49 protein-coding genes (1 of these 49 cut by a window edge) are annotated in these 53,483 nt (G+C 31.4%); 32 read left to right on the forward strand and 17 right to left on the reverse strand.

Annotation, left to right across the window (positions count from 1 at the left end; genetic code table 11):
• A protein-coding gene (locus MK851_RS05595; protein ID WP_320242181.1) for an ABC transporter ATP-binding protein crosses the window boundary here: on the reverse strand, positions 1 to 174 show its start. The gene continues 708 nt to the left of window position 1, outside the view; the window shows 174 of its 882 coding nt (coding positions 1-174); the start codon lies at positions 172 to 174; the stop codon falls past the left edge of the window.
• A gap of 208 nt (positions 175 to 382) precedes the next feature.
• Between MK851_RS05595 and MK851_RS05600 the strand changes: the two genes are divergently transcribed.
• The 5 genes from MK851_RS05600 to MK851_RS05620 all read left to right on the forward strand — a co-directional run bounded on the left by MK851_RS05600 (position 383) and on the right by MK851_RS05620 (position 7,556).
• A complete protein-coding gene (locus tag MK851_RS05600) occupies positions 383 to 1,513 on the forward strand; it encodes a sensor histidine kinase (RefSeq protein ID WP_320242183.1) in 1,131 nt (376 codons plus the stop codon).
• Entirely contained in the window at positions 1,506 to 2,207 is a 702-nt protein-coding gene (locus MK851_RS05605) for a response regulator transcription factor (RefSeq protein ID WP_320242185.1), read from the forward strand. The genes MK851_RS05600 and MK851_RS05605 overlap by 8 nt, the downstream gene beginning before the upstream one ends.
• Before the next feature lie 66 nt (positions 2,208 to 2,273).
• Complete coding sequence (locus MK851_RS05610; protein WP_320242187.1) at positions 2,274 to 4,046, forward strand: long-chain fatty acid--CoA ligase; 1,773 nt, start codon at positions 2,274 to 2,276, stop codon at positions 4,044 to 4,046.
• A 72-nt stretch (positions 4,047 to 4,118) separates the two neighbouring features.
• Positions 4,119 to 5,891, forward strand: coding sequence for an AMP-dependent synthetase/ligase (locus tag MK851_RS05615; RefSeq protein WP_320242189.1), 1,773 nt, complete (start codon positions 4,119 to 4,121; stop codon positions 5,889 to 5,891).
• A gap of 42 nt (positions 5,892 to 5,933) precedes the next feature.
• The gene (locus MK851_RS05620) at positions 5,934 to 7,556 is read left to right on the forward strand and encodes an RluA family pseudouridine synthase (protein WP_320242191.1); all 1,623 of its coding nucleotides are present in this window, start codon (positions 5,934 to 5,936) and stop codon (positions 7,554 to 7,556) included.
• An 83-nt stretch (positions 7,557 to 7,639) separates the two neighbouring features.
• Here the strand turns inward: MK851_RS05620 and MK851_RS05625 are convergent, their stop codons facing one another.
• Both MK851_RS05625 and MK851_RS05630 read right to left on the reverse strand, forming a co-directional pair.
• Complete coding sequence (locus MK851_RS05625; RefSeq protein WP_320242193.1) at positions 7,640 to 8,935, reverse strand: MFS transporter; 1,296 nt, start codon at positions 8,933 to 8,935, stop codon at positions 7,640 to 7,642.
• Positions 8,936 to 9,002: 67 nt separating this feature from the next.
• Complete coding sequence (locus MK851_RS05630) at positions 9,003 to 9,812, reverse strand: M48 family metallopeptidase (protein ID WP_320242195.1); 810 nt, start codon at positions 9,810 to 9,812, stop codon at positions 9,003 to 9,005.
• 132 nt (positions 9,813 to 9,944) lie between these two features.
• Here MK851_RS05630 and MK851_RS05635 point away from each other — a divergent pair, with 132 nt between their 5' ends.
• The 8 genes from MK851_RS05635 (at position 9,945) to MK851_RS05670 (ending at position 17,884) form a co-directional block, all read left to right on the forward strand.
• On the forward strand, positions 9,945 to 10,817 hold the full coding sequence (locus MK851_RS05635; RefSeq protein WP_320242197.1) for an alpha/beta hydrolase: 873 nt from the start codon (positions 9,945 to 9,947) through the stop codon (positions 10,815 to 10,817).
• Positions 10,814 to 11,281, forward strand: coding sequence for a peptide-methionine (R)-S-oxide reductase MsrB (gene msrB, locus MK851_RS05640; protein ID WP_320242199.1), 468 nt, complete (start codon positions 10,814 to 10,816; stop codon positions 11,279 to 11,281). The genes MK851_RS05635 and msrB overlap by 4 nt, the downstream gene beginning before the upstream one ends.
• Positions 11,282 to 11,337: 56 nt before the next feature.
• Positions 11,338 to 11,892: a DUF1572 family protein gene (locus tag MK851_RS05645; RefSeq protein WP_320242201.1), complete on the forward strand. Its 555-nt coding sequence runs from the start codon at positions 11,338 to 11,340 to the stop codon at positions 11,890 to 11,892.
• A gap of 171 nt (positions 11,893 to 12,063) precedes the next feature.
• On the forward strand, positions 12,064 to 13,392 hold the full coding sequence (ffh, locus tag MK851_RS05650) for a signal recognition particle protein (protein WP_320242203.1): 1,329 nt from the start codon (positions 12,064 to 12,066) through the stop codon (positions 13,390 to 13,392).
• An 88-nt stretch (positions 13,393 to 13,480) separates the two neighbouring features.
• On the forward strand, positions 13,481 to 14,359 hold the full coding sequence (folD, locus tag MK851_RS05655; RefSeq protein ID WP_320242204.1) for a bifunctional methylenetetrahydrofolate dehydrogenase/methenyltetrahydrofolate cyclohydrolase FolD: 879 nt from the start codon (positions 13,481 to 13,483) through the stop codon (positions 14,357 to 14,359).
• A 257-nt stretch (positions 14,360 to 14,616) separates the two neighbouring features.
• Positions 14,617 to 15,063 carry a hypothetical protein gene (locus MK851_RS05660; RefSeq protein ID WP_320242207.1) on the forward strand — a complete coding sequence of 149 codons (447 nt, stop codon included), beginning with the start codon at positions 14,617 to 14,619 and terminating at the stop codon, positions 15,061 to 15,063.
• Between the two features lie 296 nt (positions 15,064 to 15,359).
• Positions 15,360 to 15,689, forward strand: coding sequence for a nucleotide pyrophosphohydrolase (locus tag MK851_RS05665; RefSeq protein ID WP_320242209.1), 330 nt, complete (start codon positions 15,360 to 15,362; stop codon positions 15,687 to 15,689).
• Positions 15,689 to 17,884, forward strand: coding sequence for a DNA/RNA helicase domain-containing protein (locus tag MK851_RS05670; RefSeq protein ID WP_320242211.1), 2,196 nt, complete (start codon positions 15,689 to 15,691; stop codon positions 17,882 to 17,884). Before MK851_RS05665 ends, MK851_RS05670 begins: the two co-directional genes overlap by 1 nt.
• A gap of 17 nt (positions 17,885 to 17,901) precedes the next feature.
• Here MK851_RS05670 and MK851_RS05675 read toward each other — a convergent pair whose 3' ends face one another.
• From MK851_RS05675 to pepE, 3 genes are all read right to left on the reverse strand, one after another.
• Positions 17,902 to 18,528, reverse strand: coding sequence for a JAB domain-containing protein (locus MK851_RS05675; RefSeq protein WP_320242212.1), 627 nt, complete (start codon positions 18,526 to 18,528; stop codon positions 17,902 to 17,904).
• Positions 18,529 to 18,866: 338 nt separating this feature from the next.
• Positions 18,867 to 19,568 carry a DNA-binding domain-containing protein gene (locus tag MK851_RS05680; protein ID WP_320242215.1) on the reverse strand — a complete coding sequence of 234 codons (702 nt, stop codon included), beginning with the start codon at positions 19,566 to 19,568 and terminating at the stop codon, positions 18,867 to 18,869.
• 393 nt (positions 19,569 to 19,961) lie between these two features.
• On the reverse strand, positions 19,962 to 20,669 hold the full coding sequence (pepE, locus tag MK851_RS05685) for a dipeptidase PepE (protein ID WP_320242217.1): 708 nt from the start codon (positions 20,667 to 20,669) through the stop codon (positions 19,962 to 19,964).
• A gap of 145 nt (positions 20,670 to 20,814) precedes the next feature.
• Between pepE and MK851_RS05690 the strand changes: the two genes are divergently transcribed.
• From MK851_RS05690 to MK851_RS05715, 6 genes are all read left to right on the forward strand, one after another.
• Positions 20,815 to 21,591, forward strand: coding sequence for a carboxypeptidase-like regulatory domain-containing protein (locus MK851_RS05690; protein WP_320242219.1), 777 nt, complete (start codon positions 20,815 to 20,817; stop codon positions 21,589 to 21,591).
• A gap of 4 nt (positions 21,592 to 21,595) precedes the next feature.
• The gene (locus tag MK851_RS05695) at positions 21,596 to 22,408 is read left to right on the forward strand and encodes a hypothetical protein (protein ID WP_320242221.1); all 813 of its coding nucleotides are present in this window, start codon (positions 21,596 to 21,598) and stop codon (positions 22,406 to 22,408) included.
• Positions 22,409 to 22,412: 4 nt separating this feature from the next.
• Positions 22,413 to 23,213 (forward strand): carboxypeptidase-like regulatory domain-containing protein, encoded by an 801-nt coding sequence (locus tag MK851_RS05700; RefSeq protein ID WP_320242223.1) that lies wholly within the window; start codon positions 22,413 to 22,415, stop codon positions 23,211 to 23,213.
• An 86-nt stretch (positions 23,214 to 23,299) separates the two neighbouring features.
• Positions 23,300 to 24,097, forward strand: a complete 798-nt coding sequence (locus MK851_RS05705) for a carboxypeptidase-like regulatory domain-containing protein (protein WP_320242224.1) — start codon at positions 23,300 to 23,302, stop codon at positions 24,095 to 24,097.
• A 29-nt stretch (positions 24,098 to 24,126) separates the two neighbouring features.
• Entirely contained in the window at positions 24,127 to 24,618 is a 492-nt protein-coding gene (locus MK851_RS05710) for a DUF6702 family protein (RefSeq protein WP_320242226.1), read from the forward strand.
• 71 nt (positions 24,619 to 24,689) lie between these two features.
• Positions 24,690 to 26,918 carry a M1 family metallopeptidase gene (locus MK851_RS05715; protein WP_320242228.1) on the forward strand — a complete coding sequence of 743 codons (2,229 nt, stop codon included), beginning with the start codon at positions 24,690 to 24,692 and terminating at the stop codon, positions 26,916 to 26,918.
• Positions 26,919 to 26,985: 67 nt separating this feature from the next.
• Here MK851_RS05715 and MK851_RS05720 read toward each other — a convergent pair whose 3' ends face one another.
• A complete protein-coding gene (locus MK851_RS05720) occupies positions 26,986 to 27,420 on the reverse strand; it encodes a hypothetical protein (protein ID WP_047789560.1) in 435 nt (144 codons plus the stop codon).
• 282 nt (positions 27,421 to 27,702) lie between these two features.
• On the opposite strand from MK851_RS05720, the gene MK851_RS05725 reads away from it, so the two are divergent.
• Positions 27,703 to 29,415, forward strand: coding sequence for a helix-turn-helix domain-containing protein (locus MK851_RS05725; protein ID WP_320242232.1), 1,713 nt, complete (start codon positions 27,703 to 27,705; stop codon positions 29,413 to 29,415).
• Positions 29,416 to 29,423: 8 nt separating this feature from the next.
• Here the strand turns inward: MK851_RS05725 and MK851_RS05730 are convergent, their stop codons facing one another.
• Complete coding sequence (locus MK851_RS05730) at positions 29,424 to 29,636, reverse strand: hypothetical protein (RefSeq protein WP_303509909.1); 213 nt, start codon at positions 29,634 to 29,636, stop codon at positions 29,424 to 29,426.
• A gap of 282 nt (positions 29,637 to 29,918) precedes the next feature.
• Between MK851_RS05730 and MK851_RS05735 the strand changes: the two genes are divergently transcribed.
• Complete coding sequence (locus tag MK851_RS05735) at positions 29,919 to 30,089, forward strand: hypothetical protein (protein WP_303509911.1); 171 nt, start codon at positions 29,919 to 29,921, stop codon at positions 30,087 to 30,089.
• Between the two features lie 26 nt (positions 30,090 to 30,115).
• Positions 30,116 to 30,283, forward strand: a complete 168-nt coding sequence (locus MK851_RS05740) for a hypothetical protein (protein ID WP_320242237.1) — start codon at positions 30,116 to 30,118, stop codon at positions 30,281 to 30,283.
• Positions 30,284 to 30,372: 89 nt separating this feature from the next.
• Here the strand turns inward: MK851_RS05740 and lon are convergent, their stop codons facing one another.
• A complete protein-coding gene (lon, locus tag MK851_RS05745) occupies positions 30,373 to 32,829 on the reverse strand; it encodes an endopeptidase La (protein WP_303509917.1) in 2,457 nt (818 codons plus the stop codon).
• A 229-nt stretch (positions 32,830 to 33,058) separates the two neighbouring features.
• Here lon and MK851_RS05750 point away from each other — a divergent pair, with 229 nt between their 5' ends.
• Positions 33,059 to 33,745, forward strand: coding sequence for a hypothetical protein (locus tag MK851_RS05750; protein ID WP_320242239.1), 687 nt, complete (start codon positions 33,059 to 33,061; stop codon positions 33,743 to 33,745).
• A gap of 17 nt (positions 33,746 to 33,762) precedes the next feature.
• Here the strand turns inward: MK851_RS05750 and MK851_RS05755 are convergent, their stop codons facing one another.
• From MK851_RS05755 to pheT, 4 genes are all read right to left on the reverse strand, one after another.
• Complete coding sequence (locus MK851_RS05755; protein ID WP_303509923.1) at positions 33,763 to 34,377, reverse strand: LysE family translocator; 615 nt, start codon at positions 34,375 to 34,377, stop codon at positions 33,763 to 33,765.
• Positions 34,378 to 34,389: 12 nt separating this feature from the next.
• Positions 34,390 to 34,833 carry a DUF4844 domain-containing protein gene (locus tag MK851_RS05760; protein WP_320242241.1) on the reverse strand — a complete coding sequence of 148 codons (444 nt, stop codon included), beginning with the start codon at positions 34,831 to 34,833 and terminating at the stop codon, positions 34,390 to 34,392.
• Positions 34,830 to 35,861, reverse strand: coding sequence for a quinone-dependent dihydroorotate dehydrogenase (locus tag MK851_RS05765; protein ID WP_320242243.1), 1,032 nt, complete (start codon positions 35,859 to 35,861; stop codon positions 34,830 to 34,832). Before MK851_RS05765 ends, MK851_RS05760 begins: the two co-directional genes overlap by 4 nt.
• A 61-nt stretch (positions 35,862 to 35,922) precedes the next feature.
• Entirely contained in the window at positions 35,923 to 38,349 is a 2,427-nt protein-coding gene (gene pheT / locus MK851_RS05770) for a phenylalanine--tRNA ligase subunit beta (protein WP_320242245.1), read from the reverse strand.
• A 173-nt stretch (positions 38,350 to 38,522) separates the two neighbouring features.
• Between pheT and MK851_RS05775 the strand changes: the two genes are divergently transcribed.
• On the forward strand, positions 38,523 to 41,093 hold the full coding sequence (locus MK851_RS05775; protein WP_320242247.1) for an endonuclease: 2,571 nt from the start codon (positions 38,523 to 38,525) through the stop codon (positions 41,091 to 41,093).
• Positions 41,094 to 41,163: 70 nt separating this feature from the next.
• Here MK851_RS05775 and MK851_RS05780 read toward each other — a convergent pair whose 3' ends face one another.
• Positions 41,164 to 41,457, reverse strand: a complete 294-nt coding sequence (locus MK851_RS05780) for a hypothetical protein (RefSeq protein WP_303509930.1) — start codon at positions 41,455 to 41,457, stop codon at positions 41,164 to 41,166.
• Between the two features lie 103 nt (positions 41,458 to 41,560).
• Between MK851_RS05780 and MK851_RS05785 the strand changes: the two genes are divergently transcribed.
• The 5 genes from MK851_RS05785 (at position 41,561) to MK851_RS05805 (ending at position 46,477) form a co-directional block, all read left to right on the forward strand.
• Entirely contained in the window at positions 41,561 to 42,187 is a 627-nt protein-coding gene (locus tag MK851_RS05785) for a CoA pyrophosphatase (protein ID WP_320242250.1), read from the forward strand.
• A gap of 60 nt (positions 42,188 to 42,247) precedes the next feature.
• Positions 42,248 to 43,057: a lysophospholipid acyltransferase family protein gene (locus MK851_RS05790; protein WP_303509934.1), complete on the forward strand. Its 810-nt coding sequence runs from the start codon at positions 42,248 to 42,250 to the stop codon at positions 43,055 to 43,057.
• A 47-nt stretch (positions 43,058 to 43,104) separates the two neighbouring features.
• Complete coding sequence (locus MK851_RS05795; protein WP_320242252.1) at positions 43,105 to 44,193, forward strand: M42 family metallopeptidase; 1,089 nt, start codon at positions 43,105 to 43,107, stop codon at positions 44,191 to 44,193.
• Between the two features lie 58 nt (positions 44,194 to 44,251).
• Positions 44,252 to 44,794 (forward strand): NUDIX hydrolase, encoded by a 543-nt coding sequence (locus MK851_RS05800; RefSeq protein ID WP_320242254.1) that lies wholly within the window; start codon positions 44,252 to 44,254, stop codon positions 44,792 to 44,794.
• 72 nt (positions 44,795 to 44,866) lie between these two features.
• Positions 44,867 to 46,477, forward strand: a complete 1,611-nt coding sequence (locus MK851_RS05805) for a class I SAM-dependent methyltransferase (protein ID WP_320242255.1) — start codon at positions 44,867 to 44,869, stop codon at positions 46,475 to 46,477.
• 2 nt (positions 46,478 to 46,479) lie between these two features.
• Here the strand turns inward: MK851_RS05805 and MK851_RS05810 are convergent, their stop codons facing one another.
• The 3 genes from MK851_RS05810 to MK851_RS05820 form a co-directional block, all read right to left on the reverse strand.
• On the reverse strand, positions 46,480 to 47,151 hold the full coding sequence (locus tag MK851_RS05810) for a DUF6624 domain-containing protein (RefSeq protein WP_320242257.1): 672 nt from the start codon (positions 47,149 to 47,151) through the stop codon (positions 46,480 to 46,482).
• Positions 47,141 to 49,642, reverse strand: a complete 2,502-nt coding sequence (locus tag MK851_RS05815; protein WP_320242259.1) for a PIG-L family deacetylase — start codon at positions 49,640 to 49,642, stop codon at positions 47,141 to 47,143. Before MK851_RS05815 ends, MK851_RS05810 begins: the two co-directional genes overlap by 11 nt.
• Positions 49,643 to 49,772: 130 nt before the next feature.
• Positions 49,773 to 51,200 (reverse strand): ATP-dependent DNA helicase, encoded by a 1,428-nt coding sequence (locus MK851_RS05820; protein WP_320242261.1) that lies wholly within the window; start codon positions 51,198 to 51,200, stop codon positions 49,773 to 49,775.
• Positions 51,201 to 51,302: 102 nt separating this feature from the next.
• Between MK851_RS05820 and MK851_RS05825 the strand changes: the two genes are divergently transcribed.
• The 3 genes from MK851_RS05825 to MK851_RS05835 are packed head-to-tail and all read left to right on the forward strand — an operon-like array spanning position 51,303 to position 53,399.
• Entirely contained in the window at positions 51,303 to 52,037 is a 735-nt protein-coding gene (locus MK851_RS05825) for a hypothetical protein (RefSeq protein ID WP_115901535.1), read from the forward strand.
• The gene (locus tag MK851_RS05830; RefSeq protein WP_320242266.1) at positions 52,021 to 52,842 is read left to right on the forward strand and encodes a DUF3822 family protein; all 822 of its coding nucleotides are present in this window, start codon (positions 52,021 to 52,023) and stop codon (positions 52,840 to 52,842) included. The genes MK851_RS05825 and MK851_RS05830 overlap by 17 nt, the downstream gene beginning before the upstream one ends.
• On the forward strand, positions 52,842 to 53,399 hold the full coding sequence (locus tag MK851_RS05835) for an RsmD family RNA methyltransferase (protein WP_320242269.1): 558 nt from the start codon (positions 52,842 to 52,844) through the stop codon (positions 53,397 to 53,399). Before MK851_RS05830 ends, MK851_RS05835 begins: the two co-directional genes overlap by 1 nt.
• The last annotated feature ends 84 nt before the right edge of the window (positions 53,400 to 53,483 follow it).

Here is a 53,483-nt window from a genome sequence, read left to right on the forward strand (position 1 = left end):
TCCAGAAGAAGGCTCTTGTAAAGAAGCTATGGTACGCATTAAAGAAGATTTTCCTGCTCCGTTAGCACCTAACAAACCAAACATTCCGTTTGAAATATGTAAGTTTATTCCGTTTAATGCTTTAACTCCATTAGGATATGTTTTAGTAAGATTAGTTATAGTTAATGTATTCATATGAGATTCGTTTTTTTGTTTACAACAAATCTCTAGTATCTTCCTTTCCGTATAAATTAAATATGATATACCTTGCTGTTTTTAGCATACATAGTACTCTTTTAATTGTTAACTTATGTTTGACTAAAAAAACTACCTATTGATATTAAAAATGATAGTGTTTATCAATATAATTGTGAGAACAGTTTTACATGAGTAATTTTGATTTATGATTGATTCTTTAAAGAAATACAAAGCCTTTCTTATTGGACTTTTAATTATAGTCCCAATCTTCGTTTTATTGGACTATCTCAATTTTATAAACATTCCGAGAGACCAACCAGGTGAAGTTATAGTCATAACAATCTTTTGGACATTAATTGTTGCCTTACCCATACATAATTATCAATACTTAAAAAGGAAAAAGAAAGCTGTAATTGGTATTGCTGCTCTTTTTGTACTACTTTTTATTACAGTGCTTATTGATTCTTTTATGAAACTTCCTGATAATCCTATTACCTTCATATTATTGATGGTATTTTGGTTTGGGTTAGCTTATTTTTTAGTGCCTAACTTCATTAAAAAATATTGGAAATTTATAGTTCTTTTATATACACCTTTACTCTTATACTTTTTATATCTACGATTGTTTTCTGGAGATTTAGAAGCCTATTTAAAAATTAAAGAAGAAACCCCTTTTTATATTTTCTTCATCCCCATTCCTATCTTCTTTTTTCTTTGGGTTTTTGAACAATGGAAATGGATACAAGAACTTAAAAAAGAAAAATCTAAAACAGAGTTATCACTGTTAAAAACACAGATAAATCCGCATTTTTTCTTTAATACCTTGAATAATTTATATGCATTAACAGTAAAAAACTCACCGCAAGCACCTGAAGTTATTTTAAAGCTGTCTGATATGATGCGCTACACTATTTATGATGGAGAAAAAGAGACCGTAAAAATTTCAGATGAAATAGAATACCTGCATAATTATATTGAGTTACATAAAATACGTTACCGAAAGTCAGTGGAAATCATCTTTAACCACAACATAAATACTAATATAAATGTTCCGCCACTACTATACATTATTTTGCTTGAAAATGCATTTAAACACGGTATAGAAACACTTGCAGAAAATGCTTTTATTCTTATCGACTTATATGAAGACACTGATTTTATTTACTTTGAAATAAAAAACAACTTTGATGCAAGTGAACTCAATAATTCTAAAGGTATTGGGCTACAAAATTTAAAACGAAGATTATCTTTGTTGTACAATCAACAGCACGAATTAATTATTGATTCTAAGAATAATATCTACAAAACACTGTTAAAAACTCCTAAGCATGCTTAAATATATAATTATTGATGATGAACCTTTAGCGCATGAAATCATTACCGAGTTTTGCAGCATGCTACCGCATGTACAGTTGGAAAAAAGTTGTTACAATGCTATGGAAGCAATGCAGTTTTTAAACAAGCATACAGTTGATTTTATGTTTTTGGATATCAACATGCCAAAGTTAAAGGGATTAGACTTTTTAAAAACACTTTCAAATCCACCTAAAACCATCATTACAACTGCTTATAAAGAGTATGCTATCGAAGGCTTTGAGTTAAATGTTGTAGATTACCTTTTAAAACCTTTTAGTTTTGATAGGCTGGTAAAAGCAGTAAATAAAGTGTCTAATATATCATCAGAAAAAATCATTCACAAAGAAATAATAAACACAAATCAAACAAATACTCGACTTTTTATCAAAGGAGACAAAAAACACCATCAACTTGATTTAAGTGATTTGTTATTTATAGAAGCTTACGGAAACTATACGAAGCTATTTTTAGCCGATGAAATGATTGTAAGCCACGAAAAGATTTCTCATTATGAATCGATATTAGATACTACTCTCTTTTTAAGAGTACATAAATCATTTATTGTTGCTATAGATAAAATAAAGTTTATAGAAGGTAATCGTATTATAATTCATGAACATAAGGTTCCTATTGGTCAAACCTATAAAAGCCTAGTTAGTAAACTTTACAACTAACATCTATTTTATTTTTCTTTTATCTCTTTTATTTTCATAGATTTATGCATCTACAAAATCATTTACATGCATATATCTTCAACAGTTACACGTCTTTTTGATTTCCCATATCACCAACTAGAAAACTACCCACAACAACATTGCTTAGTTTCTAAAGAGAATAATGAATGGAAAAGTATTTCTACTAAAAAATATATTGAAGATGCTAACATCATAAGTAAAGCTTTATTAAATCTTGGAGTAAACCCAGGAGATAAAATAGCTGTAATTACTTCTGTAAATCAACCAAAATGGCATTTATTAGATATTGGAGTTATGCAAATTGGTGCAGTAAATGTTCCCTTATATCCTACTTTTTCAGAAAAAGATTACGCTTATATCTTAAATCATTCCGATAGTATGTATTGTTTTGTTTCTGATGATGAACTCTACCAAAAAGTAATCAAAGTTCAAGGGCAAACACAGCTTAAAAAAGTATTTACTTTTGAAGAACTAGAGACAAACTATGGATGGAACTCTTTTCTAAGCCTTGGTAAAGATAAACCCCATCAAACAACAGCGAATGAATTAAAAGAAACTATAAAACCATCTGACTTAGCTACAATTATCTATACCTCGGGTACTACTGGAACTCCAAAAGGGGTTATGCTTTCACACCATAACATTGTTAGTAATGTTTTTGCTGTTGGAAAAAGGCTCAATTTACAAGGAAATCAGAAAAGAGTAATAAGCTACCTTCCTATTTGTCACATCTTCGAGCGTGCAGCTTCGTACTATTGTCAATATATGGGCTTTGAAATTCATTTTGCTGAGAGTATTGATAAAGTTGGAGAGAATTTACGCGAAATAAAACCTCATTTTATGGCTGTAGTACCTCGATTGTTAGAAAAGGTTTTTGACAAAATCATTGATAAAGGAAGTAACTTAATTGGTTTAAAAAAACGATTGTTCTTTTGGGCATTACAGTTAAGTGAACAATACAAACCTTATAAAGAAAATGGTTGGTGGTATGAGTTCAAACTCTCCATAGCACGCAAACTCATTTTTTCTAAATGGAAAGAAGCTTTAGGAGGTCATTTAGAATTTATGTTAGCAGGAAGTGCTCCAACACAAGCTAGACTAGTAAGAATATTTACAGCAGCAGGGATTCCTGTTTTTGAAGGTTACGGGCTTACCGAAACCTCTCCTGCTATCTCTGTTACTGATATGCGAAATAATAATTTTAAAATAGGAACTGTTGGAAAAGTAATTGAAAATGTAACCGTAAAAATAGCTGAAGATGGAGAAATCTTGGTTAAAGGTCCCAATGTGATGATGGGCTATTACAAATCTCCGGAAAAAACTAGTGAGTCAATTGTAGATAACTACTTTCATACAGGAGATATCGGTGAACTTGATAATGATGGGTTCTTAAAAATAACCGATAGAAAAAAAGAAATATTCAAAACCTCTGGAGGAAAGTATATTGCACCAGCTATTTTAGAAAGTGAGCTAAAAAAATCTCGTTTTATAGAACAAGTTATGGTAATAGGTGAAGGAGAAAAAATGCCCGCTGCACTTATTCAAGTAGCTTCAGAGTTTGTTCAAGAATGGTCAAAAAGACATAATCATACAATAACGGATATTGCTTCCGACGAAAAACTAATCGAACGAATTCAAAAAGAAATCGACTTTTGTAACGAAAAGTTTGGCAAATGGGAACAAATAAAGCGTTTTGAAATTACCTCTGATGAATGGACGACAAATTCAGGACATTTAACTCCGACATTGAAAATGAGACGAAAAATTATCTTAGAAAAATATAACAGTTTACATCAAAAAATATATAATCCTCAATAAATCAACCAGTAAACTACAACTTGTGCAATCGGGGTATTTTTCATACTTTGCAAAGCCCAAAAATTTGAACATATGTCGATTGAAATTACTCGTCTATTTGACTTTCCTTATTATCAACAAGAAAAATATAATTTAGAAAAAGCATTTATCACTAAATACAATGGTGAATGGCAATCTATATCAACAAATGAATATATAAAAAAAGCCAACGCTATAAGTAGAGGTTTATTACGATTAGGAGTACAACCTAATGATAAAGTTGCTGTAATTTCAACTAACAATAGAACTGAATGGAATATTTGTGATATCGGAATATTACAAACAGGAGCTCAAAATGTTCCAATCTATCCAACTATTTCTAAAGAAGATTACGAATATATCTTAAATCATTCTGAAGCGACTTATTGTTTTGTTTCTGATGAAACCATCTTAGAAAAGCTAAACCAAATAAAAGGAAACACAAAGCTTAAAGGAATTTTTACTTTTGATGACATCCAAGGAGAAAAAAGCTGGCAAGAAATTTTAACCTTAGGTGAAGATGAAAGCAATCAAAATGAAGTTGAAGAGCGTAAAAATGCTATTACAACTGATGATTTAGCCACCCTGATTTATACTTCTGGAACAACAGGACGTCCTAAAGGAGTTATGTTAAGTCATAAAAATGTAGTTTCAAATGTATTAAGCAGTGAAAAACGTGTTCCGTTAGAATACGGTCAAGGTAGAGCTCTAAGCTTCTTACCTGTTTGTCACATTTTTGAACGTATGATTTTGTATTTATATCAATACTGTGGTATTTCTATTTATTTTGCTGAGGCTATTGATAAGTTGAGTGAGAATGCTCAAGAAATCAAACCACATGTAATGACTGCCGTTCCAAGACTGTATGAAAAAATTTACGATAAAATTTATGCTAAAGGAGCTGAATTAACAGGAGTTAAAAAGAAATTATTCTTTTGGGCTATAGAATTAGGTTTACAATATGAACCATATGGAGCAAATGGCTGGTGGTACGAAAAGAAATTAAGCATTGCCCGCAAACTTATTTTCTCTAAATGGCAAGCTGCCTTAGGCGGAGAATTAAAAATAATGGTTTCAGGTTCCGCCGCATTACAACCACGTTTAACTAGAGTCTTTACAGCTGCTGGAATGCCTGTAATGGAAGGTTATGGTCTTACTGAGACCTCTCCTGTAATTGCTGTAAATGATATGCGTGATGGTGGTTTTAGGTTAGGAACCGTTGGTAGACTTATTGAAGGTGTTGAGGTTAAAATTGCTGATACTGGAGAAATTTTAGCCAAAGGTCCTAATATAATGATGGGCTACTATAAAGATCCTGAAAAAACTACAGAAGCATTACAAAATGGATATTTCCATACAGGTGATAAAGGTGAATTAAGTGAAGATGGATTTTTAAAAATTACTGGACGTACCAAAGAAATGTTTAAAACCTCTGGAGGTAAATATATCATTCCACCATTATTAGAAGGCCAGCTAAAACAATCTCGTTTTATAGAACAAGTAATGGTTATTGGTGAAGGTGAAAAAATGGCATCAGCTTTTATTCAACCAAACTTCGAATTTGTACGTGAATGGGCGCAAAGACACAATGTTACTTTAGGTGACAATAAAGATTTAGTAGGTAATCCTAAAGTAATAGAACGTATTCAGGAAGAAGTAGATTATGCCAATACAAAATTTGGGAAATGGGAAACTATTAAAAAGTTTGAATTAACACCAGAAGAATGGTCTATTGATAGTGGTCACCTTACACCTACGATGAAAATGAAACGAAAAATAATAAAAGATATTTACAAAGACTTATACGATAAGATTTACAGACAGTAATCGTTTAAAGTGTTGTGAAAGCAACACTTTTTTCTTTTTAACATGACAAAACTCATTTCTTTTTCTTCGGATATTTCTAACATTGAATTACCTAAAAAATTCGATTATCCTTATAATTATTATCCTCATACCCTAGCCCAAATAGCTGCTGAAGAATTACAAGAGTATTTAACACACCAAAACCACTTTTCTCACAACTTCGGGATTAAAAACCTTGAGAGTCCAAATGCACTTGGAAAAATGTTTGGAGTTTTGGTTGTACAACAACAAGATGGAACCTTAGGGTATTTAGCCGCTTTTTCAGGAAAATTAGCTGATAGTACACAACATCAACACTTTGTACCTCCAATATTTGATGTGTTAGATACAAATGAATTCTACCTTACAACAGAAAAGCAGCTTAATGAGTTAACTCATAAAATAGTAAGCTTAGAAAACGCTTCTGAATTTACTGAAGTGAGGAAAGTATATCAAAAAACAAAACAGCTATACGAAAAGCTTTTAGCTGATGAACAATCAAGAATTAAACAACGGAGAAAGCTTAGAAAAAAACTAGGGCAACAAAACAATCAGTTAAATATAAATGAAGAATTTTACTTACGTGAATATCAAGTGTATTTAAACGATAAAATAGCAGCATCAAAAAAAGCGTACCAAGTAAAGCAACATCAAATTGAGGAGTTGAAACAGCAACGCACAAACCTTTCAGCTTGGGCACAACAAGAAATATTTAAAAAGTATGCTTTTCTTAACTATCGAGGAGAAACTAAAAACTTATTAGATATTTTTACAAACTCCACCCAAAACATTCCTGCTGGTACCGGTGATTGTTGTGCACCAAAACTATTACAACACGCATATAAACACCAATTAAAACCTATTTGTATGGCTGAATTTTGGTGGGGGAAACCTTTGAAGACTTCCATAAGAAAACATCAATATTTTTATCCTGCGTGCACAGGGAAATGCAAGCCTATTCTAACGCATATGTTACAAGGAGTTTCTATTGATAAGAATCCGTTAAAAGCACAATTAAAAGAGGAAAAAGAAATTACAATTATTTATGAAGATTCAGATTTGTTAGTAATCAACAAACCACATGAGTTATTATCAGTAGCTGGAAAAGAAATAAAAGACTCTGTGTTTAGTCGTATTCAAAAGTTATATCCAAATGCTACAGGTCCGTTAGTAGTACATCGATTAGACATGTCTACCTCTGGTCTCTTATTAATTGCTAAAAGCGAAGAAACTTACAAAGACTTACAAGCACAATTCATTAATAAAACCATACAAAAACGTTATGTTGCTTTATTAGATGGTATTTTAAAAGAAGATAAAGGAAAAATAGACCTGCCTCTCAGAGTAGATTTAAATGATCGACCTAAACAGCTTGTTTGTTACCAACATGGAAGAAAAGCATTGACTACTTGGGAAAAAGTTGAAGTTTTAGAAAACAAAACAAAAGTATACTTTTATCCTATAACTGGACGCACGCATCAATTACGTGTGCATGCTGCACATAATTTGGGGCTAAATACTCCAATTGTAGGTGATGATTTATACGGAAAGAAAGCAGATAGGTTGTATTTACATGCTGAAAAAATCACATTTGTACATCCTACTTCAAAAAAACAAGTAAGCTTTACTGCTCCTGCACCTTTTTAATCGCAGGGCGATAGCCAAAAAATTCCTTAAACTTATTTTAAAATAGTTTTGAAGTATTATTTGTGTAGCTAATATTTCACAATTTATACTACGTATTTTGTCTTTTTAAGTGTACTTAAAATAATAAATGAAGCTAAAAAGAAAATTGCTAAACACAATACACTCCATTGCATAGAACCTGTAATTGCATTTAATGCTCCATACACAGCAGTTCCTAAAACAATTGCTATTTTTTCAGTAACATCATAAAAACTAAAATAGGTAGCATGATCTTCTGTTTCTGGTAATAACTTAGAATACGTAGAACGAGTTAAGGTTTGGATAGCTCCTTGTACCAACCCTAATAAACCTCCTAATCCATAAAAATAGATAGCTACATACTCTTGAGATTTATCTAACATAAAAGCACAGAAGCAAACTAACATCCATACTACAATAGTTACTTTTAAAGCTGTGATATTTCCCCATTTTTCTGAAAACCTCGAAAATAAAATCGCTCCTATTATTGCTACTATTTGTACTAATAAAATGGTAATTATTAAACTCGTAGATGACAAGCCTAATTCCGAAGAACCAAAAATAGCTGCCATTAAAATAATAGTTTGTACACTAATACTTAACAAGAAAAAAGAAATTAAAAAACGTTTTAACGTTGGATAATTTAACACCTCTTTTATTACAATTTGTAGCTCTTTATACCCTTTCCATATATAATCTTTTTCAGGCTTTTTATTATACACGTTACCAGGTAATCGTTTAAAGGTTATTTGAGCAAACCCTAACCACCATAAACCTACCATGACAAAAGAAATTCTAGACGCCATTCCTGCGCTAATACCTAAAGTTTCAGGAAACATAATCATCGCTAAGTTTATTAGTAGTAAAATAACAGAACCAATATACCCATATACAAAACCTTTGGCACTGGCTCTATCTTGCTGTTCTGGATGAGCCACCTCGGGCAAATAAGCGTTATAAAACACTAAACTCGCCCAAAAACCTATACTTGCTAAAACAGTAAATAAAATCCCTATCCATACAGTATCAATTCCATCAAAAAAGTACAAACTCATTACCGACAATGATCCTAGTGTACAGAAAAACTTCATAAACTTTTTCTTACTTCCTGTATAATCTGCAATACCCGACAATATTGGAGAAATAAAAGCTACTACTAAAAACGAAAAAGACAATGCATAGCTATATAAACTATCTGGATGCTCCCAGTCCATTCCTAAAAAGCTTACAATTTTACCTTCGGTTACTCCGCTGTAATACAACGGAAAAACAGCAGTGCTAATTACCAATGAATATACTGAGTTGGCCCAATCGTAAAATGCCCACCCATTAATTAACTTCTTATCTCCTATTTTGTACATATAAATTATAATAAAAAAACCGCTCATTTAACATGAACGGTTTGCAATATACTATAATTTATCAATCTTATTTACTCGCAGGCACGTTGTATTTTGCTGCTAATTTTTTAGCCTCTGGTAAAAAATTTCTTAAAGTCTGAATACGAGTTTGATTAGATGGGTGTGTGCTCATAAACTCTGGTGGAGCTCCTCCTCCTGAGCGTTCACTCATTCGTACCCATACTTCTGCAGCTTCTTCTCCTTTATATCCTGCCATAATCATAAAAACTAATCCTAATTTATCAGCTTCTGTTTCATGTTGTCTACTAAATGGTAACATTACCCCTACTTGCGTTCCTAAACCGTAAGCCATATTCCACATTTCAGCATTTTCACTATTTTGAGTACCTAAGGCTAAAGCAACTCCTCCTAATTGTTGTAATTGACCTGTAGACATACGTTCTTGTCCGTGTTTTGCAAATGCGTGAGCTACCTCATGCCCCATCACAGCAGCAATACCATCTTCATTAGCACAAATTGGTAAAATTCCTGTATAAAAAACTACTTTTCCACCAGGTAAACACCATGCATTTACAGTTTTATCTTCAACTAAATTAAATTCCCACTCATAAGCATCTGCTTCTGCTTTCATACCATTAGCTCGCATAAAACGATCTACAGCTGTAGAAATATTCTTTCCTACACGTCTAATCTCATTTGTTTTAGCAGTGTTAGTAGATAATTTATTTTCTTCTAAAAACCCTTTGTATTGCGCAAAACTTGCTGGTAAGATTTGAGCATCGTTTACAAAATTTAATCTTTTTCTTCCCGTAATTGGCACAGTGCTACACTCTACTAAAAAAGCAGCTAAAAATGTTAGGGCTATAATTTTTTTCATTGTTCAATAGTTTAAAATTCTATGTTCTTGGTTGTATCTTTTATGACACGAAATTAACTTATTTGTCACAAACTTGATAATATATTATGTCTTTAAAGCTACAAATTCTATCTTTATCTTAAAAACTAATTCATGAATTTTACGCATTCAAAAACAGCTTTACCAAGTATTAAAATTCCTAAACCTGTTATCCTTTCAGCTAAGGCTTTGCAGTTTATATCTATTAATAAAGCAGCTAAATTTGGTGTAAGGCTTTTTACAACTCCTGTTAATTTTCCAATTCCTAAGAGAGAAAAAGTAATGTTAGAGAGTGCTCAAAAGAAAACAATAAATGTGCCATCCATCTCAAAAGAGATTCAAGTACTATCATATGGTTATTCAGCTAAAAAAGTATTATGGGTACATGGTTGGGCAGGAAGAAGCACTCAATTATATATGATTGCTGACAAACTATTGGAAAAGGGCTATATGGTTATTTCATTTGACGGACCTGCCCATGGTAAGTCTACAGGAAAAACTACCGAAATGCCAGAGTTCTTAGAAACCATTACTGAACTTAACAAACAATTTGGACCTTTTGATGCTGCTATAGGGCACTCTTTTGGTGGAGTATGCTTGTATAACGCTCTTTCAGAAAATTTTGCTGTTAACAAATTGGTTACTGTTGGAGCAGCTGATAAAATATCGGATGTTATTTTAAACTTTACTAAGAGTTTACAAGTAAAACCAGTTATTGCTCATAAAATGAAACGCCTGTTTGATAAAAAATGGCAACGAGATATTGATACACACTCCTCAAGCATAAAGTCTAAAAATGTAAAAATACCTACTCTAGTTGTGCATGATTCATTTGATGGTGATGTTGATGTAAGTTGTGCAATAGCAATACGTCAAAACTTACAGAATGGAAAACTTTTAATTACGGAAGGCTTAGGACACACCAGAATTCTTCGTAATCCAAAAGTAGCTTCCAAAATTGTTGATTTTATAAGTAAAGAACCATGAGAAAATTAGTTGTTTTATTCCTTTTAGCAATAACATTTAGTACTACTGTAAATGCCCAGAACAAGAAAAAGTATGCGGTAAACAAAACCAACAGTGAGTGGAAAAAGTTATTAACTCCAAAACAGTATTATGTACTTAGAGAAGCAGGTACAGAACGTCCCAACTCAAGTCCTTTAAACTTTAACAAGAAAGAAGGAACCTATGTATGTGCAGCCTGTAAAACACCGCTATATAAATCTGAAAACAAATACGATTCAGGTAGCGGATGGCCTTCTTTTGATAGAGCTATTAAAGGAAATGTAGAACTAGATACAGATTATAAACTAGGATATGCTCGAACAGAATTAAAATGTAATACTTGTGGCGGACATTTAGGACACTCTTTTAACGACGGTCCAAAAGAAACCACTGGCAAACGACATTGTATTAATGGAGTTGCTTTAGAGTTTATTCCTAAAAAATAAAATTGTAAATTAAGGCTGGTTTTTAACCAGTCTTTTTTTTTAAAAAAAATTATGCCATGCAAAACTCCTATTTAGAAAGTATCAAAAAACAAATAACCTACTATAAAAGTTTAGGCGATAAAACTTTTAATCAACTTACCCAAGAAGAGCTATTTTATCAATATAATCAAGAAAGCAACTCTATTGCTGTAATAGCAAAGCATATTGCTGGTAATATGTTATCTCGCTGGACCAACTTTTTTACTGAAGATGGAGAAAAATCATGGAGAAATAGAGATGACGAGTTTGTAAATACCTTTTCAACCAAAGAAGAAATGATAGCCTATTGGGAAAAAGGGTGGGATTGTTTTTTAAACACTATTAACTCTTTAAAAGAAAATGATTTAGGAAAAATAATCTACATAAGGAATCAAGGACATACAGTAACCGAAGCAATTAACCGTCAAATTTGTCATTATCCATATCACATCGGACAAATTGTATTTTTAGGCAAAATGCTACAAAACGAAAAATGGGTATCGCTATCCATTCCTAAAAATGCTTCTAAAAACTTCAATCAAGAAAAATTCAGTCAAGAAAAAAGTCGCAAACATTTTACGGATGATTTATAGCATTTACTCGTATTGTTACCAATATAAAAACTAAAAAAAGTGACTACTATTCTTACTAATTGTAAAAAATCGCACACTTTTATGCTATGAAGTAGAAAAAATCTACTAACAAATTGCTAAAAACTAACAACTAATAACTAAATTTGTGCCTCTAAAAAATGAAGCCGATACATGTTTAATAATTTAAGCGAAAAGTTAGATAAGGCGTTACATACGCTGAAAGGACACGGAAAAATTACTGAAGTTAACGTTGCGGAAACTTTAAAAGAAGTTCGTAGAGCTTTACTAGATGCCGATGTTAACTTTAAAATAGCAAAGAATTTTACCAAAACAGTAAAAGAAAAAGCCTTAGGTCAAGACGTATTAACAACGTTAAACCCTGGGCAATTAATGGTAAAGTTGGTTAAAGATGAATTAACCGAATTAATGGGTGGTGATACCGTTGGTATTAACTTAGGAGGTTCACCTACTGTAATTTTAATGTCTGGTTTACAAGGTTCGGGTAAAACAACCTTTTCTGGTAAACTAGCTAACTATCTTAAAACTAAGAAATCTAAACAAGTTTTATTAGTAGGATGTGACGTATATCGTCCTGCCGCAATTAATCAGCTACGTGTAGTTGGAGAACAAATTGGTGTAGAAGTATATGCTGAGGAAGGAAATCAAAATCCTGTAGAAATTTCTCAAAATGCTATTAAGCATGCAAAAGCAAACGGTAAAAACGTGGTAATTATTGATACCGCGGGTCGTTTAGCTGTTGATGAAGAAATGATGACAGAAATTTCTAACATCCACAAAGCTGTAAGTCCACAAGAAACATTGTTTGTAGTTGACTCTATGACAGGGCAAGATGCTGTAAATACAGCCAAAGCCTTTAACGATGTATTAAATTTTGACGGAGTTGTATTAACTAAGTTAGATGGTGATACTCGTGGTGGAGCTGCTTTATCTATTAAATCGGTAGTAGACAAGCCTATTAAATTTATAGGTACGGGTGAAAAAATGGATGCAATTGATGTATTCCACCCTAGTCGTATGGCTGATCGTATTTTAGGAATGGGAGACGTTGTTTCGTTAGTAGAGCGTGCTCAAGAACAATACGATGAAGAAGAAGCTAGAAAATTACAAAAGAAGATTGCTAAAAATCAGTTTGGTTTTGATGATTTCTTAAATCAAATCAATCAAATCAAAAAGATGGGTAGCATGAAAGACTTAGTAGGTATGATTCCTGGTGCTGGTAAAGCATTAAAAGATGTTGATATTGACGACGATGCTTTTAAAGGAATTGAAGCTATTATACACTCTATGACTCCTGAAGAAAGAAGTACTCCTTCTGTTATTAATGCGAGTCGTAAGAAACGAATTGCAAAAGGATCCGGAACTTCGGTACAAGAAGTTAACCAACTGATGAAGCAATTCGATCAGATGAGCAAAATGATGAAAATGATGCAAGGTGGTGGCGGAAGAAAAATGATGCAAATGATGAAAGGCATGAGATAATATTAAAAAAAGAGAAGTTTTGTCGACTTCTCTTTTTTCTTTTTTGATTAACAACAACACACTGAATAACACACAACAACACACACAAATGATTTTACTAGACGGTAAAAAGACATCAGCAGACATTAAAGAAGAAATTGCTTTAGAAGTAGCAGCATTAAAAGCAAACGATAAAAAAACACCGCATTTAGCAGCGGTTATCGTAGGTAATGACGGAGCAAGTTTAACCTATGTAAATGCAAAAGTAAAAGCTTGCGAACGTGTAGGTTTTGAATCTACTTTAATTCGTCTTCCTGAAGAAACTACTGAAGAAGAATTATTAAACGAAATTGCTATTTTAAATATTGATAACGATATTGATGGTTTTATAGTACAATTACCCCTACCCGATCATATTGACGAACAAAAGGTATTAATGGCTGTAAACCCTGATAAAGATGTAGACGGTTTCCATCCTATGAATGTAGGGAAAATGGCCTTAAACTTACCAACCTACATTTCTGCAACTCCTTTCGGAATTTTAGAATTGTTAAATCGCTACAATATTGAGACCTCGGGTAAAGATGTCGTAGTTATTGGTCGTAGTCATATTGTAGGAAGCCCTATGAGTATTTTACTTTCTCAAAAAAGAAAAGTAGGAAACGCAACGGTTACCCTAACACACAGTAGAACCAAAAACTTAAAAGAGGTTACTAAAAGAGCAGATATTATTGTAGCTGCTATAGGTATTCCTGAATTTTTAAAAGGTGATATGGTAAAGGACGATGTAGTAATTATTGATGTAGGAATTACTCGTGTTGCTGACCCTTCTAAGAAAAGAGGATTTAGATTAGTAGGTGATGTTGCTTTTAACGAAGTAGCAGAAAAAGCATCACACATTACACCTGTACCTGGTGGTGTAGGTCCTATGACGATTGCAATGCTATTAAAAAACACTTTATTAGCTTGCGAACGTAGACAAGCGTAATAACAACTTCATATATAATAAAAAAAGACTGCTTGATAAGCAGTCTTTTTTGCATAAGAACTATACTTAATTCTAAAGTAAAAACCTTTTAAACTTAATAGCTCTTTTTTATTATATTAGCTAGCACTAATTAAAAATTGCAATAATTACGTTTACACTTCCTTTTTAGGATATATAAAGACACTAAAATTACTTATATAAACAAGTTGCTTTAATTTAAATAAAAACTATGGAATTAACTCAAACTTCTATTTATAATGAGTAATAAAGGTAAATTTTACATATTAAGTTCAGTTATAAACTTTCTGTTAATATTCTTTGCAGTCATTGTATCTGGTTTAATTACTGAAGAATATTTAGTTTCTGGTATGTTTGTTACTCAAAAAAATGGAGGTGCTGACTTTTTGTTCTTAAGAAGAATATATATGTTTTCAGCTTTTTTGTTTCCTTTTTTAATTTATGTAATTAAGAATTACAAATACCATGGTCTTGTTATTTTTATAATCAGTTTAATAGTAGTTTTTTCTAGACAATTATTTTATTATTATCAACTACCTAACGAGTACTACTCTATACCAAGAGGTTTTAAAGAAACTATTTTACTTATACTTTCTACATCTGTAATTGTACATTTTTCGCAAATGATAATTGGTAAAAAACTACTGCCAATATTGTATAAAACTTACAAAGGCAAATTCTCCTAATCGGAAACCACACCTTTTTATAGGCTTGTGAACCTAGACAAAAAAAGGCGTAATAAAACAACTTTATATATAATAAAAAGACTACTTATGAAGGCAGTCTTTATTTATTTAGTGTTTGTTTATTTAATCATTTATTAAAATGCCTCAAAACCATTTTAAGTTTTAAATTTTGTTTTATATTAGCTAGCATTTAATAAAATACTATATAAGTAATTCTTATATATCTACACTAAATTAAATAAGAAAGCAAAGGACTTATATAAACAAAAATTATGTTTTAATAAGAAATAATAAAAATGAGTGACATAAAAGAAATAATTAAGACTCTAATTAAGTTCCGAAACGAGAGAGATTGGGAGCAATTTCATAACCCTAAAGATCTCGCAGTTGCTCTAAATATTGAGGCTGGTGAGCTTTTGGAAAATTTCCTTTGGAAATCGTCTGAAGAAGCTAACCAACAAAAAGTAAAAGAGGAGTTAGCTGATGTTTTAGCCTATGCATTTCTTTTAGCAGAAAAATATGACTTTGACGTAAAGGAGATTCTTTTAGAAAAAATCAAAAAAAATGGGGAGAAATACCCTATAAGTAAGGCCAAAGGAACTGCAAAAAAGTATAACGAGCTTTAATGATTTCATCACTTGTCGAAATAAATCATTACGATTTCAAAAACAACCTTTTTGAAAGCTTTAGTACTAACCACTTTGCTAAGGATTTATGGCCTTTAGTTTACATTCTTAGTGATAATGAGACTAAAACTGCGTACGTAGGAGAAACTACAGATGTTTATTCAAGAATGAGCACCCACTTGAAACATAACAAAAAGGGTAAGTTAACATCTGTACATCTTATCACTAGTGAGAAGTTTAATAAATCAGCTACGTTGGACATTGAATCTAGTCTCATTAAATATATGTCCGCTGACAATGTTTACAAGCTTTTAAATGGAAATATTGGACTGGCAAATCATAACTACTACCAAAAAAAAGAAGTTTATTGGAATATTTTTAATACCATTTGGAATCAACTACGATCTGAAGGAATTGTAAAACATTCTATAGAACATATTGACAATTCTGACTTATTTAAATATTCTCCTTACAAAAGTCTAACTATTGAACAACGTGGTAGCTTACTACAAATACTTGAAAATCTTGCTATAGGCAAGTTCGAAAATATTATTGTAGAAGGTGGAGCTGGTACAGGCAAAACTATTTTAGCTATATTCCTCTTTAAAATGCTGTCTGGTGATCTAGGTGATTTTAATTTTAAAGAGTTTGGGGCAGAAGAAAACTATTTTATTAACCTTATTAATCAAGTTAAAGAGAAATATAATAAACCCAAAATGGCTTTAGTTATCCCAATGTCTTCATTCAGAACTACATTAAAAAAGGTTTTTAAAAACATCAATGGTCTTAGAGCAAGTATGGTTATAGGTCCCGCAGAAGTAAGCAAAAATAAATATGATATATTAATTGTAGATGAATCTCATAGACTAAGGAGGAGAGTAAATTTGGGAGCTTACTTTGGAGCTTTTGATAAAGCTTGTAAAACTTTAAATTTAGACAAACATAATTGTAGTGAATTAGATTGGGTAACAATGCAATCTGATAATACAATTCTTTTCTATGATGAAGAACAATCCATAAAACCTTCTGATGCTGAAAAAAAAGATTTTGATAGTCTTAAATCAAATAAGAAAACTTCAATATTAAAATTGAAATCACAATTTAGAGTAAAAGGAGGAAATGCCTATGTAGAATATATTAATTCACTACTCAATTGTTCTATGGATGATTCAAGAGAATTTTTCCACTCCAAAGAATATGATTTTATGTTATTCAGTTCTTTGGAAGAGATGGTTTCTCAAATAAAAAAAAGAGATATTGAATTTGGTTTATCTCGACTTATTGCAGGTTATTCTTGGGAATGGAAATCCAATAAAGATTCTAATATTTTTGATATACAAATAGATAAAGTACAATTAAAATGGAATGGTACATCAAATGACTGGATAAACTCAGAAAATTCAATTGATGAAGTAGGTTGTATCCATACTACTCAAGGCTATGATTTAAATTATTCTGGTATTATCTTCGGAAATGAAATTTCATACGACACTGTTAACAAAGAAATAGTAATTAAAGAAGAAAATTATTTTGATAAAAATGGAAAACAATCAATCAAATCAAAAGATGAACTTAAGTCTTTTATCCTCAATATATATAAAACAATTATGCTTCGAGGCATTAAAGGAACCTACGTATATGTTTGTGACCCACACTTGAGAAAATACTTTGAATCATTTATACCTAAGTATGAGGATAATTCAGAAAATATAGATATTCTTATTCCACAGAATGAAGTCATCCCATTTGAAAATTCCATTCCCCTATACGATTTAAAAGTGGCTGCTGGAAATTTTGGCAACATTCAGAATATTGAAAATGTAGAATGGATTAGATTACCTGATCGAGTTCAACCAAACAAAGAACTGTTTGCCTGTGAAGTTATCGGAGAATCAATGAATAAAATTATTCCCAACGGTTCTATATGTTTGTTTAAAAAATATACAGGAGGTTCTCGTAATGGTCAAATTGTGTTAGTAGAAAGCACAAATATTCAAGATGAAGACTTAGGGTCTTGTTACACTATTAAAGAATATCAAAGTAAGAAGTATCATGATGAAAATGGATGGAAACATCAATCAATTATATTGAAACCTCAATCTACTGATCCTTCATATAGCAATATTGAACTTAAAGACAATCAACTATCAAACTTTAAAGTCGTAGGTATATTTGATAGAGTTATAAAAAGATAAATAATCCTTTGCTAATACTACTTCCCCCTCCTAACACGCAACTTCTCCACCTCTTCAATGGTAAGACCTGTGTTTTTAGCGATTAACTCATTATCAAGACCACTTCTTTTAAAAGCTTTGGCTATCTCAATATTTCTATTTTTCTCAATTATTTTAGCCATGTCCTTTTTTATCTGTTCTTCTAAAACATATTTAGGAACATATTTAGTGCTTTTCTCTAACTCTTGTAAAAGACCAGTATTAGCAAAACTCAAATAGCTTTTATCAGAAATAATTAAATGGTCTATTACATGGGTGTTTACTATAAGACCTACTTGTATCAACCTATCTGTTAGGTTTTTGTCATTATCTGACGGAGTTAATTCACCACTTGGGTGATTATGACATAACATTATTTTTACAGCTCTTTTTTGCAATGCAAGACTAAAAACTTCCATAGGTTCTACCAAAGTAGCATTGATAGTGCCTAAGCTTATTAACTCAATAAAAAGAATACGGTTGTTGTTTTCTAGCCCTATAACCCAAAAGTGTTCACGGTTTTGGTCTATCTTACTTTCGCGAAGTAATATTTTTTGCATTATTCCGTAGATATCATCGGAATTTAAGATTTTTATCTTCTCTTGTTCTGTCAATTTTATGTCCATATCGTAAAAATAGGATTTTTTCAAAGATAGCCTATATAGTTTTTATAGAAAGTAGTTTTTTTAGCATACGTTGTTCTTTCATTTTTTAGCATTTTAACATTAAAATGGTTAGTGGTGCTAGCTTAAAATAACACTCCCTCCCTAAGAGGAGTGTCACTCCCCTTATAAGGGGAGTATTACTCCTTGCCTAAGGGGAGTGTCATTCCCCTTATAAGGGGAGCATTACTCCTTGCCTAATTATTTTTTTATAGTATAGTGTTTATTACAAAAAGAAAACCTCATAAAACACGAGTGTTTATGAGGTTTACAGCGTTTTTAAGACTTGTTACCCTTAATAATTATGCAGCTGTTACTACAAATGGTGCATCTGAAATACGTACTTCTTTTAAAAACTGCCCCGAATTATTGGTAGCTTGTGTTTTAATTCTAATTTTATAAGTACCTGTTGTTAAAATAGGTGCTTGTCCTATTACTCTTTTAAAACTATTTTGAGCTAGGTATTGTACTTTGGTTTCAGTACCGTCTTCTGCAACAAAATACAAGCCTACCTCTTCTTTATCGCCATCCACCTTTAACCTAACTCCGTTTAACTCAAACAAACCGTTAGAGGTTATAGTAGTATTGGTTGTTTGGCTTGTAATATCTTTACAGTTGTTAATTAAAGTACTGGTAATAGGTGCTGTTATTTTTTGCAACGGAATATCTTCTTTTACCTCATTAATAAGTTTTCCGCTATTTAAGTTTACGTGTAGTTTATGAATATCGGGGTTAAAACTGTCTTCTTCTGTATCAAAAACCCCAGAAATAGAATACCCAATCTTTACTATAGGTAAGTTAATATTATCGCCCTCTTCTATAGATTCAATAATTTCTTCGTAATACGAATTTAATACCGCTACAATATCGGTTTTGCTTACTAAGTTTCGTTTACTCAACATTTTTTCAATAAGCTCATCTTGGTTAATAGTACGTTCGGTTAACACACGTGCTGTGTAGTTTGCTTCATCTGTTAGTCTGTTTTCTGATAAATAATACTTCATAATATCAATTTTTAAATTAAGTTACTTTTCCAATACCGCTTACCTTTAAAACATGCCAAAACACAACGTACTAAAATAGTGTTAGGCATTCGTTTGTAAGTAAACGTATGCTAATTTTAAGAGGAATTTGAAATATAAAAGATTAGGTGATTGTATTGTTATAGCAATTTACATTCGTCTAAATCTTTTTATAGCATTGCTAAAATAATATTTTTTTTAAACGCTTATTATTTATTTAGAATATTTTAACAATATCTACAAAACAATACTAACTTATACAACAAAACAATGTTTTTTTTAGTAAAGTAATCATAAACTTAATATGTAAAACAAAAAAAACTCCAAACTGTTGTTTGGAGTTTTCTTTTGTAAGCTAAGTACTATAAAAGTGTATTAAAAATACTGGCTAACCTCTGTATCAGTATCTAACTCCTCAGCTTCCTTTCCTTGTTTAAATAAACGTGCGGTGTAAGTTCCTCGTAATACAATTGAATCTCCGTTAACCTCTAGCCAGCTACCTTCGCGTAACCCAAGCACAGGTGTTTCATTAAATATATGATACTCTTTAATACGTGTTTCACGCGTTTCACCCATGTGCGTAGAATCTGGATTTGGGTCTAAATAATGTGCGTTGATATTAAACGGAATAAACCCTAAGGTTTTAAAACTTGGTGGATATACAATAGGCATATCGTTGGTGTTCATCATCGTTACTCCACAAATATTACTTCCTGCACTGGTACCTAAATACGGAGTTCCGTTTTCAACCGCTGTAGTTAAATCAGAAAGTATATCGTTTTTATATAGTTGATTTACCAACTCAAACGTATTACCTCCCCCTGTAAAAATAGCCTCCGCTTGCTGAACAGCTTCCTTCGGATTATCAAACTCATGGATACCTACAACTTTTTTATCAATAGTTGCAAAAGCCTTACGAGCTACAGAGGTATATTCATCGTAGGTTTTTCCGCTTGCTCGTGCATACGGTATAAATAATATGGTAGAGGCTTCTTTAAAAAAGTTAGTTAAGGTTGGTAAAATATATGCTAAGTATCCACTTCCATGAACGGTAGATGTACTAGCTATAAGTAGTTTTTTCATTTGTTTACTATCTATTTAAGTTTAATTAGTATGAGTTTTAACTCCTCAAAATCAATCTTTCATTATGCTTTATATACTTCAAATTAACAAAAATTTACCATGTTCTTAAAACATTTTTAAGACAAGTAGGTAGTTTATTTGTGATATGAGAAAATTGTTACTTGTTCTTTTTATCTTAACTACCTGTGCTATAATTGCTCAAAACACCCCTAAAATTATTACGGGTACTGTGTTTATAGATAGTATTGCTACCCAAGATGTACATATTATTAATAAAAAACTAACACTTGGTGCTGTTTCTAATGAAAACGGACGTTTTGAAATTTTAGCTTCTGAAAACAACGTTTTACTTATTTCTCATCTTAACTTAGAGTATAAAGAGGTTACCCTTACCAAAGAGCATATTAAAGCTAAGAACATTGTAATTTTTGTTGATAGTAAAACGCACATGTTAGATGAGGTTGTGCTTGAAAAGCAAAGAAGTATTTTAGAAGTTGATCCCGACATTCTTAACAACGCCCCTGTTGTAAATGCTAAAACCTTAAAACTACCTTATGCCAATGTTATACAACCAAAAGATGAAAAAACAGTAAAGATAGAATCGGGCTTAGCTATTAGTGTAACGGGGCTTATAAATGCACTTAACGGAACAAACAAACGAAAAAAACAATTAAAAAAGATTACTGTTGAAGATAGAAATATTGAAAAAATTAGAAAACACTTTACAGATGGCTTTTTTATACGTCAACTAAAAATAAAGAAAGAAAACATCAATCAGTTTTTACAAGCCTGTATTTCTAAAGGAATTATAAACCTATATAATAAAGATAAAGTATTAGAACTTACTGCGGTTTTAATTGAAAATAGTAAATCTTCCCCTTACCTACTAGAAAATGAAACTATAAGAGTTACCAAAAAATAATTGCATGATTAAACAACTACCCATCACACTTTTACTACTAATTACTTTAGGAGCTACGGCTCAACAAAAACGAAAATTCGTTTACGGAACTTTAAATGATGAGCTTGGTGCTATACCCAACGCTCATATTATCAACCTAAATACCCAACAAGGTACATTTAGTACCGACTTTGGTAAATTTAGAACTTTAGCAAAACCTAACGATACTTTACAAATATCTTTTGTAGGATACGAAACCAAAAAAATTAAGCTTACCCATATTCATTTTGGAATACAAGAAAATAAAATTACCCTAGTTAAAGTTCCTTTTGAATTGGATGAAGTTGAAGTAAAAAAACACAACTTAATAGGTTCACTTGCCATAGATACTAAACAAACACCTAAAGATATTGGTATGGAAAAAGCTAAAAAGGCTATTGATTTTTCTATGATTGATTTTGATGAAAAAGTAATTTTAGATATTGATGAAATTGATAGAATGAAAGCTCCTAATATGTTAAAAATAACAGATCCTACAGCAAAGTTTGCTGGTGTTGGTACAGGCTTTAGTTCTGGTCTTGATAAATACTCACAACAACTAAAAAGAACCCGAAAAACAATACAGTTTAAAGAGAATTTTCCTAAAATGTTGCTCTCAGAATTTGGAGAGTCTTTCTTTTTTAAAGAGCTTAACATACCTAAAGACAAGTATCTTCATTTTTTAGAGTATTGTAATCCACTAGGAATAGAAAAACTATATAAAGAACAACAACTTTTAAAAGTCATTGCTATCTTACAACAAGAAAGTAAGAGCTATTTAAAAGTAATTAGTGAGTAAACACATGAAAAATATACTCCCTTCAATTATTTGTCTGTTTTTTATAATAATAGCTACAGCACAAGAAAACAGAAAATTCTTTTACGCTACCATACAAGATGAAGTAAATACTGTTCCTAACGCACATGTTATAAACCTTAACACTAAACAAGGAACTTTTACTAACGATAATGGTGAGTTTAGAATTTTGGCCAAAGCAAATGATACTATACAAATTACGTTTGTAGGTTATGAAACCAAAAAGTTTGTGGTAGGTGTTAATCACTTTGGGATACAAGAAAATTATATTCTACTAAAAAAAGTACCTATTGAGCTGGATGAAGTCGAAGTAAAAAAACATAATTTACTTGGGTATATTTCTTCTGATTCAAAACATATAAAATCTGAAAAAGTAATAAATGCCGAAACATTAAAACTGCCTTATGCAGGTTCTAGAATACTTACCCCTGCTGAAAGAAGGCTCTATACTGGAATGGGAGGGCGTCCCATGAAACTTGAAGGCCTAGGGTTTGTTTTATCTACAGATTATATTATTAATTCAATATCAGGAAGACTTAAAAAACTAAAAAAAAATAAAGCTATTGAAGACAAAGAAAAAAGAATAGAAAACATACGCAGTAATTACCACATACTCATTCAACACGAACTAAACATACTAAAGGAAGATATTGACAGGTTTATTTACTTTACTGAATCTGCCGATGACTTCAATACTCTTTATTTAAATAATGAAGTAACAATGATTACATTTTTACAAAAGAAATCAGACGAATTTAAAAAACTTAATCCTAAAAAATACAATTAACACCTCTTCCCTACCTAGTTATTTTGGTTACGCTTTTTTAAAATATTTTGTACCTTTAGGTGTAACTAATCTAACCTATAAATATTATGAAGAAAACTCTAATTGTCTTATTATTCTTATCTCAACTAGTATTCGCACAAGAAGAACGAAAAACACTTTTTGGAATTGTTTATGATGAAAATGGTGTGTTAGAAAATGCTCATATTGTTAACTTTTCAACAAATCAAGCTACATTTTCTAACGAGAATGGAGAATACAGACTTTTTGCTAGACCTACAGATTCTATTAGATATAGTAGTATAGGTTATAAAATCATTTATGAAAAACTAACTAAAGCCGACTTTAATACCTACAGAAAAAGGACTACTCTTGAAAAACAAAATTATGAACTAGATGAAGTTTTATTAAGAAATAACGAACTATCAGGTGAACTTGCCAAAGACCTTAGAAAGGTAAAGCGTGATAAAAACTTAGAAATAGCAAATAAAGCTACCGACTTTTCAAATGTTAATTACAGTAATTACCATTCAGACGATTATATAAGTAAACACGTAAAACCTGATGTAGTAAATGTTGACCCTACAAAAGCTTTTGAAGGAATGGGTACTACCAACACGTTTCCTGTAAAAAACTCAGAAAAACTAATAAAACTTCGTAAAGAATTAGCTTTTAAAGAAAATATGCCTGCTAAATTACTTAATGAATTAGGAGAAGACTTCTTTTTTGTTGAACTTAAAATTCCTGTTGATAAATATTATCACTTTTTAGGATATTGTAATCCGTTAGGAATAGAAAAACTATATCAAAACCGTGAAGTGTTAAAAGTTATTAAAATATTTAGAAAAGAACATACAGGATACCTCAAACTTATTGGAAAAGACTAATTTGGCGCAATAATTGACCTTTATCAACCATGAAAAAACTTTTTGTTCTCTTATTAGTCCTTCCCTTACTATCATTCACTCTGCATAAATACTATGTTGCGTTAACTGAAATTGAATACAGAGAAGATACCCAAAGCGTACAAATGATTATGAATGTTTTTATGGATGATATTGAGCTCGCTATAAATAAAGATTACAACACCAACCTACAAATTGCTACTAAAAACGAATTACCATCTATTAATGAATACTATTACAAATACTTAAAAACTCATTTTAAAGTTATTATTAACAATGAAGAAAAAAACTACAAGTTTATAGGTAAAGAGTACGATGGTAATATTGTTTACTTTTATTTAGAGATAGAAAATGTTTCACTACCTAAGTCAATAAAAATAGAAAACGATATTTTAGTTGAGCATTTCCCTGATCAACAAAACCTTATTAAAGCAACTGTTAAAAAGGAACGTAAAAGTTTGTTTTTATCGAGCGATAATGATAAAGGTTTGTTAAATTTTTAATAAAGCTTCTTTTTTAGTAATAAGATTTCATTAACTTTCCGCTTATTTATTCAAAAACTAATAAGCATATAATGAGAAAATATTCTACGCTATTATTTTCAGCGCTCTTTGTATCAGCTTCTTTATTTGCCCAAGAAGCACCTAAAAAAGAACGTCAACAAGGTCATACCGACCAAAACAAATTTCGACAATTAAAAGATGTATTAGCTACTCCTAACGATCAACGTACAGCATCAGGAGCGCCAGGTCATGCATACACACAACAAAAAGTTGACTATGTAATGAACTTACGCTTAGATGAAGCTACAGATAGATTATATGGAGATGAAGATATTACGTACCACAACAACTCTAAAGACCATTTAGAGTATTTATGGTTACAGTTAGATCAAAATATGCGAGCTCCAGATTCTAAATCTCCCTTGGCAGAATCTAATGCAGCAAGAAGTTTTCAAACTCCTGATAAATTTGTGAGTGACAATATGGATAAACCAAAAGCATTTGGTTTTAATATTGAAGCCGTAAAATATGCTGATGGTAGAGATTTATCTCATAGTATTAATCGCACAATGATGCGTATTAACTTGCCTAAGCCATTGGCTCCTGGTGAGGTTTTTAAATTCAAAATTAAATGGAACTACTTAATTAACAACTCTGTTGAAGACGGTGGTCGTTCTGGTTTTGAATCTTTTCCTGACGGAAATAAAAACTATACTATCGCCCAATTTTTTCCAAGATTATGTGTGTACAACAATGTTGAAGGATGGCAAAACATGCAGTTTTGGGGGCGTAGTGAATGGGCTTTAGAATTTGGTGATTACGATGTGAAAATTACTGTTCCTGCCGATCATATTTTAGAGGCTACTGGTGAACTTCAAAACGAAAAAGAGGTACTAAGTAGAGAACAACGTAAACGTTTTGAAAAAGCTAGAAAGTCTTTTAAAGATCCAGTATTTATTGTTACCCAAAAAGAAGCTGAAGAAAACGAAAAACAAAGAACTACTAAAACTAAAACTTGGCACTTTAAAGCTAACAAAGTACGTGACTTTGCTTTTGCTTCATCAAGAAAATATATTTGGGATGCTATGGCTGTAAATATTAATGGTAAAACCGTTATGGCATTATCTTTATACCCAAAAGAAGGGAACCCGCTATGGGAAGAGCACTCTACTCGTGTTGTTGCTAATACATTAGAAGAGTATTCTAAAATGACTTTTGATTATCCATATTCTAAAGCAATATCAGTACACGCTAAGCGTCAAGGAATGGAGTATCCTATGATTTGTTTTAACTACGGTCGTCCAAACCCTGATGGAACCTATTCTGATAGAGTTAAAAATGGAATGATTGGAGTAATTACTCATGAGGTTGGTCATAACTTCTTCCCTATGATTGTAAACTCTGACGAGCGTCAGTGGACTTGGATGGATGAAGGTTTAAACTCATTTGTTGAAATTTTAGCGGAGTTAGACTACGACCCAAACTTTAACACAGGTAACTTACCTAAAGATATTGTTCGTTACATGAGTTTAGATCAAGATAGGTTAAGCCCTATTATGTCTCAAGGTGATTATGTACATAATTTCGGACCTAATGCTTACACAAAACCAGCTGCTGGTTTATACATGTTGCGTCAAACAATTATGGGACCAGAGTTATTTGACTATGCTTTTAGAACATACTCTAAAAGATGGATGTTTAAGCACCCTACCCCTGCCGATTTCTTTAGAACAATGGAAGATGCTTCTGGTATGGATTTAGACTGGTTTTGGAGAGGTTGGTTCTACACCACTGATTATACTGACATTGGAATTAAAGAGGTTAAGCCTTTATATTTAACCAATAAGCCAAACGAAGAATCTAAAAAAATGCAACAGCAATATCCTTCGTACTTTTCTAAATTAGGTAAGTTAGTTTATTTAACTACTAAGAAGGAAGATGTTAATAAATCTGAAATAGAAGCATACATTAATAGTTTACCTTCAGACAAAAAATCCAATTTAAAAGATATACCTAATTACATTTATCAAGTTGAGTTTGAAAAACCAGGTGGTTTAGTGATGCCTATTATTGTGGAATTAACGTATGCTGATGGTTCTAAAAAACGTGAAACGTTCCCTGCTCAAATTTGGAAAAGAAATGAGCATAAAGTAAAAAGAGTATTTACTTCTACTCAAGAAATTAAAAGTATTGTTGTAGATCCTGATTTAGAAACTGCCGATATTGATACCTCAAATAACAGTTGGCCTAAACAAACAACAAACAAGTTTGATGCTTTTAAAAAGAAAGCTAAAAACTAATTATATTTTTATTTTAACCTAACAAAAAAGCAGCCTATAGGCTGCTTTTTTATTGCTATTATTTTAACTATTTGCTAAATAACTTATTTACTTCTTCATATGTAAGTAATTTAGAAACTGTCATAATATCTGGATCTCTACTTACATACTGTTGAATTTGTAACATTACAACTCCATCAACTTTAGTATATTTTAACCAGATTACATCTCCATTTGCTTTAATTTTATACGGGTCTCTAGGATTTTCTTCAAAACCTTTTACAATTATTTGATGTAACTTTTCTACATCATTATCTAAGTTTTTAAATGAGAAATGAACATATTCATGGATAGGGTCATTAATGTTCTTATAATAAAAGTTATAAGCTTTATCTCCTATTTTCTCTAAGTAAACGTATTCTATTTTTCCTACTATTTCAGTTTTAGTAGTTTCAATAAATTCAATTTGAGAGTACGAGGCCACAGAAAATAAAAGACCTGCTAATAAAAAAAGTTTTTTCATGAAATTTAAGGGTTTACGTTTGATATTATTTTTAATTTTTAAATATAACTAAAACAACAACGCTTTTTACCCATAAAAAGTATTTTTATCTAATTACTTATTCCTTAAAACACTTTTTAAAAAAAATCTTTAATTAAAAAATAATTTTAAAATTTGACTCGCTAAACACTAGTACCTTATAAATCATTAAAAAAGAAGTAAACAACCAACTCTTTAATAGCTAAATTCTTTAAATATTTTTTATTTTGCAGTTCATATTAATTTATAATCCCTCTAAAAATCATGTCTAAACAAGTTTCGCTTCTCTTCTTAGTGATTTTTACTTGCATTGTATCTTATTCTCAAACAAAAAAAGAATATAACAAGAGTGATTTAGAAAATTTTAAAAAAAAGTTCTACCTCAATAGAGAAATTGGTGTTGATAGTTCTCTATACTATATGGACAGGCTTTTACAAAGCGATGATGTTGCTTATAAAACATTTGGATATGCTGCTACAGAATATTTAAAAGTAAGAGAAAAACAGCCTATAAACATTCCTTTTAAAGATAGTATAAACAAGTATCTACCCAAGATGGCTAAAACCAATAAAAATTTTCCCTTACTATTCGATATCCATATATTATTAGGTAATTCTGATAAAAGAAAAAAGTTAATTAAATCTGCTTTACAAAATTATATAGCAGCTGAAAACTACGCTTTTTTAGCTGAAGATATTGAGCGAACTATTAAAATAAAAGGTAATATAGCGCTTATTTATCAAGATATGGGAGAGTTAGATAAAGCTCTTAATAAGGCAAAAGAAACTCTTGAACTTATAGAAATTAATAAAGAAGCTCTTTCAAATAAATATTATAGTAGTAAGTATAAAAGAATGTTTAATGTTGCTGCCATCTACGCTACTTTGTATAAAAACGATAAAGAAAGGCAACAGTATGCGGACTCTTCTTTACATTACTATAATTCCATACTAAAAACAAAAGAGTTCAATCTTAATAACTACTACACTGGCAAAGTTTATTACGGAAAAGGGACTATTTATACTTTAAAAGAAGAATATTCTAAAGCCAGTTCTTTCCTTGAAAAAAGCTTAGAATTATTTGAAAAAAGTAAATCACAATCATACTTATATAAAGGCTATTATAATAATGCCTATAATTATTATATGTCTAATAAGCTAAACAAAGCAAAAGAGAACTTTCTAAAGGTATTAAAAATAAAAAAAGACACAATTCTAGATTACAATTATTTACATACACATTACTATCTTTCTAAAATTCATTCTAAGCAAAATAAAATAGACTCTGCTAAATACCATTTAAACACTTTTATTATTGATTATGATAAACTTACTTCAAGAAAAAAACAGCAAATCAATGGAGCTTACAAGATTGATCTTGATAAAAAAATAAAAGAGTTAAAAGAATTAAAAGAATACATTGCTAACAAAAGTTCTTATTACAGAACAATTTTTATAATACTAATCCTCATTCTATTAATTATTAGCTTCTTAGTTGTTAAAAACTCTAAAGAAAAAAGAAAAGCTAATGAAAAACTAGATGAATTATTAGCAAAAATCTCAAAAAAAGAAGATTTAAATGAAAAATCTTTTTCATCACCTAATCCAGTAAAAATAAAAGATGAACAACATCAACAAATTATTAACGGTTTATTAAAAATAGAGGAGAAAAAATACTTTTTAAAAGAAGAGTTTAACCTGTATAATGCGGCTAAAAAAATAGGCACTAATACTACCTACTTATCAAAAATCATTAAAGATTATAAAAAAATGAGTTTTAATGATTATACAAATGAGTTACGAATTAATTATATTATTGGGGTATTAAGCAATGACAAGAAAGTGAGATCATATACAACTCAAGCTATTGGAGAAATAGCTGGATACAAGAACTCTAAGTCCTTTACTCGAATTTTTAAAAAACATATAGGTATAACTCCTTATCAATTTATAGAAAAAATTAATAAAGAGTTATAATGTTATAATTATTTGTAAATACTAAAAACTTTGTACTCATAGCATTTATCTTTACTATCATCTCCAGGAGGTGGTGGTAAACAATCTTCTTCTCCATCTGTATCAGGTCCGCCAAATACTTCTGTGTTTAATTTTGCAATTGGGTCTCCTGCAAATATTTTAAATTTTTCTTCTGATGTTAATTCATACTTCATTAACGACTCAATAGATAAGTACTTCATAAGTTTTAATTTTTCAGTTTAGGTAAAGTTAATTTTTTTATCTGTTGTTTTTCTTTTTATCACCCCCACCCTTAAACAAAACAAACAAAACACTAACAAACAGCAACTTAACCACAAATTAATAGTGACATTTTTTTAAAATAATACCTGCTTTTTTCTTAAATAGTCACTTAATATTCTTCTTTTCCTCTCCTAATCTCCCAATATTTGTAATACATAATTCTTAAATGCCGAACCTGAAAAGCATATAAATAGAGTAAGGAAAATTAAAATTAAGCAACCATGTTAAAATCAATTTCAAGCTTAGGAAACGTTTTGAATAAATCAGAACAAAGAGAAATCAATGGAGGTCAAATTACTTGTCCTAGAGGAACTTTTTTAAAATGTAATTGGATAAGGTGTTGGTGTGAACCTGAATATGTTGAAGAACCTATTGAAGACTTTGATCATTAAAAACTAATAACTAAAACTAATTAATTATGTTAAAGTCAATTTCAAATTTAGGTAATGTTTTAAATAAAACAGAACAAGTAGCTATTAATGGAGGTCAAATTTCGTGCCCAAGAGGTCAAATACTAAGATGTAACTGGTTAGGCTGTTGGTGTGAAGCTGAAATAGATGATACACCAGAAGACTTTAAAAAATAAATATTGCCCCATATTGTAGAACAGCCAGTATATCTTTTAGGATATACTGGTTGTTTTTATTTTTAAAGTTTACGTTAAGTTTAAAACTTTTACACTAATTTCTTAGCATTTTTAACTTTTTGCTTAGTAAGTGCAATATCAATTACTTCGCTCATGTCAGTTACATAATGGAATGTTAATCCTTTTAAGTAACTTTCTTTTATTTCTTCTATATCTCTTTTATTATCAACACACAAAATAATTTCTTTAATATTAGCTCGTTTTGCCGCTAATATTTTTTCTTTAATTCCACCTACTGGTAACACTTTACCACGTAACGTAATTTCACCAGTCATTGCTAGCTTATTTTTCACCTTACGTTGCGTAAATACAGATACTAATGATGTTAACATTGTAATACCTGCACTTGGTCCGTCTTTAGGTGTAGCTCCTTCTGGTACGTGGATGTGCACATCATATTTATCTAACACTTCAGGGTTAATACCAAACTCTTCAGCATTAGATTTTATATATTTCATGGCAATGGTTGATGATTCTTTCATTACGGTACCTAAGTTACCTGTAATAGAAAGGTTTCCTTTTCCTTTAGAAATGATAGACTCTATAAATAATATATCTCCTCCAACACTCGTCCAAGCTAATCCAGTAACCACACCTGCTACATCGTTATTTTCGTATTTATCACGTTCTAAACGTGCAGGTCCTAAAATAGTTTCTATATCTTCATTTGTCAAAACAACATTGTACTCCTCTTCCATTGCAATAGATTTTGCAGCAAAACGAACTACCTTTGCCACTTGTTTTTCTAAACCACGAACCCCAGATTCACGAGTATATCCTTCTACAATTTTCTCTATTTGCTTTTTACCAACTGTTAAGTGTTCTTTTGATAAACCGTGTTCTTTTAATTGTTTTGGAAACAAGTATTTTTTAGCTATCTCTACTTTTTCTTCAATAGTATAACCAGTTACATTAATAATTTCCATACGGTCACGTAATGCCCATGGAATCTGACTTATATTATTTGCTGTAGCTATAAATAATACTTTAGAAAGATCGTATCCTACTTCTAAATAGTTATCATAAAACGCTGTATTTTGCTCTGGGTCTAACACCTCTAACATTGCTGAGGAAGGATCTCCTTGATGACTTTGACTTAATTTATCTATTTCATCTAATACAAATACTGGATTTGAAGTTCCTGCTTTTTTGATATTCTGAATTAAACGTCCTGGCATCGCTCCAATATACGTTTTACGATGTCCGCGAATTTCAGCTTCATCACGTAAACCACCTAAAGACATACGTACATATTTGCGACCTAATGCTTCAGCAACCGATTTACCTAACGATGTTTTACCTACTCCTGGAGGACCATACAAGCAAATAATTGGCGACTTCATATCTCCACGTAATTTTAAAACAGCTAAATGTTCTATAATACGTTCTTTTACTTTTTCTAAACCGAAATGGTCTCTATCCAGTATTTTTTGAGCTCTTTTTAAGTCAAACTTATCTTTAGAATATTCGCCCCAAGGCAACTCTAACATTAACTCTAAATAGTTACGTTGCACACCGTATTCTGCCATTTGAGGATTCATACGCTTTAAACGACTTAACTCTTTATCAAAAGTTTCACCAACCTCTTTACTCCATTTTTTTGACTTTGCCTTAGTACGCATTTCATCTAGCTCTTGCTCATGAGAAACACCACCTAGTTCATCTTGAATGGTTTTTAATTGTTGGTTTAAATAATACTCACGTTGTTGCTGGTCTAAATCAGAACGTGTTTTAGACTGAATATCGTTACGTAACTGTAGTTTTTGAAGCTCTTTATCTAAATTCTTTAAAGTTAACAACGCACGTTCTTTTAAGTTGTCTTTCTCTAACAATACTTGTTTTTGCGCTACGCTTAACTCCATATTTGATGAAATAAAATTCACCAAAAACGAACTAGATTGAATATTTTTTATAGCAAATGATGCCTCTGAAGGTAACATTGGGTTTTCTTTAATTACCTCTAATGCTAAATCTTTAATCGATTCGATAATTGCATCAAATTCTTTTTGATCGTCAACTTCTCGTTCATCAACAGCTTCTTTTACCTTTGCTTTTAAATAAGGCTGTTCTTGCGTAATTTCTTCTATTTCAAAACGCTTCTTACCTTGAATAATAACCGTTGTGTTACCATCAGGCATTTTTAACACACGTAATATTTGTGCTACGACACCTGTTTGATAAATATCATCTAACCCAGGATCTTCAACTTCGCTATTTCTTTGTGCAACTACTCCAACAACTTTATCTCCTTTATTTGCATCTTTAATTAACTGAATAGATTTATCTCTACCTGCAGTAATTGGTATCACAACTCCAGGAAATAATACTGTATTACGTAACGGAAGAATTGGTAACTCTTCAGGAATACTTTCTCTATTTATTAATTCTTCATCTTCTGGTGTTAATAATGGAATTAATTCTGAATCTTCATTAAAAACATCTTGAAGCGACAAATTGTCTAAATGTAATATTTTTGATTTGCTCATATCTTACTTATTCTGTCATAGTGGCACTTTAATTTTTTCACTTCAAAGAAAACCACTTTTTTAAAATCATAAATTACTGATAAACAAAAGAATACAATCATCTTTATACTTATCTTACTATCTATAATTCAATTCTTATGCCAACAAAAGCTATAAATAACTTAAATTGTAACTTATTTTATTCCGAGTCGTCTTACTAATATCATTTTCAATAAAAACTAACCAAAAAATGAAAATTAAACTTTTATTCCTTTCCTTTATACTAGTATTTGCTAGTTGTACCTCTAAATCAAACTCCCCAGAATTTATAAAAAAAGCCGCTGGACGCTATTATTTTAATGCTGATGAAATTATAGAAGTTACTTTTAATGAAAATAACAAATTACTCATAAAATGGCGTAATCAAAATTTAGAGCCTTTAAAAGTTAATGATTCTTCTTTTTATGTTCGAGAATTGAATGAAAAACTAATTTTTAATACTTCTGAAGATAAGATAGAGTTAGCTAAAAAACGTGAGCATGAAGGTGAAAAGTATGTCTTTAAAAAGCTAAAGAAAGGAGAAAAAACACCAAGTGAACATTTGGCTGACGGTAACTTTGAAGCTGCTTTAAAAGGCTACAAAGCTATAAAAGAAAAAGACAGTTTAAGCCCCGTAATTAGAGAGCGAAACTTAAATAGATTAGGATATCAATATCTTAGAAAAGATGAGTTTGAAAATGCCCTTAATGTTTTTAAAATTAATATTGAATTGTATCCTAACAGCTCAAATACTTATGATAGTACCGCTGATGCTTATACCAGAATGAAAGATACAGTGAACGCTATTGAATACTATAAAAAAGCTTTAGCTATTAACCCTGAAAACAGAAGCTCTAAGAGAAACTTAGAAAAACTGACTTTAAAGAAAGAGGAATAAATAATCTTGAAAGTTTTTTAAAGTAAAATTAACATCGCTATACCTACAAACACTACAATTTGCGCCCATTTTAAATATATTCCCACCTTTTTGTGCTGTTTAATGTAATTAGAAATTTTTCCTGCCAAAATAGCAATGGAAGAAAATATTAAAAAAGATGTTAAAATGAATAATCCTCCTAATACATAAAATTGGAGTACGTTTGACAAGCTGTCAGAAAACAAAAACTGTGGGAAAAACGCCAAAAAGAAAATTGTAACCTTGGGGTTTAGCACATTCATCCAAAAACCTGTTTTGAATAATTGTAATGTTGATTTTTTTTGAACATTATCCGTAGAAAAAGCAATTTTTGCATCGCTTTTATATACTTGAAAAGCTAAATACAGTAAATATCCTGCTCCAAATAGCTTGATGATGAAAAATAAATTCGGGTTTTGTTTGATGATTTCCGATACTCCAAAAGCCACCAAAGTTGTATGGATGATACATCCAGTCATTAAGCCAACAACGGTAGCCAATCCATATTTTTTTCCATTGACGATACTTTGTGTCAACACAAAAATATTATCAGGTCCTGGTGAAAATGCTAAGGTAGCCGTAGCTAATACAAAAGATATAAGGGTTTCTAGCATAAGTTAATAAGTTTATTTATCAACTTCTTTGGAAATATCAAAACCGTACATAAATTTATTTAATAATCCATTTGAACTATTTAGTTCTATAATATCCATTAATTCTTCAATGTAAGTACAAATCCTTTCTCTATCTTCGGTATCTAAACTAAGATATACACTTTCAAATCTAGAAAGCCCTAATTCAATTTTTTCTTGGTATTTCTGTTCACTCGGACTACCCGATTGATAAACAATTAAAAAATCAGATGCAATTAGATTAATCTTTTTTGATAAAAATGGTTTTAGTTTTTCATCTGATACACCAGAATAATAATTTTCACTTACAAATTTTTTCTTTTCAATGAACTCTCTAAACTTTTCATCAACTATATCTGGCTTTTTCATATCATTTACATCTTGCCCATAAGTGCATAATGTTAAAAGCAAGAATAATATTTTGATGTATTTTATCATTCAGCTAAAATAGCTTTATTGATTCTTTTTACCAAACTAGGTCCTTCGTAAATAAAACCTGTATAAATCTGTACTAAATCTGCACCTGCATTTAGCTTTTCTAAGGCATCTTTTTCAGAATGGATACCTCCTACCCCAATAATTGGAAATCCTTTGTTAGAATTGTCTACTAAGTATTGAATCACTCTTGTACTTCTGTCTTTAACCGGTTGTCCACTTACACCTCCATTACCTATTTCTTGTAAACGTTCTTTAGAAGCTTTTAAATTATCTCTATTTACTGAAGTATTCGACGCTATCACTCCGTCAATCTTAGTTTCTGCTACTAATTTGATAATTTCATCTAATTGTTGATTGTTTAAGTCTGGAGCAATCTTTAATAAGATAGGTTTTTGTTGTGCTTCAGCGTTGTTTAACTTTTGCACCTCAGTGATTAATTCCTTTAAATAATCAGCATCTTCTAACTTTGCGTGACTAGATACATTTGGGCAACTTACATTCAATACAAAATAATCTACATATGGATGTAACCCTTTAAAACACGCTACATAATCTTCTGTATAATTTTCGGGAGCTGTATTCGTATTCTTACCAATATTTCCTCCAATAATTATTTTTCCTTTGTTCTTTTTTAATTGTTCAATCGCTGCTGCTAACCCTTCATTATTAAATCCCATTCGGTTGATAATTCCTTTATCATCTTTTAAACGAAATAATCTTTTTTTCGGGTTTCCAATCTGACCTTTAGGCGTTACGGTACCAATTTCAACAAAACCAAATCCAAAATTAGCCAACTCATTATACAGTACTGCATTTTTATCAAATCCTGCTGCTAACCCTACAGGGTTTTTAAACGTTAATCCAAATAAATTACGTTCTAACTTTTTATCGTTTACTTGATACATTCCTCTAAAAATAGAAGACATTCCCGGTATTTTAGATAGAAACTTTACGAGTGAAAATGTAAAGTGGTGAATCTTTTCAGGATCAAAAAGGAAAAAAATTGGGCGAATCAGTAATTTATACATTAGTTTATTTTAAATGTTCTTTGTTAAATATAAAAAAAGCTCCAAAAATGGAGCTTCTGAATTATCGTAACACAGCGTCTAAATTCTTTTCGAATGTTTGCTGTAATTTCTGCATTATCTTATCTATTTGTTTATCTGCCAACGTTTTGTTTTCGTCTTGTAATACAAAACTTACTGCGTATGACTTTTTACCTTCTGGTAACTTGTCTCCTTCATACACATCAAACAAATCAACTTCTTTTAAAAGCTTTCTTTCTGATTGAAATGCTAAGTTATAAATTTCTTTGAACTCAACTTTATTATCAAGCAACAACGCTAAATCACGCTTCACAGCTGGGAATTTAGGTAAATCAGTTGCTTTTATGTTTCTGTTACCTACTAAACTTAAAATATTTTGCCAGTTAAAATCAGCAAATAATACTTCTTGTTTAATTGAAAATTCTTTTAAAATTGTTCTTTTAACAACTCCTAACTCTACTAATTTAGTTTTCCCTAAGCTTAACGTAATTCCTTCAGAAAACACATCTGATTTTGTTGGGGTGGTTTTTAACTTCTCAATTCCTAAACGACTTAATAAAGCTGTTACAACTCCTTTAACATAAAAGAAGTCTGATACTTGCGTAGCTACCTTCCAGCTATCTTGTGTTTTATTACCAGTAACAAATAACGTTAAATGCTTGTCTTCTTGGTATCCACTTTCGTATTTGTGATACGTTTTACCAAACTCGTAAAACTTTAATGAATTGTTCTTTCTGTTAATATTGTACGCTACAGATTCTAAACCACTAAATAGCAACGATTGACGCATTACTTTTAAGTCGTTACTTAACGGATTCAACATTTCAACGTTAAAATCAGCGTTTAAGTTCTCAGATAACTCAATATAATCTGCCTTTGTTAACGAATTTGCCATGGTTTCATTAAACCCTAACGATGTTAACTGGTCTGCTACTATGTTTTCAATTTTTACGTCTTTATCACTATCAAAAGAAATTGACGTATTCAGTTTATGAGAAAACTCTATATTGTTATATCCGTAAACACGTAAGATTTCTTCAATAATATCAGCCTCACGTTGTACATCTACTCTATAAGAAGGTACTACCAATCCTAAACCAGCTTCAGTAACACTATTTATTTTAATATCTAGTGAAGCTAAAATCTTTTTAATGGTTTCTTTCGGAATTTCCTGACCTATTAATTTGTATGCATTATCAAATGATAAGAATACCTCAAAATCTTCCACCTTTACTGGGTAAAAATCTAAAATATCAGAAGACATTTTTCCTCCTGCATATTCTTCAATTAATAAAGCAGCACGCTTTAAAGCATATTTTGTCGTGTTAATATCAATTCCTCTTTCAAAACGGAAAGACGCATCGGTATTTAATCCGTGGCGTTTTGCTGTTTTTCTTACTGACACTGGATTAAAGTAAGCACTTTCTAAGAAAATAGAAGTTGTATGCTCTGTAACTCCTGATTGTGCTCCTCCAAACACCCCTCCAATACATAATGGATTATCATCTGCGTCACAAATCATAATATCTTCAGAAGATAACTCTCTTTCTACATCATCTAGAGTAGTAAATTTTGTTCCTTCCTCTAAGGTTTTCACTACTACTTTGCCTCCTCTAATTTTAGAAGCATCAAAAGCGTGTAGTGGTTGTCCTAACTCATGCAATACATAGTTAGTAATATCTACAATATTATTTTTTGGAGTTAATCCAATTGCTTTTAATCTGTTTTGAATCCATTCTGGTGATTCTTTTACCTCAATATCACTTATAGTAATACCACAATAACGAGGTGCTAAATCCTTATCCTCTATTTCTATATCAATTTTATGAGTACGTTCATCTACATGAAAATCTGATACAGATGGAGAAATCAATTCTATATTAGTTCCTTGTTGAATCAATCCAGCTCTTAAATCGCGTGCAACACCGTAATGACTCATTGCATCTGCACGGTTTGGAGTTAAACCAATTTCAAAAACATAATCTGTCTCAATATTAAAAACTTCCGAACAAGGAGTACCTGGAACCAAACTCTCGTCTAACACCATAATACCATCATGACTTTGTCCTAAACCTAATTCATCTTCAGCACAAATCATTCCATGACTTACTTCTCCTCGTATCTTTCCTTTTTTAATTTTAAAGCCTTCTCCTTTTTCATCATACAACATGGTACCAACAGTAGCTACAGGAACTTTTTGACCTGCCGCAACATTTGGTGCTCCACATACAATTTGTACAGGGGTACCATTTCCTAAGTCAACAGTAGTAACCTTTAACTTATCTGCATTAGCATGCTTTTCACAAGTTAAAACTTCTCCTACAACTACCCCTTTTAGGCTTCCTTTAATACTCTCTACAGTTTCTATTCCTTCAACTTCAAGACCCAAATCAGTTAATAACTCACCTGTTTTCTCAGCTTCCCAATCTGTTTGTAAAAATTGTTGTAACCAATTGTATGATATCTTCATAATCAATCTCTAATTTTAGCGTGCAAATTTACGCAAAATAAAGGAAAAACTATAAACTAGTTATCTACAAAAGATATACTATTGATTATTAACCTTTTGATAACATCAAAAAATTATATTTTTTATTGATTTGCAGGGTATTAACAAAAATTTAACTTTTTCAATAAAACATTATGAAACACAAACTACTCTTCTTCTTTTTAATAGCTTCATTAGCTGTTTTTTCACAAATCCCTTCATATTACAACGATGTTAATTTGAATTTATCTGGTTCAGCATTAAAAAATGAGCTGGCTACTAAGATTATTAATACACATACAACAAACCTTTCATACACACCTGGTGTGTGGAATGCACTTAAACAAATTGATTTAGATCCTAACGACGCTAGTAAGGTTTTATTAGTTTATGGGTATAGTGATACTGACGGTAATTATGTAACCGATAGAACTAGAAGTAAAGACGCTAACGGTGGTAGTGCTGGTACACAATGGAACAGAGAACATGTATATCCTAAATCCTTAGGAAGTCCTAATTTAGGAACTTCTGGACCGGGAGCAGATGCTCATCATTTAAGACCTGCTGATATTTCTTTCAACTCTCAAAGAGGTAGTAAAAAATTTGTAAATGGTTCTGGTAATGCTGGTAGTGTTTCTGGAGGTTGGTACCCTGGAGATGAATGGAAAGGTGATGTTGCTCGTATGATGATGTATATGTATTTACGTTACGGTAACCAATGTTTACCTACGGGTGTTGGTACAGGATCAACAATGGCTTCAGATGCTAATATGCTTGCTATGTTTATTCAGTGGAATGTAGATGATCCAGTATCTGACTTTGAAAAGCAACGCAATCCTATTTTAGAAGGAATTCAAGGAAACCGTAATCCATTTATTGATAATCCTGCATTTGCCACTGAAATATGGGGAGGCCCTCAAGCTGAAGATTTATTTGGTGGCGGTAATGGATCAGATACCCAAGCTCCTACTGCTCCTACTAACTTATCCGCTTCTAACATTACAGAAACTACAGTTAACTTAACTTGGTCTGCATCTACTGACAATGTTGGTGTAACTGGATATGATGTATATAATGGAGCTACTAAAGTAACTACAACCTCTTCAACTTCTTATACTGTTACAAGTTTAACAGCGGCTACTAATTATACTTTTTCTGTAAAAGCTAAAGATGCTGCCAATAATATCTCTTCTTCAAGTAATTCTGTTTCTATGACAACTGACACTAGTTCAGGTGGAGGAAATGGAACAGCTACAGATTTATTAATTTCTGAATATATAGAAGGTTCTTCAAATAATAAAGCTATTGAAATTGCTAATTTCACTGGAGCCAGTGTAAACTTATCAGGGTATTCATTAAAGAAAGCTGCCAATGGTGGTGGATGGACCAATACATTAACTTTAAGTGGTCAACTAACAAACGGTAATGTTTATGTTATCGCTAATAGCAGTGCTTCTAGTACAATACTTAACAAAGCTGACAGAACAGACACAGGTGTAATATCTTTTAACGGAAACGATGCTGTTGGTTTATTCAAAGGAAGTACTCTTATCGATTTGATTGGAGATCCTAACAGCTCTTCAACGTTTGCGCAAGACAAAACAATGCAAAGAAAATTTTCTGTTACATCTCCTAACAGTTCTTATACAACTTCTGAATGGAATATATTAGCAAAAGATATATTCAGCGGCTTGGGAAACCACAGCATTGATGGAGGAGCTTCTACCCCAGACACAACTGCTCCATCTGCGCCAACTAATGTTGCTGCTTCAAATATTACACAAACTTCTGTTAATTTAAGCTGGACTGCTTCAACTGACAATATTGGTGTTACTGGATACGATGTTTATCAAGGAAGTACAAAAATAACAACTGTTACCACTACGAGCTATTCTGTTAGTGGATTAACAACCTCTACAAGTTATACGTTTTCTGTAAAAGCAAAAGATGCAGCTAACAATATTTCTTCTTCTAGTAATACGGTAAACGTAACAACTTTAGCAAACACCGTTTCTTATTGTAGTGCAAAAGGAAATAATGCAAATTATGAGTGGATTGACAACGTTGTTATTGGAGGAATTTCAAATACTACTGGAGGAAATGATGGATATGGAGACTTTACTTCTTTAACTGGAAACTTACCTTACGGAAGTAATACTATTGTAGTAAGCGCTGGGTTTTCTAGTTCTTCTTATACTGAATATTGGAAAGTTTGGATTGATTTTAATAAAAATGGAACTTTTGAATCTTCTGAGGAAGTTGTTAGCGGTTCTTCATCTAGTTCTGGTAACTTATCATACAGCTTTTCTGTACCTACCTCTGCTTTATCAGGAGCTACACGAATGCGTGTTTCTATGAAATGGGATGCAGCTCCATCTGCTTGTGAAACATTTTCTTATGGAGAAGTAGAAGACTACACTGTTAATATAGGTAGTAGCTCTAAAGGTATAGGAAGCCATAATATTATTATTGACGGAAAGTTAGGAAATGAAACTTCTATTTTCGATGCTAGTGTTTCACCAAACCCTAGTGTTGATTTCGTAAAAATTAAATTAGCAGATGACAGAAATGCTACTTTTAAAGTTACAACCTTAACAGGCAAACAAGTTTTAACAGGAAAAGTTACTCATAACAATCTTAACATTTCAAGTTTGAATAGCGGAATTTATATTCTTGAAGTAAACGACGGTCAAAAATCTTTTACTAAAAAGATTATCAAAAAATAGTTTATAGCCATATAATATAAAAAGAGCTTCCAAAATAGGAAGCTCTTTGTTTTTTTATCAAAATTAAGAGCTAAACTTCAATCGTAGTTTTTGATTCTTTTGAAGAAAACACATAAGTATACAACCACATAAGAGTAAATGTTGGTATAACATCTAACCCAGGCATTGCTTCTTCAATAAAAGCAATGGCTCCTGCTACTTTACCTTTATTTCCTTTATACATTTTTGTCATTATATACGCAGATGCTGGTGCCCAAACAATATCAGACAACTCTCCAAGCCCAGGTATTAAATAAGATACATACCCAATAGCGTCAAACAATAAACTTAATGCTAGTTTTTGGTACTTTTTTTCTTTATTCATTTAGTATTAAATTAATTCCACACTTAACAAATCAAAATTCAAGCCAAAATTTACAACTTTTATCTTGTAAATTGATAAGTTTGTTCTAAAATACTAAAAACGAATGACTTTTTCTGATTTCATCAATCAAATAGAAAAATTACAGCAAAAACAATTGGGTGGTTTAACATCTCAATTTAAATTAGCTCCCAAACTAAGAACACGATTTTCAGAAGAATTAATACAAAGTAAAAATCCAAGAAAAGCAGCTGTTTTAGCATTATTTTACCCTGACAGTAACAATCAAACTCGTTTTTTACTTACTGAAAGAGCCAGTTATAACGGGGCACATTCATCACAAATTAGCTTTCCTGGAGGGAAATTTGATAAAGAAGATAACAACCTACGAACAACTGCTTTACGTGAAACTTATGAAGAAGTTGGGGTACACTATGAATCTATTGTAGTAATACGACAAACTTCTGATGCTTATATTCCTCCTAGTAATTTTTTAGTAGCTCCATTTATAGGGATTTCGGAAAAAACACCTCGCTTTACTCCGAATGAAGAAGTCGCTAAAATTATTGAAGTGTTATTGGCTGATTTACTAGACGACTCAAACTTAACTTCTGTAGAGTTGGAAACCTCATACATGAAAAATATCGAGGTACCATGCTTTAAATTAAATGATTACATTGTGTGGGGTGCAACTGCCATGATGCTTTCAGAAATTAAAGATTTATTTAAATAGTTTTTTTTATGGTTTTCTTTTGTAATTTAGCATTTACACTAATAAAACCTGATTATAAAAATGCCTTTATTTAAAAGGAATCCTTTTGGACATATTTTGTTCATTAAAAGATTTTTAATACAAGTTCTCGGAGTTATTTCTCACGGTCGTTACCGTAAGTTTAATGACCTACAAATAGAGGGAATGGATGTTTTAAGAAATCTCCCCAACGAAAAAGTACTGTTTATTTCCAATCATCAAACGTATTTTGCTGATGTAGCAGCAATGTTTCATGTATTTAATGCTGCCTTAAAAGGTAGGGATGATAACATTAGAAACGTAGGCTATTTATGGAATCCTAAATTAAACATATATTATGTTGCCGCAGGTGAAACAATGCGCTCTGGATTGCTTCCAAAAATTTTTGCTTATGTAGGTTCTGTTTCAGTAGAAAGAACTTGGCGTAATGCTGGTAAAAATATTAACAGACAAGTAAAAATGTCTGACATTTCTAATATAGGTAAAGCCTTAGATGACGGTTGGGTAATTACTTTTCCTCAAGGTACGACTACCCCTTTTAAACCTATTCGTCGTGGTACAGCCCATATTATTAAAACCTACAAGCCTATTGTAGTTCCTATAGTAATTGATGGATTTAGACGTTCTTTTGATAAAAAAGGATTGATGATAAAAAAACGTAACGTACTACAATCTATGGTTATTAAAGAACCTTTAGAAATTGATTACGAGAATGAAGATGTAGCTAGCATTGTTGAAAAAATTGAATATGCAATAGAACAACACCCATCTTTTTTAAAGGTATTAACACCAAAACAACTTCGTGAACAAGAAGAATTTATCGAGAAAAGACGTTTTTGGGGAACTGATTAAAGAAAAAGAAAAGAAAGATTAATAACATAAAAATTAACGTTTAAGTTATGGCTGATAAATCTATTTTAAATGAAAAGTCTATTGACTTTTTAGAAAAATACTTGAATAATGCTGCTCCTACTGGATACGAGTGGGAAGGGCAAAAAATATGGATGGACTATTTAAAACCTTATGTTGACGAGTTCATTACCGACACTTATGGTTCTGCTGTTGGAGTTATAAATCCTGATGCTAAATATAAAGTAGTTATTGAAGGACATGCTGATGAAATTTCTTGGTATGTAAACTATATTTCTGATGACGGGTTAATTTATGTAATCCGTAACGGAGGTAGCGACCATCAAATTGCTCCTAGTAAAATTGTAAACATTCACACTAAAAACGGAATTGTAAAAGGTGTTTTTGGGTGGCCAGCAATTCATACACGTAATAAAGCCAAAGAGGAAGCTCCAAAACCAGACAATATTTTTATAGACTGTGGTTGTAGTACCAAAGAAGAAGTTGAAGAATTAGGAGTACATGTAGGTTGTGTTATCACATACCCAGATGAATTCCATATTTTAAACGGAAATAAATTTGTGTGTCGTGCTTTAGATAACCGTATGGGAGGATTTATGATTGCCGAAGTAGCTCGTTTACTACACGAAAACAAGAAAAAATTACCTTTCGGGCTATACATTACAAACTCTGTTCAAGAAGAAATTGGTTTGCGTGGTGCGCAAATGATTACCCAAACCATTAAACCTAACGTGGCAATTGTTACCGATGTAACACACGATACTACAACTCCTATGATCGACAAGAAAAAAGAAGGTCATTTAGAGTTAGGTAAAGGCCCTGTGGTAGCTTATGCTCCTGCTGTACAACAAAAATTAAGAGATTTAATTATTGATACTGCCGAAGCTAACAAAATTCCTTTCCAACGCTCTGCACTATCTAGAGCTACAGGAACAGATACTGATGCTTTTGCTTATAGTAACGGCGGTGTTGCTTCTGCTTTAATCTCTTTACCATTACGTTACATGCACACTACTGTTGAAATGGTACACCGTGAAGATGTTGAGAACGTAATTAAAATGATTTACGAAAGTTTATTAAAAATTGAAGATGGAGAAGATTTCTCTTACTTTGAATAAAAAAATAATCAAGCGTCATTGCGAACAAGTAATGACGCTTTTTTAATCAACGCTCCTCATGGATGAACTTATAGATATTGTTGATGAAAATGGAAATTATACAGGAAAAACCTGCTTAAAATCTGAGGCTCACAAAAAAGGCTACTTCCACCCCACTATCCATGTTTGGTTATATACTTCTGATTATAAAATACTACTTCAAAAAAGAGCGTTAACCAAAAAAGTATTTCCTGGTTTATGGGATATTTCAGTTGCAGGCCACATAGCTGCCGGTGAAAACATTAAAATTGCAGCTGTTAGAGAGGTTAAAGAAGAAATAGGTTTCGATATTCTTCCTGAAAACTTACATAAAATAGGTACTCGAAAGCACATGGTAAATCACCCGAATGGAATTATCGATAATGAATTCCATCATGTGTTTATTGCTGAATTATCCACTCCTATTGAAGAGTTAACACTTCAGCAAGAAGAAGTAGCAGCTTTAAAATTATTTAGCTTAGAAACAATATTGCATACAAAAAACTACGAAAACTTATTACTTCCTCAATATCAAGACTATTATTCTTTTGTTCATAAACATATTTTAAATATTTTAACTTAATTTTTTAGCTTTAATAATTTAGTTTTAATTTTAAAATCAATTAGTTATATTTAGAATGAAAACTATCAAACTATGCTATCAAAACAAGAAAAGTCTGCGTTAAGGAGTAGGTTGTTTCGTCACTTAGACGGAATTGTTACTTGTCCAGCAGCTTACACTTTACATGAAAAAGGAATTACTAACTACTTATTAAAGAAGAAATCTGTTAGTTTAAATGAAATTACTTCCGAGTTTAACGCTAATGACGGTTATTTAAATGTGGCTTTAAGAACATTATGTTCTCAAGGCTGGTTAACACAACATGTAGATAATACACATAACACTGTTCAGTTTAAAATCAACAAAGCTTCAGCCATTGCTTTTTCCTATTTTCATTTGTATAAAGACGCTTTTTCTTTATTACGTTTTTCTGAAAGTTATAGTGCTAGAAAATTTGAAATTGAACCTTTTGAGAAATTAGAAAACCTCTATAAAAACTTTACAAACAACTTCGGAATTACACTTCCTTCAACTTCTAAGGAAAAAGAAATTCTAACACAAATCCTTACACATATAGAGGGAATTATTGTAGGTCCAACAACTGTATTATTAGGAATGAGTGGTATGTTTCATAAATATTTTATGCAAACCAAGTTTAGTGCAGATGAATTCCATAAAGATGCTGATAATTTCGGGCGATTATTAGATTTATTAACTAATTTGGGGTGGTTTACTAAAACAAAGGATTCTTATGAATTTACCCATGAAGGTTTATTTTTTGCTCGTAGAGCCAGTGCTTACGGAGTAACAGTATCGTATATCCCTACTCTTAGAAAGCTAGACAAGCTTATTTTTGGAAATCCTGATATTTTTAGAACTTCTGAGATAGGAAATGATGAGATTCATGTAGATAGGGAAATGAATGTTTGGGGAAGCGGTGGTGCACATTCTACCTATTTTAAAGTAATTGATGAGATTATTATTAACCTATTTAATAAGCCCATCAACGAACAACCTAAAGGTATTCTAGATGTTGGCTGTGGTAATGGTGCATTTTTAAAACATTTATTTAATGTAATTGAACATCAAACTAAAAGAGGCGCTATGTTAGAAGATCACCCGCTCTTACTTATTGGTGTCGATTATAACGAAGCTGCGTTAAAAATAACTCGTAAAAACCTAGTGCAAGCAGATATTTGGGCAAAAGTGATTTGGGGAGATATTGGGAACCCTAAAGCGTTATCAGAAGATTTACAAGATAAATATGGAATTAACCTTTCTGATTTATTAAACGTTCGTACCTTTTTAGATCACAACAGAATTTGGCAAGAGCCTGCTCCTAATGATAATTCAACTATTACCAATTCAACTGGAGCTTATGCTTACAGAGGAAAACGTTTGAATAATAACTTGGTAGTAGAGTCTTTAAAACAGCATTTTACCAAGTGGAAACCGTTCATCAGTAAATTTGGCTTATTGCTAATTGAATTACACACATCAAAACCAGAATTGGTTGCCAAAAATTTAGGAAAAACAGCTGCGACTGCCTATGACGCTACACATGGTTATTCGGATCAATACATTATTGAGCTTGATGAATACATGAATGCTATGGAAGCTATTGGGTTAACTTACGATAAAAATACGTTTAAGAAATTTCCAAACTCGGAATTGGCTACAGTTTCAATTAATCTTTTTAAGTAAAACTAATCCTCTACTTTATATAATTTAGGCTCAGTAATACTAATTTTAGAAAATACTTCACTATTTATTTCAAAGTGCATTTTTGACATTTCGTTTAAATAAACTTCAAGAGGCTTCATACCTATTTTGTTTCTACGCTTGTTTACATTTATACTATCTATTAATGGTTTTGAATATGCTTGACAAACATTCCAATTATACAATACTTGAGTTCCGTAAACTTGCTTTTCCCCCATATTTAGTTTTACTCTATCTAGTAAATAGGCATAGTTTTCAGGATTAGCATTCTTATTCTCTACCTCAATTTTCATCTTCTTTAAAACAGTTTTTTGAAATTCTGGTTTAGAATCTAGATGTTGTACTATAAGCCAAAAATTTCTAGAACCATCTTCTCCTACCACATCAAAACCTACAAAACCATGCTCTTTAAAAATTTCTGAAGCATTCTTATAAGTTACAGAAAAAACACTGTCTTTAAATGATTTCCATTCTTCTTTAGTTAATTGTTTGTGTTTTCCAGAGGGGATTCCAGCTGCAACTTGATCCATTTCTACCATTCTAACAAGTTCATCAACCAATTCCTGATCATATCCTTTTTTGACAGGATTTTCATTCTTAGTTTTACAACCAAATAGTAGTATCAAAACTAAAACTGTAAAAACTTTAATTCTCATCAGTTGTATTTTCTTTTACCGATAATAGGTTTGCAAACAACTTATAAGCCCCAGAAACTCCTGCTGGGAGTTCTCTAAAGAAACTAAGTCCTGTATAGATATAGTTTCCTTTTCCATACTTAGCAACTAACAAACTTCCTTTTTTAACTGACTCTCCTTTATCATGCATTGATAAAATAGGTGTGTACTCTTTACTCCATTTGTTTGGAAAGTATAGTCCACGCTCTTGTACCCATCCTTCAAAATCAGCTTTAGTAATTTTGTTAGGGTAATTTAAAATCGAATGTTCTTTAGCTAAGAATGCTACATCTGCATTTTCATTGGTAACTCTATCACGAGATAATTGTAAATTGTACGGAGCTTGTACATCCACTCCCCTATTCGTGTTGTATTGTACAATTACGTTTCCTCCATTTTTCACATATTCTAACAAGTATTTTTGCTTAAACTGTAACTCTTTTATAGTATTATATGCTCTAATACCAACAACAACAGCATCAAATTGTTCTAAATTACCATTGATTTCATTCACGTTTAACTCTGTTACCTCATAACCTATCTGTTGTAAACTCTCAGGAACTGCATCTCCTGAACCTTGTATATACCCTATTTTAGTACCATTCTTTTGAATATTTAAACGTACAACTTTTGCTTTCGATACTAATAGTACTGACTGTTTAGGAATATGATTATAGTTGATTTCTACCAATTCTTTATCATAATTTTTTCCTTCAACCTTTGCTATAGCTTTTAATACTCCCTCTGATTCTTTTTGTGTTGGAATAACCATAAAATCAATCAATTGAATATCGCCTTTTTGAGCTATAGAAAACACAGCTTCACTTGGCATAACACTCCATCCTTTTGGAGCTTTTAACGCAACTGTGCCATTTGTGTTTTTTGCTCCAGAACGAACTTCAACAGTAACTTTTTGAGGACTTTCTGAAGAAAAAATTAGCACTTTATTCAATAATTTTGTGGTTACTTTTGGTAACACTTCAAAAGGTTCATAAATTTCACCTTTATCTCTTTTTGAATAGCGATACACCACAGGTTTTACAAAAGAAATAGATTGATTTTCAATCATTAAATTGAATTGTATTTGAATTGGTCTCGGAGTTTCTGGTTTCCCTCTTAATTCCTGTTTTTCTACCGTGTACATTCCCAAATCCCAAGGTTTTTGTAACCAATATGGTGATGAATATACGACTTCAGGTATCAAAATAGTTTCTGTAAACGTTTTCTTCTTGTTATTCGCTAAATCTAAGTCTTTCTTTATTTTTTTATTTTCTGGAAGTACTTTTATCGAAGATAACTCCATTGATACTCCACTTCTATTCAATACTTCAAAATCGATACTAATCGTACTTTTTGGTGTTGCACTAGAACTTTCTGCAGAAGCTTCTAAATATAAACCTGCACAAGCCTCTATAATTTCTTTTAATTCTTTAGTTTTAATCGACTTCCAGTGATTGTTTTTTAATTTTTGAACTTTTTGATAAGCTTGTAATAAGGCAGGAAGATGTGTTGACGGGGTTACAAAATCGAAGTTTTGTTCTACTTCATATAAAATATCACCTATCTCTCCACCTCCTTCTACTCTATTCCATGTGGTGTTAATTCCTGAAAAAATATCTTTCTTGTCTTTAGGAAAATCTCCTTTTAAAAATTCTACATATTCTGTTTGGGTTCCTCTTGTGGTTAACCTTCCAAACCCTTGACATAAATGCTGACTACTTGCTATTGATGCCAATTCGTTATTCGACAATCCTTTTAAAGGATAATACGTCCCAATATCAAAACTTAACATCTTACTTTTATCTGCTTTGGCAAATTTTTCTTGGCTACCATAAAACCACCAAGAAGTATTAAAAAACAACCTATTTGGTTTCCAAGTATCTGTATATTTTAATTGCTCTGGATACTTTGTTTTATTATTCGCTAAATCAAAAGCTTCAACACTTAACATAGCCGAAGAAGTGTGGTGTCCGTGAGTTGTTCCTGGAGTTCTATGATTAAATCGATTGATGACTACATCTGGTTTAAAAGTACGAATTGCCCAAACTACATCGGCTAAAACTTTATCTTTATCCCAAATTTTTAACGTTTCATCAGGGTGTTTTGAATACCCAAAATCATTTGCTCTAGAAAAACGTTGCTCTCCTCCATCTACTCCTCTTGCTGCTAACAATTCCTGAGTACGAATTACTCCTAATAGTTCACGCATTTCAGGTCCTATTAAGTTTTGACCTCCATCACCACGTGTTAACGACAAATATCCTGTTCTTGCTTTTTCATGATTTGATAAATACGCTATTAAGCGTGTATTTTCATCATCAGGATGTGCTGCAATGTATAATGCAGAGCCCAAAAAGTTTAATTTTTGAACTTTCTCATAAATTTGGTTTGAAGTAAGTTTTTGTGGTTTTTGTGCGTTTATTCTTAATGAAATCAATAAAAAAGATAGCAATAAAAGTACTTTTTTGTGCATTTTTAATAGTTTGAATACTACACAAATGTAACTTTTTTAACTAAAGTATAAGGTACATTAACAAAATGCTAACATTTCTGCTATAAAGAATAAAGCTACTTTTCTTTTGTAGGAAAGAACTAAAATTTTTTTAATCTAAAAAATACTCATCCTTAAAACCTATCAAATATAATTTTTCTTGAGCACGGGTAACAGCTGTATATAACCAACGTAAATATTCTACCGATACTCCATCTGGTAAATACGGTTGTTCTATAAAAATTGTTTTCCACTGCCCTCCTTGAGATTTATGACAGGTCATTGCATACGAGAATTTTACCTGAAGCGCATTGAAATACTTATTCTTTTTTACCCCCATAAATTGCTTGTACTTCGATTTTTCATGGGCAAAATCCTCCTTTACAGCTTCGTATAAACGATTCGACTCTTCATAGGTTAATGACGGGCTTTCACTTGTTAATGTATCTAACAACAAAACCGTTTCAAAAGATTTCATATCAGGATAATCAATCATACGAACCTCTACTTCAGCAAACTTAAATCCGTATAATTCTTTAATTGAATTGATACGCATTACCTCACAAATATCTCCGTTGGCAATAAAACCTGCCGAAGAGGAGTCTTTTAACCAATAGTAGTTGTTTTTTACCACCATTACATAGTCTCCTGTAGAAATTTCATTTTCTTGTCCGCGGATTTTAGTTCTAATCTGTTGATTGTACTGGTTTGCTCGTTTGTTTGAACGAACTATAATAGCCGTATCCTCAACACCTATTTCGCCATCATAAGCGGTAGTTATAGCATCTTGAATATCATATCCGTCTTGCAAACGAATAATATCAGGGTACTTCACATCAAACTGAAAATGTGTTGAATCATTCTGAATTAATAAACGTAAATCGGTTGCATTCGCTAAAATTCCTGAACCTTCTTCTTGTCGAACCACTTCATCCAACTCAATTTCAGTAACTTCTTTATTAAACTCAAAAGATAGTTTATCTGCTTCTAAAGCTGGACTCATTGTTAATTTTACAGGTGGTAACTGCGCTGTATCACCTATAAAAATAATTTTACAGTTTTTTCCAGAGTACACATACGAAATCAAATCATCAAGCAATGACCCGTTTTCAAACAATTTTGCATTTTGTTTTTCATCAGAAATCATAGAAGCTTCATCCACTATAAAAAGCGTATCGGTATGCTTATTAGGCTGCATTACAAAGTTTACCGCTCCACTGCTTTGTTTTTTAGGGAAATATATTTTTTTATGAATTGTAAATGCTTGTCGATTGGAATATCCTGAAATTACTTTTGCTGCACGCCCTGTAGGTGCTAGTAAAACTGCTTTTTGACCTATCTTCCATAAATTATGTACAACAGTACTTATTATGGTTGTTTTACCTGTTCCTGCGTATCCTTTTAACAAAAATAGAGCACGATTATCATCAGAAAAAATAAAATCAGTTAAGACATCTAATAGTTCATTTTGCTTCTGTGTAGGTGTATACGGGAATTTTTGTAGTATTTCTTTATAAAATTTCGGAGCAGTTTGTATCATATTTCAAATAATATTCAAAGATAGGCCTATTTATAAATAATTATTTTCATCATTGAAAAAAAATTGTAGATTTGCGAATATCATACATTAAAAATTAAAAAAATGAATTTATTATTAATGATTTTAGCAGCTGTTGTAGTTGCAGTTCTTTTAGCATTACTTGTTGTTAAGTTTGTTCCTCTAAAAATGAGATGGTTAGTTTCATTATTATTATTAGGAGCAACTGTCTTTTTAGTATATAAAATTTATAATGGTGTTATGGAGCCTATTAATTTTAACAAAGATAAGAGAGTACGTTATGCTAAGGTTATTAAGAATTTAAAGTTGATTCGAGACGCAGAAGTAAAATATAAAGAAGTTTACGGAACATATACTAACAATAAAGATACTTTACTTACCTTTATTCAAAATGGTCAATTAGCTATTACTGAAACTAAAAACGTTGAAAAAACAGTTGAATTAGGTGGAGGTATTACTAAAGATATATCTGTTAAAGTTATTGACACTGTAGGATATGAGCCTGTTTTAAAATATTTTGAAGGTAAAGAATATGCAAAAATGTTTGAGGTACCTGGTACAAAAGAGCAATTTGAATTAGCTACAGGTAGAGTTGAAAAAGTTGCAGGATTAGAAGTTCCTGTTTTTGAAGCTAAAGTATCTAAAAAACCTATTTTAGTAGGAATGAATCCTTCTTTGATAAAGCAAGAATTAGAAGCTATTGAAACAGATCAAATTAAAGGTGAGTTTGTTTCTGTTGGTTCTTTAACTGAAGTAACTGTAGGTGGTAACTGGCCTCCTTATTATGATAAAGCTGAAGCAATTGCAAAAAAAGAGTAAAAAAAACAGCGCTTTTGCGCAACATAAAAGTCTATCCATCCAATTTAGTTTGGATGGATTTTCTTTTTGTATCTCAAACTCAGAAACAAAAGAGCTTCTTCTTTTTACTAAGTATACTTTTTCTAGCTCTACTGCTTCTCCAGAACTTTTACTAGAGAAAATCATCCGTATTTTTGACGCTGACAAAGATTTACAACAAGACTTTACAACTGTTTTTGCTGTCCATCAAAACAACTTAGCTACGTTGGTTCCTAACAAGCTCTTTGATAGAAACAATTTAGCTCCATTTTTAAAGTATGATGTTAAAACATTAAAAACGGATTTTATTACCTATGATTTACATACTGTAATAGCTGCTAACACAGTTTACATACCTTATGTGAATATTAACAACTACCTTTTTCAAAACTTTGGAGAATTTGAATACAAACACCATTCAACAGTTTTAATAGATAAACTACTTACCTATTCTGAAAATGATTCTGAGCAGCAGTTTTTTGTCCATGTCTCTTCTTCTCATTTAGATATTCTAGTTTGTAAAGAAGGAAAATTGTTGTTTTACAACTCATTTTCTTACAACACAAAAGAAGATTTTATCTACTATATTCTTTTCACTGCTGAACAGCTACAAATGGACCCTAACTCCTTTCAATTAACCTTTATTGGTGAGATTGAAAAAGGTTCAGATATTTACTCTATTACTTATACATACGTTCGAAATATTCATTTTATGAACCCTGTGAATAGTTTTTTTGCGGATAGTGACGACTTTTCGAACCACTCTAACTTTATACTTATAGCCTAATGCGAATTATTTCTGGAAAATATAAAAGTAAAAGAATTACAGCTCCTAAAAATTTACCTGTTCGCCCTACAACTGATATGGCAAAGGAGTCTTTATTTAATATTTTAAACAACTTTTACTACTTTGAAAATATTTCAGTACTAGACTTATTTGCTGGAACAGGTAATATTAGCTACGAGTTTTCCTCACGAGGAACACAAAATATTTATGCTGTTGATGCTCATTATGCCTGTATAAAATTTATCAATCAAACAGCTAAAGACTTAGGTATGGAAATTAATAGCTATAAAAGTGACGTGTATAAGTTTTTAGAAAAAACACCTCTTAAAACAGATGTTATTTTTGCAGACCCTCCTTATGATTTTGAGGAAAGTCAGTTTTTAAGAATAGCGGATATAGTTTTTGATCGTGACTTATTAAATGAAGATGGTCTTTTAATTATTGAACACTCTAAGCACACAGATTTATCTAAACATCCTTTTCACAGCTATGAAAAACGTTACGGAGGTAATGTTTTTAGTTTTTTTGAAATCGTTGAGAATAACGAAGAAGAATAAAATATTCTGAGTCGTCCTAAAATAGGTTGACATATTAAAAAATATAATTTAAACCAGAGAAGCTAGCTTCTCTGGTTTTTTATT

The organism is Tenacibaculum sp. 1B UA, assembly GCF_033978845.1.
In the GTDB taxonomy this organism is placed as follows: Bacteria; Bacteroidota; Bacteroidia; order Flavobacteriales; family Flavobacteriaceae; genus Polaribacter.

Bases quoted from the DNA above. Each gene is read 5' to 3' on its own strand.
- MK851_RS05635 (WP_320242197.1), top strand. From the start codon at position 9,945: ATGAATTTTACGCATTCAAAAACAGCTTTACCAAGTATTAAAATTCCT.
- MK851_RS05760 (WP_320242241.1), bottom strand. From the start codon at position 34,833: ATGATAAAATACATCAAAATATTATTCTTGCTTTTAACATTATGCACT.
- MK851_RS05765 (WP_320242243.1), bottom strand. From the start codon at position 35,861: ATGTATAAATTACTGATTCGCCCAATTTTTTTCCTTTTTGATCCTGAA.
- MK851_RS05825 (WP_115901535.1), top strand. From the start codon at position 51,303: ATGAATTTATTATTAATGATTTTAGCAGCTGTTGTAGTTGCAGTTCTT.
- MK851_RS05740 (WP_320242237.1), top strand. From the start codon at position 30,116: ATGTTAAAGTCAATTTCAAATTTAGGTAATGTTTTAAATAAAACAGAA.
- MK851_RS05665 (WP_320242209.1), top strand. From the start codon at position 15,360: ATGAGTGACATAAAAGAAATAATTAAGACTCTAATTAAGTTCCGAAAC.
- MK851_RS05695 (WP_320242221.1), top strand. From the start codon at position 21,596: ATGATTAAACAACTACCCATCACACTTTTACTACTAATTACTTTAGGA.
- MK851_RS05645 (WP_320242201.1), top strand. From the start codon at position 11,338: ATGCAAAACTCCTATTTAGAAAGTATCAAAAAACAAATAACCTACTAT.
- MK851_RS05750 (WP_320242239.1), top strand. From the start codon at position 33,059: ATGAAAATTAAACTTTTATTCCTTTCCTTTATACTAGTATTTGCTAGT.
- lon (WP_303509917.1), bottom strand. From the start codon at position 32,829: ATGAGCAAATCAAAAATATTACATTTAGACAATTTGTCGCTTCAAGAT.
- MK851_RS05670 (WP_320242211.1), top strand. From the start codon at position 15,689: ATGATTTCATCACTTGTCGAAATAAATCATTACGATTTCAAAAACAAC.
- MK851_RS05800 (WP_320242254.1), top strand. From the start codon at position 44,252: ATGGATGAACTTATAGATATTGTTGATGAAAATGGAAATTATACAGGA.
- pepE (WP_320242217.1), bottom strand. From the start codon at position 20,669: ATGAAAAAACTACTTATAGCTAGTACATCTACCGTTCATGGAAGTGGA.
- folD (WP_320242204.1), top strand. From the start codon at position 13,481: ATGATTTTACTAGACGGTAAAAAGACATCAGCAGACATTAAAGAAGAA.
- MK851_RS05820 (WP_320242261.1), bottom strand. From the start codon at position 51,200: ATGATACAAACTGCTCCGAAATTTTATAAAGAAATACTACAAAAATTC.
- MK851_RS05785 (WP_320242250.1), top strand. From the start codon at position 41,561: ATGACTTTTTCTGATTTCATCAATCAAATAGAAAAATTACAGCAAAAA.
- MK851_RS05735 (WP_303509911.1), top strand. From the start codon at position 29,919: ATGTTAAAATCAATTTCAAGCTTAGGAAACGTTTTGAATAAATCAGAA.
- MK851_RS05625 (WP_320242193.1), bottom strand. From the start codon at position 8,935: ATGTACAAAATAGGAGATAAGAAGTTAATTAATGGGTGGGCATTTTAC.
- MK851_RS05730 (WP_303509909.1), bottom strand. From the start codon at position 29,636: ATGAAGTACTTATCTATTGAGTCGTTAATGAAGTATGAATTAACATCA.
- ffh (WP_320242203.1), top strand. From the start codon at position 12,064: ATGTTTAATAATTTAAGCGAAAAGTTAGATAAGGCGTTACATACGCTG.
- MK851_RS05815 (WP_320242259.1), bottom strand. From the start codon at position 49,642: ATGCACAAAAAAGTACTTTTATTGCTATCTTTTTTATTGATTTCATTA.
- MK851_RS05620 (WP_320242191.1), top strand. From the start codon at position 5,934: ATGACAAAACTCATTTCTTTTTCTTCGGATATTTCTAACATTGAATTA.
- MK851_RS05615 (WP_320242189.1), top strand. From the start codon at position 4,119: ATGTCGATTGAAATTACTCGTCTATTTGACTTTCCTTATTATCAACAA.
- MK851_RS05720 (WP_047789560.1), bottom strand. From the start codon at position 27,420: ATGAAAAAACTTTTTTTATTAGCAGGTCTTTTATTTTCTGTGGCCTCG.
- MK851_RS05780 (WP_303509930.1), bottom strand. From the start codon at position 41,457: ATGAATAAAGAAAAAAAGTACCAAAAACTAGCATTAAGTTTATTGTTT.
- MK851_RS05725 (WP_320242232.1), top strand. From the start codon at position 27,703: ATGTCTAAACAAGTTTCGCTTCTCTTCTTAGTGATTTTTACTTGCATT.
- MK851_RS05660 (WP_320242207.1), top strand. From the start codon at position 14,617: ATGAGTAATAAAGGTAAATTTTACATATTAAGTTCAGTTATAAACTTT.
- MK851_RS05630 (WP_320242195.1), bottom strand. From the start codon at position 9,812: ATGAAAAAAATTATAGCCCTAACATTTTTAGCTGCTTTTTTAGTAGAG.
- MK851_RS05680 (WP_320242215.1), bottom strand. From the start codon at position 19,568: ATGAAGTATTATTTATCAGAAAACAGACTAACAGATGAAGCAAACTAC.
- msrB (WP_320242199.1), top strand. From the start codon at position 10,814: ATGAGAAAATTAGTTGTTTTATTCCTTTTAGCAATAACATTTAGTACT.
- MK851_RS05755 (WP_303509923.1), bottom strand. From the start codon at position 34,377: ATGCTAGAAACCCTTATATCTTTTGTATTAGCTACGGCTACCTTAGCA.
- MK851_RS05700 (WP_320242223.1), top strand. From the start codon at position 22,413: ATGAAAAATATACTCCCTTCAATTATTTGTCTGTTTTTTATAATAATA.
- MK851_RS05610 (WP_320242187.1), top strand. From the start codon at position 2,274: ATGCATATATCTTCAACAGTTACACGTCTTTTTGATTTCCCATATCAC.
- pheT (WP_320242245.1), bottom strand. From the start codon at position 38,349: ATGAAGATATCATACAATTGGTTACAACAATTTTTACAAACAGATTGG.
- MK851_RS05600 (WP_320242183.1), top strand. From the start codon at position 383: ATGATTGATTCTTTAAAGAAATACAAAGCCTTTCTTATTGGACTTTTA.
- MK851_RS05790 (WP_303509934.1), top strand. From the start codon at position 42,248: ATGCCTTTATTTAAAAGGAATCCTTTTGGACATATTTTGTTCATTAAA.
- MK851_RS05835 (WP_320242269.1), top strand. From the start codon at position 52,842: ATGCGAATTATTTCTGGAAAATATAAAAGTAAAAGAATTACAGCTCCT.
- MK851_RS05810 (WP_320242257.1), bottom strand. From the start codon at position 47,151: ATGAGAATTAAAGTTTTTACAGTTTTAGTTTTGATACTACTATTTGGT.
- MK851_RS05705 (WP_320242224.1), top strand. From the start codon at position 23,300: ATGAAGAAAACTCTAATTGTCTTATTATTCTTATCTCAACTAGTATTC.
- MK851_RS05775 (WP_320242247.1), top strand. From the start codon at position 38,523: ATGAAACACAAACTACTCTTCTTCTTTTTAATAGCTTCATTAGCTGTT.
- MK851_RS05795 (WP_320242252.1), top strand. From the start codon at position 43,105: ATGGCTGATAAATCTATTTTAAATGAAAAGTCTATTGACTTTTTAGAA.
- MK851_RS05715 (WP_320242228.1), top strand. From the start codon at position 24,690: ATGAGAAAATATTCTACGCTATTATTTTCAGCGCTCTTTGTATCAGCT.
- MK851_RS05805 (WP_320242255.1), top strand. From the start codon at position 44,867: ATGCTATCAAAACAAGAAAAGTCTGCGTTAAGGAGTAGGTTGTTTCGT.
- MK851_RS05605 (WP_320242185.1), top strand. From the start codon at position 1,506: ATGCTTAAATATATAATTATTGATGATGAACCTTTAGCGCATGAAATC.
- MK851_RS05710 (WP_320242226.1), top strand. From the start codon at position 24,127: ATGAAAAAACTTTTTGTTCTCTTATTAGTCCTTCCCTTACTATCATTC.
- MK851_RS05675 (WP_320242212.1), bottom strand. From the start codon at position 18,528: ATGGACATAAAATTGACAGAACAAGAGAAGATAAAAATCTTAAATTCC.
- MK851_RS05690 (WP_320242219.1), top strand. From the start codon at position 20,815: ATGAGAAAATTGTTACTTGTTCTTTTTATCTTAACTACCTGTGCTATA.